This is a genomic window from Ancylobacter polymorphus, from assembly GCF_030813495.1.
Lineage (GTDB): Bacteria > Pseudomonadota > Alphaproteobacteria > Rhizobiales > Xanthobacteraceae > Ancylobacter > Ancylobacter polymorphus.
The window spans coordinates 168,001-222,207 of record NZ_JAUSUI010000002.1 but is presented as its reverse complement, the minus strand read 5'-3'; the positions used below and the strand labels follow the sequence as shown (position 1 = coordinate 222,207).

Here is a 54,207-nt window from a genome sequence, read left to right as displayed (position 1 = left end):
GGGGTGCCGATGATCGGCTCGCTCGCCGTGCCCACCTTGGCGCTGTTCATGTCCCCGGTGACCGCCGCCGGCCTGCTGCTGCCGGTCTATGTCATCAGCGACATGTTCGGCGTGTGGGCGTACCGGCGGGAATTCTCCGGGCGCAACCTCGCCATCCTCATTCCCGCCGCCACGCTCGGCATCGGCATTGGCTGGGCCACCGCCTCCCTCGTCACCGATGCCGAGGTGATGCTGATCGTCGGGCTGATCGGCCTCGCCTTCTGCCTCATCCGCTGGCTCGGCAGGGCGGGGGCGGCGGCGCGGCCGGCGGATGTGCCCCGCGGGCTGTTCTGGGGCGCGGTATCGGGCTTCACCAGCTTCGTCAGCCATGGCGGCGCCCCGCCCTACCAGATGTATGTGGTGCCGCAGCGCCTGCCGAAGATGGTCTATGCCGGGACGACGACGCTGACCTTCGCCGCCATCAATGCCCTCAAGCTCATCCCCTATGCCGCTCTCGGCCAGCTCAACCCGGCCAATCTCACCGTCACCGCGCTCCTGATGCCGGTGGCGGTAGCGGCGACCTTCGCCGGCGTCTGGCTGACACGGCGCCTGCCGGAGAAGCTGTTCTACCGGCTGGTGATGGGCGCGCTGTTCCTGATCTCGCTGAAGCTGACCTGGGACGGCGCGGCCGGCATGCTCGCGGGCTAATCACGCTCGTCGAGTGGGCGAGCCAGCGCCGCCGCGCTCCAGAAGCCGAGCGCCAGCAGCACGGCAAGGGCGATCACCCCCATCAGCACCGCGTCATAGGAACCGGTGGCGGTCCACAGCATCGCCATGCCCGCCGGCGCCAGCGCGCGGGAGAAGGTGGCGGGCACGGAGAGCACGCCGTTCACTGCGCCATAGGCGCGGCGGGTCAGCAGTTCCGGCACCACCAGCCCGCGCACGATGGTGAGGATGCCGTTGACCGAGCCATAGGCGAGGGCGAACAGCGCGACATAGACGAAATCCGGTGGCATCAGCTCCAGCGCCAGAAAGGCCAGCGGGAACACCGCGACGATGACGGAGCCGACCACCCGCACCGGCGCGCGCGGCGCCAGCAGGGTGACGAGAATGCGTCCGCCGACCTGCGCCGGGCCGATGAAGGCGATGGCGCTGACCACGGTGGCGGTGTCGAAGCCGCGTTCCACCAAGAGCGGGTACATGTGGAAGGTGAAGCCGGAGAACATGGCGGCATAGGCGGTGAAAGCCACCGCCAGCGCCCAGAACACCTTCTGGCGCAGCACCTCGCCGATGACCGAGCGCGGGGCGCCCGCGGGATACAGCCGCGCCGGCGGCGCGTCGCGCCCAACCCCGGCTGCGAGGAAATTCGCCGTCGCGCACAGCCCGATATTGATCGCCGCCAGAACCAGCAGCGTGCCGCGCCAGCCGAAAGCATCGAGCAGCACCTGGATCAGCGGAATGAAGACCGTGGAGGCGAAGCCTCCCCACAGAGTGAGCGCGGTGATGCCCGGGCGCGCCTGCAGCGGCCCCGCCCGCCGCGCCACCACGGCGAAGGCCGGCTCATAGAGCGTCGCCGCCTGCACCGCGCCGATGCCGGCCACCGCGACATAGAACAGGACGAGGCTCGACACCTGCGACCACAGCGCCAGCAGCAGCCCGGCCAGCAGCGACGCGCCGGCCATCACCGCCCGCCCATGGCCGCGGTCGATGGCGGCCCCGGCGGGATAGGCGGCGAGGCCGGAAAAGGCGAGGCCGAGCGTCGCCGCGCCGTAAAGCTCGGCCTTGGACCAGCCGAGATCGGCTCCCATCGCCTGCGCGATCTGCGGGAAACTGTAATAGAGGCTGCCCCAGGAACAGAGCTGGGCCATGCCGAGCCCGATGATGAAGGGCGTGCGACCATCGGGCGGCGCGGAGGGGGAAGCGGCGGTCACGACAGGCGCACTCTCAACTCACTCACCCACGCTCTCGCCCGCGCGCCCGTTGCGCGCCGCCGGCGCGAGCCGCTGCCGCACCAGATGGACCCAGTAGCTGGCCCCCACCGGCAGCAGCGCGTCGTTGAAATCATAGGCGGCGTTGTGCAGATTCGGGCCCGGCCCGCTGGCAAGGCAGAGATAGGCGCCCGGCACGGCTTCGAGCATGTAAGCGAAATCTTCCGCCGCCATGATCGGCTCGAAGGCGGGATCGACCTGATCGCCCACCGTCGCCCGCGCCGCCGCCAGCGCATCGCCGAACGCGGCATCGTGGTTCACCAGCGGGGGATAGCGGCGCTCATAGCGGATGTCCGCCCGCGCCCCCTGCGCGGCGCACACCCCGTCGACGATCGCGCGCAGCCGCGCCTCCACGAGATCGCGCACCGCCGGGGCGAAGCTGCGCACCGTGCCGCGCAGCACCACCTCGTCGGGAATGACGTTCCAGGTATCGCCGCCATGGATCTGGGTGACGCTGACGACCGCCGCCTCCTGCGGGTTGACCGCACGGGCGACGATGGCTTGCAGCTGGGTGACGATATGGGCGGCGGTGAGCACCGGGTCGATGCCGCGCTGGGGCATCGCCGCATGGGCGCCGCGACCGATCACCTTCACCTCGAAAATGTCGAAGGCCGCGAACATGGCGCCGGGCCGGCCGAGAAACGTGCCAAACGGCGCGTTGGGCCAGTTGTGCAGACCATACACCGCCTGCATCGGGAAGCGGTCGAACAGCCCCTGTTCGACCATCACCTTTCCGCCGCCCTCATTCTCTTCCGCCGGCTGGAAAATGAAATGCACCGTGCCGGCGAAGTCCGGCTTCTGGCTGAGATGCCGCGCGGCGGCGAGCAGCATGGTCATGTGCCCGTCATGGCCGCAGGCGTGCATCTTGGCGGGCGTGTCGGAACGCCAGGGCAGGTTGGTCGCCTCATGAATGTCGAGCGCATCCATATCCGCGCGCAGGCCGATAGCGGGGCCGTCGCCGAGCTGGCCCTTCAGCGTCGCCACCAGCCCGGTGCCGGCGAGGCCGCGCTGCACCGGCAGGCCGAAGCTCGCGAGCTTCTCCGCCACGAAGGCCGAAGTGCGGTGTTCCTCGAAGGCGGTTTCCGGCATCGCATGCAGGGTGCGCCGCCAGTGGCTCAGTTCGTCCGCCTGGGCGGCGAGGTCGGGCAGGATGCCGGAGCCGTCGCCTGTCGCCTTCTGCACCATCACCATCCCTTGCCGACGCGGCGCCGGCCCTCGGCGCGGCGGCCAGTTAGGCCCGCCCCGCCCCTCGCCGCAAGCGCGTGGACGGAAGGGGGCCTCCCCTTCCTGTGCATGGGTGCGGCGCCACCCGCGCCCGCCCCGCTTGCGTGGATGTGAACGGCCCCCGGCCCGATGACGGACTATGCCGGAAGCGGACGCAAAAATTTCCGCACATGGCGGGATGAAAGCCAGCAACGGCTCCGTATACGGGACATGAAGCGCGACGAGACCTCCTTCGACGTGCCGGCCCAGCTCGGCGTCATGCGGCGCTATGCGCGTTCGCTGACGCGCGACGATGTCGAGGCCGAGGACCTGGTGCATGACGCGCTGGTGCGCGCCTATGAGCGCCGCGGCAGCTTCGATGCCGAGCGCGCCACGCCCGGCAAGGCGGAGCGCGGCGCGGCGCCGCGCGGGGCGGCGCTGCGCGGCTGGCTGCTCTCGGTGCTGCACAATGTGTTCATCGACCGCCGCCGCTCGCGCGTCGCCGAGGCGCGCCGCGAGGCCGAAAGCCTCGACCTCGCGGAGACCAGCGCCGCGCCGGCGCAGGAGCACCGGCTGCGCCTCGCCCAGGTGCGCGACGCCTTCATGGCCCTGCCGGAGGAACAGCGCGCGGCGCTGCATCTCGTCGCCATTGAGGGGCTCGGCTATGCCGAAGCCGCCGCCACGCTCGGCATTCCGCAGGGCACGCTGATGTCCCGCCTGTCGCGTGCCCGCGCGACGCTGCGGGCGATGGAAGAGGGCGGCGCGGGGGAAGGCCCGGCGCGCCTGCGCATCGTAGGAGGTACGGATGAGCCAACCCGTTGATCCCGTCTCCGGCGACGATCTGCAGGCCTATGTCGACGACCAGCTCAGCGTGGCGCGGCGTATCGATGTCGAGGCCTATCTCAGCGCCAACCCCGCCGCCGCCTCGCGGGTGATGGGCGACCTGCGCATCCGCGACGAGCTGCGCCTCGCGCTGGCCGAGACGCCGCGCGCCGCCTCCGCCGCCACGGCGCGGCTGGCGACGGCGGAAGCGGCGCGGCGGCTGCAGGGCGCGCTCGCCCGCGCCCGCTGGACCCGGCGGCTGCGCATCGCCGCCATGGTGGCGCTGCTGGTCGGCGCCGGCTGGATGGCGAACGCCCAGTTCGGCCATCTCGGCGTCAGCCGCGTCGTCGCCTCCGGCCTGCCGCCGGCCTATCTGGAGGACGCGCTGCGCGCCCACCGCACCGCGATGGTGCGCGCCGACATGCCCTCGCAGCCCGGCGCCAGCCATTACGACCCGCTGGAGATCCGCGCCGCCACCGCCATCGTCATGCCGGCTTTGCCGGAGGGGTGGAAAGTGGCGGATGTGCAGGTGTTCCCCTCCACCTTCGGCCCCAGCGTGGAAATGACTGTCGAGGCCGGGGAGATCGGCACCGCCTCGCTGTTCGCCGTGCGGCCGGGCGGCTTCGACGTGGTGCCGGCGACCACCGTGCCGCGCGACGGCCTGAACGCCGCCTATTGGCAGGTGGGCGAGGTCGCCTATGCGCTGGTCGCGCAGGCGGGCCCCTCCGCCGACACTCGTGATCTCGACCGGGCGGCCGCGCGCCTTGCCCGGACGCTCTACTGAACCCAGATGATCCGCATCAGGAGACTGACATGAACACGCCGAATTCCGGCTTCCAGTGGTCCCGCACCGCGAGCGTCGACCAGGCCGTCTATGACGAGGGCCTGCGCCGCCACATGCTGCGGGTCTACAATTACATGGCCCTCGGCCTCGTGCTCACCGGCGCCGTGGCCTTCATCGTCGGCACCACGCCGGCGCTCTATGTGCCGATCTTCTCCACCCCGCTGAAATGGGTGGTGATGCTGGCCCCGCTCGCCTTCGTGCTGTTCTTCTCGTTCCGCATGCAGTCCATGTCGGGCAGCGCGGCGCAGACCATGTTCTGGGCGTTCTGCGCGGTGATGGGCCTGTCCATGGCCTCGATCTTCCTGGTGTTCACCGGCACCTCGATCGCGCGTACCTTCTTCATCGCCGCGACGATGTTCGGCGCCACCAGCCTCTATGGCTACACCACCAAGCGCGACCTCTCGCAGTTCGGCTCGTTCCTGATCATGGGCCTGATCGGCGTGGTGATCGCAAGCCTCGTCAACATCTTCCTCGGCTCGACGATGCTGCAGTTCATCGTCTCCGTGGTCGGCATCCTCGTCTTCGTCGGCCTGACCGCCTGGGACACCCAGTCGATCAAGGAACAGTACGCCGACAATTTCGACGCGGAATCGCAGCAGAAGCTCGCCGTGTTCGGCGCCTTCTCGCTCTATCTCAACTTCGTCAACATCTTCCAGCTTCTGCTGAATTTCACCGGCGAGCGGGAGTGAGGCGGCATTTCGCCAAGGGAACGCACCCATGAACGACCAGGATCGCCAGGCCATTGACGGCCTCTTCGCCAAGCTTGCCGAGGCCGAGCGCCAGTCCGGCCCGCGCGACCCGCAGGCCGAGGGCTTCATCGCCCAGCGCATCGCCCAGCAGCCGGCCGCGCCCTATCTGATGGCGCAGACCATCGTGATGCAGGACTACGCCCTGCAGCAGGCGCAGGCGCGGATCGAGGAACTGGAGCGGCAGGCGCAGGAGACGGCGGCGCAGCCCGCCAGCGGCGGCGGCCTCTTCGGCGGGCTGTTCGGCTCCAGCCAGCCCCCGGCGCGGCGCAGCGGCGTCCCCTCCATGCCGCGCAGCGCGGCCGGCTATGAGGGCGGCAGCGCCATTCCGGCCAGCGCTTCCCCGGCCTGGCAGTCCGGCGCGGCGGCGGGCCAGCCCATGGGCGCGCCAGGCGCTGCCGGCGGCCCGGGCGCGCAGCCGGGCGGCTTCGGCCGGCCGGGCTTCGGCGGCGGTGGCTTCCTTGCCGGCGCAGCGCAGACGGCGATGGGCGTCGCCGGCGGCGTGCTGCTCGGCAGCGCCATTGCCGGCATGTTCGGCGGCGGCGAAGCCAAGGCCGCCGAGGCTCCTGCGGAGGAGCCGGCGGCGGCCGACGAGCCGGTGGACACCGGCGCCGAGGATGCCGGGGCCGTGGATGATGGCGGCTTCTTCGGCGGCGGCGACTGGTTCGGCGGCGGCGGCGACGAATTCTGAGCGCGCCGGGCGGCGCATTTCATCCGCCGCCCGTCTTCGCAACTGACAGATTCCCCCGCCTTCCGGCGGGGTTCCAGCGGACTCCTGCCCTCAGGGGCAGGACACTTCCCAACTTCCAGCAGGCCGGCCCCTCACCGGCCTGTTCTTTTTTGCCGGCTAGATCATTTCACCGTTTCACGGAAACAGTGAAATGATCCAATTCTTTGTTTTGTCGCGTTTTCTTCACGCGAACCGGTATCCACTTCGCTCGAAAACGCTCTACACGCTCAGGCCGTTCTCGCCGGCATAGTCCTTCAGCGAACGCTCCGGCCGGGCGCCGATATGGCTGATGATCTCGCTCGCGCAGAGCGCGCCGAGCGCGAGGCACTCGCCCGCCGCCATGCCCTTGGCGAAGCCGTGGAGATAGCCGGCGGCGAACAGGTCGCCCGCACCGGTCGTGTCCACCACCTTCGCCACCGGAAACGCCGGCACCGACACCATCTCACCGCCCATGACCGCCAGCGCGCCCTTTTCGCTGCGGGTGACGACGGCGTGGCGCGCCTCCTGCCGCAGCTGGGCGAGGGCGGCGTCGAAATCGGTCTCGTAGAGCGACATCAGCTCCGCCTCATTGGCGAAGACGAGATCGACCGTGCCGGCGCGCAGGAGATTCAGGAATTCCGCCCGGTAGCGCCCGACACAGAAAGCGTCGGACAAGGTGAGCGACACGGTGCGCCCCGCCTCATGGGCGATGGCGGCGGACTTGAGGAAGGCCTCCTTGGCCGGCGGCGGGTCCCAGAGATAGCCTTCGAGATAGGTGACCTTCGCCCCCGCGACCATGGCGGCGTCGACATCGGCGGGGGAGAGGTCCTGCGCCGCGCCGAGATAGGTGTTCATGGTGCGCTCGCCATCCGGGGTCACCAGAATGAGGCAGCGCGCGGTGGCCGGACCGGTCGTCGCGGCGGGCGTGGCATAGGCGACGCCGGCGGCGCGGATGTCATGGGCGAAGATGCCGCCCAGCTCGTCATTGCGCACCTTGCCGATGAAGCCGGCCCGGCCGCCGAGCGCGGCGATGCCGACCATGGAATTGGCGGCCGAGCCGCCCGAAATCTCCACCCCCGGCCCCATGGCGCCATAGACCGCCTCGGCGCGCTCTTCGTCGATCAGCGTCATGCCGCCCTTGCGCATGCCGTGACGGTCGAGGAAGCCGTCCTCGGTGCGGGAAATCACGTCGACGATGGCGTTGCCGAAGCCGATCACATCGAGCTGGGGGACGGTCATGGACGGCGTTTCTCCGCAAGGTTTTGCCGGGAACGAGGGCGGGTCACGCGGTAGCAGACGGGCGCGCCCACCGCAATGATGGCGCCGGGTGGGGACGCTCGACATCCCGGCCCGCTTCCCCTCCGGGCGCGGGCCGACTATGGCTAGCCGATGGCCCTGCTCCGCCACGCCTCCACCGTCGCTTTGCTCACCCTGACCTCGCGCGTGCTCGGCTTCGCCCGTGACGCCGGGGTGGCGGCGCTGTTCGGCACCGGGCTGGTGGCGGAAGCTTCCGTCGCCGGCCTCGCCGTGCCGCAGATCGCCCGCCGGCTGCTCGGCGAGGGGGCGCTCAACGCCGCGCTGCTGCCGGCTCTGGCGCGGGCGGAGGACGCACCGGCGCGCCGGACGCTGGCCGGGGCGGTGGTGATGGTGTTCGCCCTCGCCGGACTGCTGGTCGCGGGGCTTCTGTTCCTGTTCATGCCGGCCGTGGTGAGCGTCCTGGCGCCGGGCTTTGACGGCGACGGCCCGCGCGCGGCGGGCGCGGTGCTGGCCGGGCGGCTCACCGTGATCTGCCTGCCGCTCGCCTTGCTCGCCGGGGTGTTCGCCGCCTTCGCCAACGCGGCCGGCCGCTTCGCCCGGCCCGCCATGGCGCCGGCGGCGGCCAATGTCGCGGTGATCGGCCTGCTCCTGCTGCTCTGGCTCTCCGGCGCCCACACGATCAGCGCGTCCGCCGCGCTCATCTGGCTGGCGGCCGGCGTCGTGGCGGGGGCGCTGACGCAGCTCGTGCTGAACGCCGCCGCCCTGCCGCGCGGCTTTGTCCGGCTCACTCTCGCGCCGGCCGACCTCAAGGCGGCCCTGCCGCTGCTCGCCGGTTCGGCGACGCCGCTGCTGGCCGCCGCCCTGCCGCAGCTGCGCTTTCTCATCGCGGCGGCGGCGGCCTCCGGCCTTGGCGGCGGCGTCGCGGCCCTGTTCTACGCCACGAGGCTGGTCGAATTGCCGCTCGGCCTCGTCGGCGCCAGCGCCGGAGCGGTGCTGCTGCCGGCGCTGGCGGGCGGGCGCGGCACGGCGGAGGAACCCGGTTCCAGCCCGACCGCGCTCGGGGCCGGCGGCCTCATCGCCGCGCTGGCGCTCTCGCTGCCGGCCGCGCTCGGCCTCGCCGTTCTGGCCCATCCCATCGTGGTGGTGCTGTTCCAGCGCGGCGCCTTCGATCCTCAGGCGAGCGAACTCACCGCCACCGCCCTCGCCCTGCTGGCGCTGACCCTGCCGGCGCAGGCGCTGGAGAAGGTGCTGATCGCGATTGCCTTCGCGTCCGGCCTGCCGCGGCTCGTCACCCGCGCCAGCCTGGCCGCGCTGCCGCTCGGCGCGTTGGCGGGCTTTCTCACCGTGGGGGCGCTCGGCGTGGCGGGGCCGGCGCTGGGGGTGCTGGTGTCCAGCCTCGTCGCGCTTGGCGGTCTCGCCCTCGGCCTCGCCCGCCGGCGGCTGGTGGTGCTGGGGAAACCCCTCCGCCGGCAGCTGCTCCGGCTCAGCCTGGCGGCGCTCGCCATGGCGGGAACGGTGCTGCTGGCGCGCCTTGGCTGCGAGAGCCTGCTGGCCCAGGGCGGGCTCGCCGCCGCCGGCGCGCTGATCGGGCTGGTGGCGCTCGGCGGCGCGGTCTATGCCGGGCTGGCGCTGACGCTCGGCGGTGTCACCCTGACCGCGCTGCGGGCGGCCCTGCGCCGCTAGCCGTTCAACAGACGCGCGGGCGTTGAAGGTGCTTGCCCCTGAAGGTCATGCGTGCCATAGCGCCCCCGCGCCGGGGGCATTCCCGCGGCACGGCAGGGCGCAGACCACAGGACGTTCCGACATGGAATTCAAGCCGCTCGTGTTTTCCGGCGTCCAGCCGACCGGAAACCTGCATCTCGGCAACTATCTCGGCGCCATCCAGCGCTTCGTCGCGCTGCAGGACAGTCATGACTGCCTTTATTGCGTGGTCGACATGCACGCCATCACGGTGTGGCAGGACCCGGCCGACCTGAAGCGGCAGATCCGCGAGGTCACCGCCGCCTTCATCGCCGCCGGCATCGACCCGACCAAGCACATCGTGTTCAACCAGAGCCAGGTCTCCGGCCATGCCGAGCTTGCCTGGGTGTTCAACTGCGTGGCGCGCCTCGGCTGGCTCAACCGCATGACCCAGTTCAAGGAAAAGGCCGGCAAGGACCGCGAGAACGCCTCGGTGGGCCTTTACGCCTACCCGAACCTGATGGCCGCCGACATCCTGCTCTACCGCGCCACCCATGTGCCTGTCGGCGAGGACCAGAAGCAGCATCTGGAGCTGACCCGCGACATCGCGCAGAAGTTCAACAATGATTTCGGCCCCTCCATCGCCGCCAACGGGCTGGGCGAGGCGTTCTTCCCGCTGCCCGAGCCGCTGATCGGCGGGCCGGCGGCGCGGGTGATGAGCCTGCGCGACGGCGCCAAGAAGATGTCGAAGTCGGACCCGTCCGACCTCTCGCGCATCAACCTGACCGACGATGCCGACCTCATCGCCTCGAAGATCCGCAAGGCCAAGACCGATCCCGAGCCGCTGCCCTCCGAGGCGGAAGGGCTGAAAGGCCGGCCGGAGGCGGAGAATCTGGTCGGCATCTATGCCGCCCTCGCCAATGTCGCGAAGGAAGAAGTGCTCGCCCAGTTCGGCGGCGGGCAGTTCTCCACCTTCAAGGCGGCGCTGGTCGACCTCGCCGTGGCCAAGCTCGGGCCGATCGGGGCGGAGATGCAGCGCCTCGTCGCCGAGCCGGACCATATCGACGCCATCCTGCGCGACGGCGCCGCCCGCGCCCGCGCGCTGGCAGATGCCACCATGGCGAGCGTGCGCGACATCGTCGGCTTCGTGCGCTAGCCTTCAGCGGTTGCATTCGCCCGGAGGGAGCCCATGCCGCGCCGGCGCCAAAGCCATGAGCCCGGCCACCGCCGGAAGTTCCTCGTGCTGGCGGACGATACGCCGGAATGCGACCGCGCGCTCTATTACGCCGCGCGGCGCGCGGCGCGCACCGGCGGCGCCGTTGTGCTGCTCGCCGTGCTGCAGCTGGAAGAGGCGCCGAGCCAGTGGCTCGGCGTCGCCGATCTGATGCGGGCGGAAGCGACCGACAAGGCCGAGGCGCGGCTCGATCTGCTCTCCGCCCGGGCGGAAGGCATTGCCGGCGTCGACACCGAGCGGGTGGTGCGCGAGGGCACGGTCGCCGACCAGATCCTCGCCGTCATCGAGGAGGATGAGGACATCGCCATCCTCGTGCTCGCCGCCGGCACCGGCAAGGAAGGACCGGGGCCGCTCATCGCCTCGCTGGCCAAAGGCATGTGGGCGAGCCTGCCGGTGCCCGTTACCCTGGTGCCGGGCGCGCTCTCCGACAGCGAGATCGACGCGCTGGCGTGAGCCGGCGGGTGTAAACGGGCGCGGCGCCGCGACGCCCTTCCCCTCGCGCCGGTGAGAGCTTATCTAAAGTGCACATTCCCCCGTCGCCGCGGCCTTGAACCCCGGTTGGCAAGGAGACCGACATGTTCATCCAGACCGAAGCCACCCCCAATCCCGCCACGCTGAAGTTCCTGCCCGGCCGTTCCGTGCTCGGCGACGGCACATTCGAGGCGCGCGACGCCGAGGAGGCCGCGCGCTCGCCACTGGCGGTGCGCCTGTTCGAGGTGCCCGGCGTCACCGGTGTGTTCTTCGGCTCGGATTTCGTCACCGTCACCAAGGCACAGGGCGAGTGGGCGCATCTCAAGCCCGCCATTCTCGGCGCCATCATGGAGCATTTCGTCTCCGGCCAGCCGATCCTGCCCGAGGACCACGCGCACACCGCCGACGACGCCTTCTTCGAGGCCAAGGATGCCGGGCTGGTCGACACGATCCGCGAGCTGATCGACACCCGCGTGCGCCCGGCGGTGGCCAATGATGGCGGCGACATCACCTTCCGCGGCTACAAGGATGGCGTGGTGTTTCTCGCCATGAAGGGCTCCTGCGCCGGCTGCCCCTCCTCCACCGCCACGCTGAAGAACGGAATCGAGAACCTGCTCCGCCATTTCGTTCCCGACGTGGTGGAAGTGCGCCCGGTCTGACCGCCGCTGCGGGCGCGCCCTTTCCATAGGGGCGCGCGCAGGTGCATGGTGGAACGATGACCGCGCTCCACCCTGCTGATTCTGGCCCATGCTGATTCTCGCCATCGACACCGCGCTCGACGCCTGTTCGGCGGCCCTGCACGACATGGACACCGACGCGACGCGGGCGATGGAGCATGTCGTCATGGCGCGCGGCCATGCCGAATCGCTGATCCCGATGGTGCAGCGGGTAATGAGCGCCGCCGGCGCGGCCTTTACCGATATCGACCTGTTCGCCGTCACCGTCGGGCCGGGGAGCTTCACCGGCCTGCGCGTCGGCCTGTCGGCGGCGCGCGGCTTCGGCCTCGCCACCGGCAAGCCGGTGCTTGGCCTGCCGACGCTCACCGTGCTCGCCGCCCCGCTGCTGGCGCGCGACGATGCGGTTCCGGTGGCCGCCGCCATCGATGCCCGCCATGGCAATGTCTATCTGCAGATGATCGGCCCCGCCGGCCGGGTTCTGGTGAGCCCGCGCGCCATGGCGGCGAAGGATGCGGCGCGCTCGGTCGCCAACGGGCCGGTGCGGCTGGTCGGTTCCGGCGCCGGCCTCTTGGTCGACGCCTGGCCGATGGGCGCGCAGCCGCCGCTGGAGGTGCGCGCCACCGCGACGCCGGACCCGGTATGGCTGGCGCGGATCGCCAGCGTCGCCGACCCCGCCCGTTCCGAACCCAAGCCGCTTTATCTGCGCGACGCCGACGCCAAGCCGCAGACCGGCGGGCGGATCGCCCGGCGATGAGCCGGCTGCCGGCCTGGCTCGACTGGATGACCCGCGCCCGCCCCGGCGAGGCGACGCTGCGCACGGTCCGCCCCGGCGATGCCGAGGCGCTGGCCCGCCTGCACGCGCAATCCTTCCGCATCGGCTGGGACGCGGCCGAATTCGAGCGGCTGATCGCCAACCGGCTGACGCGCGGCCTGGTGGCCACCGACGGCCCCGGCGGCATGCCGGTCGGCTTCATCCTGCTGAGCGGGGTGGCGCCGGAGATGGAGATTCTCTCGGTCGCAGTCGACAGCCGCCGGCGCGGCGCCGGGCTCGGCCGCCGGCTGGTGGAAGCCGCCTTCGGCACGCTGGCGGCGGAGGGCTACCGTACCGTGTTCCTCGAAGTCGAGGACGGCAATGCCGCGGCGCTGAAGCTCTATGCCCGCACCGGCTTCCGCGAGATCGGCCGCCGGCCGGGCTATTATCGCAATGGCGCCGGCGCGCCGGTGGCCGCGCTGACCATGCGGCGGGACATCGCCTGAGGAAACCATTGCCCTCGCCCGCATCGCTGCGCCATAAGGCGGAGCGGGCGGGAATGCACCGAGACTTGCGGGCTGAAGGAAACAGGCCGAGGAATGAACGACAAGCCGACCGCGATCGAGGAAGCCTGCGTGACGCTGGGGTTGCGGATGACCGACCAGCGCCGGGTGATCGCTCGCATCATCACTGATGCGCAGGACCATCCCGATGTCGAGGAACTGCACCGCCGCGCCGTCGCCGTGGACGACCGCATCTCCATCTCCACCGTCTACCGCACGGTGAAGCTGTTCGAGGATGCCGGCATCATCGCCCGCCATGATTTCCGCGACGGCCGCTCGCGCTACGAGCCGGTGCCGGACGAGCATCACGACCATCTCATCGATCTGCGCAACGGCACAGTGGTGGAGTTCCGCTCCGAAGAGATCGAGCAGCTGCAGGAAGAGATCGCCCGCAAGCTCGGCTACCGTCTCGTCGGCCACCGGCTGGAGCTTTACGGCGTGCCGCTCGACCCCAAGAAGGACTGAAGCCGTGCGGGCGTGGCTGGTGATCGTGCCGGTCGTGCTCGTCACGCTGCTGGGCATTCCCCTGCAATGGCTGTCGGTGGCGCTACGGCTGCCGACGCGGCGAACGATTCCCCTGCTCTATCACCGACTCGTTCTGGCGCTCATCGGCGTGCGGGTGCGGGTGGTCGGCGCGCCGGCGCCCGCACGGCCGCTGCTGATCGTCGCCAACCATGTGTCCTGGCTCGACATTCTGGTGCTGGGCTCGCGCCTGCCCCTGTGCTTCGTCGCCAAGAGCGAGGTGGCGCGCTGGCCGGGCATCGGCCTGCTGGCGAAGCTCCAGCGCACCATCTTCGTCGACCGCACCTCCCGCACGGCGACGGGGCGGGTGGCGGGGGAAATGGCGGCGCGGATGAATGACGGCGATCCGGTGGTGCTGTTCGCCGAGGGCACGTCGAGCGACGGCAACCGGGTACTGCCCTTCCGCTCGGCGCTGATCGGCGCCGCCCGCCAGGGCATGGGCGAGGAGGAAGGCGCGGCGGCCACCATCCAGCCGCTCGCCATCGCCTATATCGGCCTCGCCGGCCTGCCGGTCGGCCGCGCCGGGCGCCCGCATCTCGCCTGGTATGGCGACATGGACCTCGCCCCGCATCTGATGGAGGTGCTGCGGCGCGGCGGCGTCGAGGTGGAGCTGCGCTTCGGCGCCCCGCTGGCGGCGGGCGGCCGCAAGGCGGCGGCGCAGGAGGCCGAGCGCGCGGTGCGCCACTTGCTGGCGCAGGCGCTGAACGGGCGTCACGGCTGAGGAAAATCACGCAAATTCGCCATGCCGGCCCCCGCTGCCGCCCGTCCCGCGCATTTCCTTTTCGCGCAAATCCCGCTACACAGGGGCATAGGCGTCAATCGCGGAGACGTGGACGATCTCGACCTGCAGTCGACCGAGGTGGGAACGAGCGGCGAGCAACGAGGGCGCCTTGCGGGAACGCGCCCACCGCGCCCTCGGGTTTCCAACGCAAGACGCCGCGCGGCTCCCTGTGGGCGCCCGGCACGGGTCGATCGACACGCAATGAGTGATACGCGCAAGCTCTACGTCCGCTCCTTCGGCTGCCAGATGAACGTCTATGACGCCCAGCGCATGACGGACACGCTGGCGAAAGAGGGCTATGTCGAAACCGACAGCCCGGACGACGCCGATCTCGTCATCCTCAACACCTGCCATATCCGCGAGAAGGCCGCCGAGAAGGTCTATTCCGAGCTCGGCCGGCTGAAAAAGGCGCAGGAAGAAGCCGGTCGCCGGCAGATGGTGGCGGTCGCCGGCTGCGTCGCGCAGGCGGAAGGCGGGGAAATCCTCAAGCGCGCGCGCGGCGTCGACCTCGTCGTCGGCCCGCAGAGCTACCACAAGCTGCCCGAACTGCTGGCCGATGCCGCGCGGCGCGGCCATAACCGGCGCGCCGGCATCGTCGAGACCGAGTTTCCGGTCGAGGACAAGTTCGATTTCCTGCCTCCGCCGACCCCGGCGGCGATCGCCAAGCGCGGCCCCACGGCTTTTGTCACCGTGCAGGAAGGCTGCGACAAGTTCTGCACCTTCTGCGTCGTGCCCTATACGCGCGGGGCGGAAGTCTCGCGCCCGCTCGCCAAAATTCTCGACGAGGTGATCCGCCTCGCCGAGGCCGGGGTGCGCGAGGTGACGCTGATCGGCCAGAACGTCAACGCCTATCACGGCGCCGACGCCGCCGGCCGCACCGCGAACCTGCCGGAACTGGTGCGCCGCATCGCCGAGGTGCCGGGCATCGCCCGCGTGCGCTACACCACCAGCCATCCGCGCGACATGGATGACGAGCTGATCGCCGCCCATCGCGAGCTGCCGGCGCTGATGCCCTATCTGCACCTGCCGGTGCAGTCCGGCTCCAACCGGGTGCTGGCGGCGATGAACCGCAAGCACGACCGCGAGCTGTTCTTCGACATCGTCGCCCGCGTGCGCGCGGCCCGGCCGGACATCGCCTTCTCCTCGGATTTCATCGTCGGCTTCCCCGGCGAGACCGAGGCCGATTTCACGGAGACGATGGACCTTGTGGAGCGCGTGGGCTTCGCCTCCGCCTTCTCGTTCAAATATTCCCCTCGCCCCGGCACGCCGGCGGCGGGAATGGGCGAGCAGGTGCCGGAAGCGGCGAAATCCGAGCGCATCCATGCGCTGCAGGCGCTGCTCGACCGGCAGAAGGCGGCGTTCGACGCCGCCTGCCGTGGCCGTCGCTTCGACATTCTGCTGGAAAAGCCCGGCCGCTTCCCCGGCCAGCTGATCGGCCGCTCGCCCTATCTGCAATCCGTCGTCGTCGAGGCCCCGCTTGAGGCTATCGGCACGCTGGCGGAAGTGGAAGTGCGCGAGGTCAGCACCAAGAGTCTTTCGGGCGACATATGCGGCGGCGAGTTTTTTGGTGAACGACCGGCGCGCGAATCGCGTTTCATCGGGCAGGGCGAAAAACTGGAGGCGTGAGCGTGCGTCGACCTGGTAGCGGATCTGGTAGCGAGACGGAACGGACCCTCACCTCCCCGCGCGCGGCGCCGCGCGCCGTGCCGGCGGCCCCGCGCTGGATCGACACGCCGGACGACGATTCCGCCGGGCAGATCGTGCTGGCCTTCGACGACAACCGCGTCGCCAGCCAGCTTTTCGGCCATTACGGGCAGAATCTCGCCCTCATCGAGCGGCGGCTGGAAATCGTCGCCGAGCAGCGCGGCAACCATGTCACGCTGGAAGGCCCGCGCGAGGCCTGCGAGCAGGCGCGCCATGTGCTGGAAACGCTCTATGCCCGGCTGAAGAAGGGCGGGGAACTCCAGCCCGGCGATGTCGAGGGCGTGCTGCGCGAGGCCGCCGCGCAGGGGCAATTATTCGAGTTCGACCCCGCGACCAAGAAGCAGAGCTTCGACGAAATCCAGCTGCGCCGCCGGCCGGTGCGCGCCCGCACCGCCGCGCAGGACGCCTATATCCGCGCGCTCAAGCGGCAGACGCTGGTGTTCGGCGTCGGCCCCGCCGGCACCGGCAAGACCTGGCTCGCGGTCGCCTATGCCGTCCACCTCTTGGAGCGGCGCGTGGTCGACCGGCTGATCCTCTCCCGCCCGGCGGTGGAAGCGGGCGAGCGGCTCGGCTTCCTGCCCGGCGACATGAAGGAGAAGGTCGACCCCTATCTGCGCCCGATCTACGACGCGCTGCATGATTTGATGGACCGCGCCTTTGTCGAGCGGGCTATGATGTCGGGCGAGATCGAGATCGCCCCGCTGGCCTTCATGCGCGGGCGCACGCTGGCCAATGCCTGCGTCATCCTCGACGAGGCGCAGAATACCACCTCCATGCAGATGAAGATGTTCCTCACCCGCCTGGGCGAGAACTCGCACATGATTATCACCGGCGACCCCAGCCAGATCGACCTGCCGCCGGGCCAGACCTCGGGCCTGGCCGAGGCGGTGGGGCTGCTGAAGGACGTGGAAGGCGTCGACGTGTGCCACTTCAACGCCGCCGATGTGGTGCGCCACGAGCTGGTCGGGCGCATCGTCGCCGCCTATGACCGCAAGGATTCGGCGGCGCGGGCGGCGGTCCCGGCGGGGATCGCGCGGCCATGAACGGGGAAGGCGACAGTCCCGCGCCGCAGGTCGAGGTCGACGTGCTGGTCGAGGCCGGGCCCTGGGCCTCGATCACGGATGCCGAAGCGCTGGTGGTGCGGGCGGTCAACGCCGCCTGCGCCGGCGCGCTCACCGAATACGAGATCGACATCGATGGCGCCGAGATCGCGGTGAAACTGACCGACGACGCGGCGCTGCAGGCGCTCAACCGAGACTGGCGCGGCAAGGACTACGCCACCAACGTGCTGTCCTTTCCTACCCCGGAGGTGGCGCGGGAGGGCGGCGATCCCCATCTGGGCGACATCGCCATCGCCTATGAAACGCTGGCCCGCGAGGCGGAGGCGGAAGGCAAACCTATCGCCGACCATCTCGCGCATCTCGCTGTCCATGGTACGCTGCATCTGCTCGGCTATGATCACGAGGTCGCGGAAGAGGCGGAGGAGATGGAGGCGATGGAGCGTCGCGTGCTCGCCAGCCTCGCCATCGCCGACCCCTATGCCGAGACCGAACCCGTTCACCCCTGACCGAACCAACTGACCAAAAGGCCAATGTCCGATCCTCTTCCCAGTCCGTCCTCCGCCTCCCGGGGCAGCGAGGGCCCAAGTAGCGGCGCCAGCAATGGCGCCACCAGCGGCACCGCGACAAGCGTCGGGCAGCGAAGCAGGGCCGGCGGGGGCTCCAGCGAGCCTCGCGCCGGCATTTTCGGCCGGCTCCGCCATCTCATTGGCGGGCGGCGCTCCACCGGCTCGCTGCGCTCCGATCTCGCCGCCACGCTCGCGGCGCCCAGCACCGAGCCGGGAGCGGACCTCACCGCCACCGAGCGGACGATGCTCAAGAGCATTCTGGACCTGCGCGAGCTGCGGATCGGCGACCTCATGGTGCCGCGCGCGGACATCGTCGCCGTGCAGAAGGACATTTCGCTCGGCGAACTGCTCGCCGTCTTCGCCGAGGCCGGCCATTCCCGGCTCGTCGTCTATGACGACACGCTCGACGACCCCGTCGGCATGGTCCATATCCGCGATCTCGTGACCTATCTCACCCAGCGCGCCATGACGCCCCGCATGGCGGCCTCGCGCACCGAGGCCGTGCGCAGCGGCCAGCGCGAGAGCGTGGCGGATGTTCCCGCCGCCGGCGGCAAGGCGGCGCGGCCGGCGTTCAATCTCAAGGCTATCGACCTCTCCAATTCGCTGAGCGGCGCCAAGCTGATCCGCCGCCTGCTGTTCGTGCCGCCCTCCATGCCGTCCATCGAACTGCTCGCCAGCATGCAGGCGAGCCGCATCCATCTCGCCCTCGTCATCGACGAATATGGCGGGACGGACGGCATCGTCTCGATGGAGGATCTGGTCGAGGAAATCGTCGGCGACATCGAAGACGAGCACGATGAGGACGAGACCCCCGCCATCGCCCGCCAGCCCGATGGCAGCTTCATCGCCGATGCCCGCGCCAGCCTTGAGGACGTGGCCGAGATGATCGATCCGGCCTTTGCGCTCGGCGAGGAGGCGGAAGAAGTCGACACGCTCGGCGGCCTGCTCGTCACCCTCGCCGGCCGTGTGCCGGTGCGCGGCGAGATCGTCTCGGGGCCGGGCGATTTCGAGATCGAGGTGCTGGACGCCGATCCGCGCCGGGTCAAGCGGCTGCGCATCGCGGCAAACCGCGGCGAGGCGGGGGCGGGCACCCCCCCTGCCATCGCTGACGGGTCGGCCTCCCGGGCGCGCGCCCTGCCGCCGCCGGCGCAGCAGACCGGGGACACCTCCCGCAACGAGCGGCCGCGCGACACCGATGCGGCCTGATACGACGACCGGGGCCGGCGGCGCCCGGCCCTTTTCCAGCCAATGTTGACGCCGGATCGCCTGCGGGCGGCCCCCGCCCGCTGGCGCGCTTTGGGCGCGCTGGTGGCCGGCGGCCTGTCCGCCCTCGCCATGCCGCCCTTCGGGCTGTGGCCGGTGCTGGCGCTGACGCTGCCGGTGCTGGTGTTCCTGATCGACGCCACCGCCGGCCTGCCTCTACGCCGGGCGCTGACGGCGAGCTTCCTCGCCGGCTGGCTGTTTGGCCTCGGCTATTTCGTCGCCGGCCTGTGGTGGATCGGCGAGGCCTTTCTGGTGCAGGCCGACGCCTTCCTGTGGCTGATGCCGTTCGCGGTGCTCGGCCTGCCGGCCTATCTCGCGCTCTATACCGGCTTCGGCTGCGTGCTGGCGCGGCTGTTATGGACGGGCGGGCCGGGGCGGATCCTTGCCTTCGCCGCCGCCCTCACCCTGGCGGAGACCGCACGCGGCGCGTGGCTCACCGGTTTTCCCTGGAACGATTTCGGCTATGCGCTGGCGACCGATCTGCGCTTCGCGCAGGCCGCCTCGATCGTCGGGCTCACCGGGTTGTGCCTGGCGACGCTCGCCTGCCTCGCCAGCCCGGCGGCGCTGTTCTCGCCGGGGGGCTCGCCCCGCACCCGCCCGCTGCCGCTCGCCCTCGCCGTGCTGCTGCTCGCGGCGCTATGGGCCGGCGGGCAGTGGCGGCTCGCGACCACAGAGGTCGCCACCGTGCCGGATGTGCGGCTGCGGCTGATGCAGCCCGACCTGCCGCAGGACCAGAAATTCCGCTACGACGCCCGCCGCACGGTGATGGACCTCTATCTCGCCACCAGCGAGAGCCAGGGCGGGCTGAAAGGCGTCACCCATCTGTTCTGGCCCGAATCGGCCTTCCCCTTCTTCCTTGAGCGCGAGCCGGAGGCGCTGGCGCGGATCGTGGCCATGCTGCCGCCCGGCACGGTGCTCGTCACCGGCGCGGCGCGCTATCAGCCCGTGCCGGGCCGCGACCGGCCGGACGTGTTCAACAGTGTGCGGGTGATCGATTCGAGCGGGACGATTCGCGCCAATGCCGACAAGGTCCACCTCGTTCCTTTTGGCGAATATCTGCCGTTTCAGGAAACGCTGGAAGCGGTGGGGCTGGAAGCGCTGACGCGGGTGCGCGGGGGCTTCGCCGCCGCGCCCGCGCGCAGCTTGCTGGCCATTCCCGGCTTGCCCGAGGCGGTGCCGCTGATCTGCTACGAGGCCATCTTTCCCACCGAGGTGATGCCCGCCCCCGCCGGCGCGGCACAGGATACCCCGCGGCCGGGCTTCCTGCTCAATCTCTCCAACGACGCCTGGTTCGGCCTCACCCCAGGTCCCTACCAGCATTTCGAGCAGTCGCGGCTGCGGGCGATCGAGCAGGGCTTGCCGCTGGTGCGGGTCACCAATAACGGCATATCCGCCGTCGTGGATCCTCTGGGACGAATCAGCGCGGTTCTACCTCTGGGTGTGCGGGGCGTCCTCGACGACAGCCTCCCGCAAGCTTTGGCAGCTACAGCTTATGCCACACACGGCAGGGTGATATCGTGGTTGCTGCTTCTGGGCGGCTTCTGCGGGGCGCTCATGCTGCGCCTGCGAGCGATACACGCTTAGATTGATCGACGGCGGAACGCACTGCGCTTAGACTGCTCGCGGGCTCGGGTACTGCTTCTCTCCCTCTCAGCGGGGGGGAGGTATTTTTTTGTTTGCAGTCGGGGAAGCCGATGACGAAGAAATCACCCAATCCCGTCGACAAGCATGTCGGCAGCCGGGTCCGCATGCGACGCATGATGGTCGGGATGAGCCAGGAAAAACTCGGCGAGAGCCTCGGCATCACCTTCCAGCAGATCCAGAAATACGAAAAAGGCACCAACCGCATCGGCGCCAGCCGCCTGCAGAATATCTCGCAGGTGCTGTCCGTGCCGGTGGCGTTCTTCTTCGAGGGCGCGCCCTCGATGAACGCCGAATCCGGCGGCTTCGCCGAGGACGCCTCGCCTGCCTATGTCTCGGATTTCCTGGCCTCCTCCGAAGGTCTGGCGCTGACCCGCGCCTTCCTCAAGATCGCGGATTCCAAGGTCCGACGCCGCATTGTCGACCTCGTCGAGGCGCTGGCCGAACCCACGCCGGCGACCTGAACGGCGCGCGCGCTCCGTTCTGTTTTCCGAACGAATCCGACGTTAAAACCTTGACCGTCCCGACCGCGCTTGCAAAAGATGCGCGGCCGGGCGCGGGTTAAGGCGCCGGTCGACAATCGAGGAGCCGACTCGTGTCCCGCCAAGCCTATCTCTTCACCAGCGAATCCGTTTCCGAAGGCCATCCGGACAAGGTGTGCGACCGCATCTCCGACGAGATCGTCGATGCCTTCTTCAAGCACGGCCCGGAATTCGGCTGGGACCCGAGCCATCTGCGCGTCGCCGCCGAAACGCTCGCCACCACCAACCGCGTGGTGATTGCCGGCGAGACGCGCGGCCCGGCGCAGCTGACCAAGGATTTCCTCAGCCACATCGCCCGCCTCGCGATCAAGGATATCGGCTACGAGCAGGACGGCTTCCACTGGGAGAAGGCGGCGATCGACGTGCATCTGCACGCGCAGTCCGTCGACATCGCCCAGGGCGTCGATTCCGCCGGCAACAAGGATGAGGGTGCCGGCGACCAGGGCATCATGTTCGGCTATGCCTGCCGCGAGACGCCGGAGCTCATGCCGGCGCCGATCTATTACGCGCACAAGATTCTTAAGCTGCTCGCCGAGGCCCGCCATTCCGGCGAGAGCACCGTGCTCGGCCCCGACGCCAAGAGCCAGGTGACGGTGCGCTATGAGGGGGGCAAGCCGGTCGAGGTGACGCAGATCGTGCTGTCGACCCAGCACCTCGACGCCGACCTGTCCTCGCACGACGTGCAGAGCATCGTCGAACCCTATATCCGCCAGGCGCTGCCCGATGGCTGGATCACCCCGGCGACCGTGTGGCACGTCAACCCCACCGGCAAGTTCGTCATTGGCGGACCGGATGGCGATTGCGGGCTCACCGGCCGCAAGATCATCGTCGACACCTATGGCGGCGCGGCCCCGCATGGCGGCGGCGCCTTCTCCGGCAAGGACCCGACCAAGGTCGACCGCTCGGCCGCCTATGCCGCGCGCTACCTCGCCAAGAACGTGGTCGCCGCCGATCTCGCCGACCGCTGCACCATCCAGCTCGCCTATGCGATCGGCGTGTCCGACCCGCTGGCGGTCTATGTCGACCTTTACGGCACCGGCCGCGTCGAGGAAGCCAAGCTGGAAACCGCCCTGCGCGAGGTGATGAATCTGCGCCCGCGCGGCATTCGCGAGCATCTCGGCCTCAACAAGCCGATCTATGCCCGCACTTCCGCCTATGGCCATTTCGGCCGCGCGCCGGACGCCGATGGCGGCTTCTCCTGGGAGCGGACCGATCTCGTCGAGGCGCTGAAGTCCGCGGTCGGCTAAAGTTTGCGCCCGCGCGATTGCGCGCGGGACCTGGTGTGCTTATGCGGGGCGGTCCATCGCGGGTCCGCCCCGCCTTCGTTTCGAGTGTCCGCATGACCGCCGACGATGATTCCCGCCACCCCGGCGAGCCCCCGCGCGAGCACGCCTTCTATGGCCGGCGCAAGGGCAAGAAGCTGCGCACGGCGCAGGCCGCCCATCTCGCCGCCGACCTGCCGCGTCTGGCCATCGCCCTCGACGAGGTGGGCGCCGGGCCGCTTGCCGCCCTGTTCCCGCAGCCCGTGCGCGCGGTGCGGCTGGAAATCGGCTTCGGCGGCGGCGAGCATCTGGTCTCCGAAGCGGCCCGCCACCCCGATATCGGCTATATCGGCGCCGAGGCTTTCCTCAACGGCATCGCCAAGGCGACGGCGCGTGTGGCCGAACGCGGCCTTGGCAATGTGCGGCTCTATGGCGACGACGTGATCCCGCTGCTCGACCGCCTGCCGCCCGGCGCGCTGGAGCGGATCGACCTGCTCTATCCCGACCCCTGGCCCAAGCGCCGGCACTGGAAGCGGCGCTTCGTGCAGGCGGACAATATCGACCGCTTCGCCCGGCTTCTCACCCCCGGCGGGCATTTCCGCTTCGCCACCGATATCGAGCATTATGCGGCGTGGACGCTGCGCCAGCTTCTGGCCGATCCGCGCTTCGACTGGACGGCGGAGCGCGCCGACGACTGGCGCCTTCCCTGGGACGGCTGGCCCGGCACGCGCTACGAGGCCAAGGCGCTGCGCGAGGGACGGCGGCCGGGATACTACGAGTTCCGGCGCCGCTAATTACCGCCTAGTGTGGGAACCCTGAGGCCGGCGCGCGCGTTGACCGGCACGTCCCCCGTCACGTTCCTCACCCGGAGACTTTCGATGGCTCAGCCCAACCCGCAGGACGATTTCGCCAAGCTGTCCGCCGACCTCGCCACCCTGCGGGGCGATGTGGCCAAGCTCACCGAGACGCTGACCGCCCTCGCCCGCTCGGAAGGCAGCGCGGCGGCGGACGCGATCACCGGCCGCATCCGCTCCGGCGCCGCGCGCGCGGAAGCCGCCGCCTCCGGCCTCGCCGAGGAAGGCTATGCGGCGCTGCAGGAGGCGCGGACGCGGGCGCAGGCGCTCTCCGGCGATCTCGGGGCCACCATTGAACGCAACCCCTATGGCTCCGTGCTCGCGGCGCTGGGCGTCGGCTTCCTGTTCGGCCTGCTGTCGCGGGGCAAGTGATGCTCCGCCTCCTCTTGGCGCTTTTCGGAGCGGAAATCCGCTCCGCCGTGCGCAGGGCCGCCCGAACGGCCCTGCTCTGCGCGATTGGCGGGCTTCTGGTCGCCATGTCGGCGGTCTTTTTCCTCATAGCCTCCTTCATTGCGCTGGCTGACCGCTATGACGCGCTCACCGCCGCGCTGATCATCGGCGGCGGCCTGCTGGTCCTCGGCCTGATCTTCCTGCTGGTGGCGCTGATGCGCCGGCAGCGCCGTCCGGTCGGCTTCGGTGGTTACGGCGCCTATGGCGCCTATGCCGCCCCGCCGCCGGCACCCGCCGTCCCGCCGGCGGCGCCGCTCGCGGGGGGCCCGGCTGTGCCTCCCGCCGGTGTGAAGACCGTGCTCGGAATTGCGGCGGGCGCGGCGCTTATCGGCCTTATTCTTGGCCGACGCGTCTGAGAATGTGGCGCCGGGCTCGCGAGGGCCCGGTCCGCATTAGGCTCCCGTTATTGCAGGGGCAGCTAAAAAGGACCAATCTGCCATGAAGGCCGGAAGCTGACGTCCCATTGACGGGGACCCGGCTGCGCCGTTTGCCGCAGGAGGTTCTAACTTGACGTTTCGACGTTTGTCGCTGCGGCCGGGAGCGGCCATTCTCGCCACGCTCGCGGCACTGGGCGCCGCCCTGCCCGCCTGGGCCGACGCCCCTCCGGCAGACTTCATCGCCCGCTCCTCGCCGGCTGGCAATTATCTCGCCGCGCGCCTCGCGATCAATGAGCGCGACACCGCGGCAGCAGCGGCCTATTACCGCGAACTCGCCCGCCTGTTCCCGCGCCAGCGCGACCTGCAAGAGCGGGCCTTCCTTACCTTGCTGGCGGAAGGCTCGATCGACGAGGCGGTGGACCTCGCCCAGCGCCTGGTGCGGATCGACCCGGAACACACGCTCGCCCGGCTGGTTCTGGGCGTGAAGGCCATCAAGGCCAAGCAATATGTCACCGCCCGCAGCAATCTGCGCCGTTCCGGCCAGGGCGCCATCGCCGAGCTGAACGCCACGCTGCTCAGCGCCTGGAGCCAGTTCGGCTCGGGCGATGCGCGCGCCGGCGTCAAGGCCATCGACGCGCTGCAGGGGCCGGAATGGTATGACGGCTTCAAGGATTTCCACGCCGGGCTGATGCTCGACGCCGCCGGCGTCAAGAAGGAAGCCGGCCAGCGCCTGGAAGCCGCCCTCAAGCGCGACCCGCGCACGCTGCGCGTCGTCGACGCCTATGCGCGCTGGGCCTCGCGCAATGCCGGCAAGGCGGAAGCCATCGCCACCTATGAGGCGTTCGACAAGCTGGTGCCCGGCGACCCGCTGGTGGCGCGCTCGCTGGCGGAGCTGAAGGCGGGCAAGACGCTGCCGCCGCTGGTCAGCACCCCCACCGCCGGCGCGGCGGAAGTGCTGTATGGCCTCGGCGCCGCGCTCGGCCGCCAGGGCGGCGAGGATCTCGCCCTCGTCTATCTCCAGCTCGGCCGCTGGCTCGACCCGTCGCAGCCCTTGATGGCGATCACCCTCGCGGACCTGTTCGAGACGATGAAGCGGCATGAGGACGCCATCGCCCTGTTCGCCTCCGTGCCGGATTCCTCGCCGTTCAAGATGAATGCCGAGGTGCAGCGCGCGCTGAACCTCGACGCCGTCGGCAAGCATGACGAGGCGCTCGCCGTGCTGAACAAGGTGGTGGCGGCGGATGTGAAGGACCAGCGCTCGATCATGGCGCTGGGCGACGTGCTGCGCGCCAATGAGAAGTTCGCCGAAGCCGCCGCCGTCTACACCACCGCCATCGACCAGCTCGGCACGCCGCAGGCCAAGGACTGGGTGCTCTATTATTTCCGGGGCACCTGCTATGAACGGACCAAGCAGTGGGACAAGTCCGAGGCGGACCTGAAGAAGGCGCTGCAGCTCAGCCCCGACCAGCCGCATGTGCTGAACTATCTCGGCTATAGCTGGATCGATCAGGGCATCAATCTCCAGGCCGGCACCGACATGATCCGCAAGGCGGTGCAGCTGCGCCCGGATGACGGCTTCTTCATCGACAGCCTCGGCTGGGCCTATTACCGCACCGGCCATTATGACGACGCGGTGCGCGAGCTGGAGCGCGCGGTCGAGCTGAAGCCGAATGAGGCGGTGATCAACGACCATCTCGGCGACGCCTATTGGAAGGTCGACCGCAAGCTGGAAGCCCGCTTCAAGTGGAACCATGCCCGCGACCTGAAACCCGAGCCCGACGAGCTGGTCGATATCGAGCGCAAGATCGCCGTGGGCCTCGACGAGGCCGAGCGCATCAAGGCCGGCAAGGACGCGACCCAGAAGACCGAGACGGCGCCCGCCGCCGAGCCGCAAAAGGCGGCGGTGGACAAGACGCAGGACGCCGCCAAGCCGGGCAATGGCGGCTGACGCCGCCTGCCGCACGGCCGGAATGAAAAGAGGGGCGGGCCCGGTGGGACCCGCCCCTTTTCATTGATAACGGCCGGCGCGGCTCAGGCGGTAGCGGGGCGGCCGAGGAAGAACAGCGGGCGCGAGCGCAGGGCGAAGGCGCCGTCGCCGATCAGCCAGAGCGCGAAGGAGGCGACGATCAGGAAGCCGGGATATTCCCAGCCGCCACCAGCGGCGGAGAACAGCCAGCCATTGGGAATGTGCACGCTCATCGCCCCGGCCATGACCGGGATGAGCAGCAGCGCGACATGGCGGGCATAGATTCCGGCGATGATCAGCACGCCGCCGATGAGCTCGGCGAGGAACACCGGCCAGGCCAGGGCTTCCGGCAGGCCGAGGCTGCCGAGGAAGCCGGCAAAGCCGGGAATGGTGAAGACGACATATTTCAGCAGCGCGTGGGTCACCCACATCAGGCCGAGGGCGACGCGGAGGACGAAGGCGCCATAGGGCGCGGAACGGGAATCGATCATGGTGGGTCTCGCGGCAGCGTTGAGGGAGAGAGCAGCAGGCAGCGCCTGTCATGTCCCGGAGGTAACTCAACGCTCGGCGCAAGACGATAGCCGCCAATACCGGAGCGATCTTGCAAATCCGCAATATCGTAGCGATTGACAGCCGCGCGCTCACGCAAGCGGATATCGGCGTCGCCCGCCTCGGGCCACATGCGAGGCAAGCGCGGCGCGCAGGGGTGTCAGCGCCCTCGGCGGAAAACGTCCGGCGGCGTCACTTCTCGGAGGCGACCTCGGCGGTCATCTGCGCGGCGGCGCTGTCCTCGGCCAGCGCGGCCGGGGTGGGCGCCGGCGCTGCCTTGGGCGCCACGGCGCGCTCGGCGAGGCGGGTGCGGCCGCTGCCGCCACGCTTGAACTCGCACCACAGCCGGTCGGCCCCGGCGAGATTGCCGCGGAAGCTGACCTTGTCGGTCTTTTCCAGCTCGAAGCAGGGCTGGAAGGCGACGCCCTTGAGCTTGGCGCACACCGATTCCCCGCGCACCATGATGGTGCCGGCGGGCAGGGTGACATAGCGCGTATTGCCCTTGCCACGGATCTGGATGGTGCCGGCGACGGAACCGTCGGGAAGGATGCGCCCCGCCCCCACCGTGCCCTCATAGCAGGTGTAGGAGAAGGTCTGCCCGATGACGAAGCGCTGCGCCTCCTGCGCCGTCAGCGTCTCAGCCGAGGCGGACATCGGCAGCGCGGCGGTGGCAGCGAGAAGGGCGGCGGCCGGCAGGGCAGAACACAGACGCATGAGGGTTTCCATCGCTCCGGGATTTTTCACGATGCGCTGCGATGGACCCATCTTGTCAAGGCCGCACGGCGAATCACCCCCTCTCGCCGGGGCACGCAACGGGCCTTGTGTGGCTCCCTCGCAACGCTGTCGGTACCACGATCCCTAGGGTGAACGATCGCGGTTAACAGCTGGCAAATGCGCGCCGGTGTTCAGCCCGTCACCGGCACCGCGCCACGCGCCACCGGCTTCTCGACGATCGGCAGGTTGATGGCGGCGGAGGCGAAGCTCAGCGCCACCGACAGCCACCAGACGAAATCATAGGAGCCGAGGCTCTCATACAGCAGCCCGCCGAGCCAGACGCCGAGAAAGCCGCCGACCTGGTGGCTGAAAAAGGCGAAGCCGTAGAGCATGGCGAGATAGCGCGTGCCGAACATCAGCATCACCAGCCCGGAGGTCGGCGGCACGGTGGACAGCCAGAGCAGGCCGAGCACGATGCCGAAGCCGATCGCCGTCACCGGGCTCGCCGGCAGCAGCACGAAGGCGATAATGGCAAGGCCACGGGCGAAATAGATCGCCGCCAGCAGATAACGCCGCGGCATGCGGCTCGACAGCCAGCCCGAGCCGAGCGAGCCGACCATATTGGCGAGGCCGATCACCGCCAGCGTCCAGCCGCCCACCGTGATCGAGAGGCCGCGATCGATGAGATAGGCCGGCAGGTGGGTGGTGACGAAAGCGAGCTGGAAGCCGCAGGTGAAGAAGCCGAGCACGAGCAGCACATAGCTGGGATGGCGGAACGCCTCGCCCAGGGCGGCGCCGATCGATTGCGGGCGCTCTCCCGCCTTCGGCGCGGCCGGCGCCCGGGACAGCGCCAGCGCCAGCGGCATGATCAGCAGCATGGCGAGGCCGAACACCAGCAAGGTCTGGTGCCAGCCAATGGTGGTGTTGAGTCCCGCCGCCAGCGGCGGAAACAGGAACTGGCCGAAGGAACCGGCCGCCGTGCCGGCACCGAAGGAGAGCGGGCGCCACTTTTCCGGCAGCATCTTGCCGAAGGCGGCAAGCACGATGTTGAACGAACAGCCGGAAAGGCCGAAGCCGACCAGAACGCCGGCGGAGAGATGCAGCAGGCCCGGCGTCGCCGAATAGGCCATCAGCACCAGCCCGGCGGCATAGAGCGCGGCGCCGAGGCACAGCACCCGCGTCACGCCGAAGCGGTCGGCCACCGCGCCGGCGAAGGGCGTACCGACGCCCCAGAGCAGATTCTGGATGGCGATGGCGAGGCCGAACGTGTCGCGCCCCCAGCCATATTCGCCCGTCATCGGCAGCAGGAAGATGCCGGAGGAGGCACGCGGCCCGAAGCTGAGCATGGCGATGAGACAGCCGCACAGCACGATGAGCAGCGGCGCGCGGGCCGCAAGGCCGGGGCGGGGGGCGGATGTCGCGGGCATCGGGGCCTCGATTCGGCACAGCGCGGCACGGCCGCCTTTGCGGCAAAACTAGCGCCGGCTGAGCATCGCTGGAAAACAAATAGTTTTCAGGACACGCATCAGCAAAACCGATGGATGCCAGAAGAAGCAGGAATTTACGGTGCTGGGCTAGGGGAGGGTGAGGCCGCAGCGCCACACCTGGCTCCAATTCACGCGGGTGACGGTGCCGTGATCGCGCGGTTCACGAACTTTGCCACGCTTCGCCTGTAGGTGAGGGTCATTGCCCCATTCGCCGTTCCCCCACTCCTTCCCTCTGCGTGCGCCCCCATGCTTCTCGACCGTCGCCTGTTCCTGATCGCCTCGCCCCTCGCCCTCGCCGGCTGCGCCACCACGCGCGAGCCGGTGGCGAGCCGCGTCCTGCCTCCCGCCATGGACCCGCAATATCTGCGCATGTATGCGGCGATCAATGACGAGCCGTTCCCGGTGCCGGCGGTGGATCTGACGCAGATCGACCCGCGCTTCCTGCGCCAGGAGGTGGCCTACCCCACCCGTTATCAGCCGGGCACGATCGTGGTCGATCCCAATGAGCGCTTCGCCTATCTCGTCATGGCCAATGGCCGGGCGCTGCGCTACGGCGTCGGTGTCGGGCGCGAGGAAGGCTTCAATTTCCGCGGCGAGGGCGTGGTCGCCCGCAAGGCGGAATGGCCGCGCTGGACGCCGACCCAGGCGATGATCGCGCGCGAGCCGGAGCGCTACGGCCCCTATGCCGGCGGCCTGCCCGGCGGCCCGACCAACCCGCTAGGGCCGCGCGCGCTCTATCTCTACAAGGATGGGCGCGACACCTATTACCGCCTGCACGGCACCACCGAGCCATGGACCATCGGCACGCAGGTCTCGTCCGGCTGCATCCGCTTCATCAATCAGGACATCATCGACCTTTACCGCCGCGTGCCCACCGGCACCCGCGTGGTCGTGCTGCCCGCCACCGGCACGCCGGTGGGCTGAGCGGGCCGCTCAAGTGATGAGCGCCGGGCCGGCACGCCGGCCCGGCCATTCTCACCCCAGCCGGATCTCGAACGGCTCATTCTCCATCGCCTCGCGGCCCCGGCCGATGGCGGCGATGGCGGCGCGCATGCGGCCCTGCCGGCCGAGCACGCCGTCGGCGATCTCCACCAGCAGCGCGTTCGGCGTGGCGATGGGCGAGGCGGCGCGCAGCGCCCGGGCGATCTCGCCCTCGTCGCGCTCCGGCGCCAGCGCGCAGGCGGCGATATAGGCCGAGGCGGTGGAGCGGCTCACCCCGAGATAGCAGTGCACGACCAGCGGCGCCTCACGCGGCCAGCGGCGGGCAAAGCCGAGAATCGCCTCGACATGGTCGAGCGAGGGGTGGATCAGCCCTTCCTGCGGGCTCAGAATATCGTTGAACCCGACAAAGAGATGGTTCTCCGGCCGCACCGTGGCCGGCAGCGTCACGGGCGTCGCAGCATTGATCACCGAGAGCACATGCTCGGCGCGGGTGCGGGCGACGGTTTCCTCCAGCCGCGAGAGCGGGCAGACATGGATCATGGGGCCTCCGCGACCAGTTCCTCGAAGCGGGCGAGGAAGCGGGCCTTGGCCTCGCCCGCGCTCCAGGGGGTGAGGTAATCCCGTTCCAACGCGCTGTCGAGCGGGCAGGGCGTGCCGAACAGGCGCCGCGCCTCGGGGATGGCGAAGCCGGCCAGCCTTGTCGCTTCCAGAAAGGCGCTGGCGCGGTCGGCCGCCTTCACCCGCGCCACCAGCGTCGCCGGCCACTGCGCCGGCAGGCCGAAGCGCAGGCTCACCGCCGCCAGCAGGCGCGCCTCCACCGCCTTGTAATCGCCGCCGATCAACGCCTTGAACGGGCTGATCATGTCGCCGACCACATATTCCGGCGCGTCGTGCAGCAGCATGGCGAGCCGCCAGCGCCGATCAATGTCCGCGCCCCGTGCCGCCGCCTGACGGCGCGCGATGAGTTCCACCAGCACCGAGTGCTGCGCCACCGAGAAAATGTGCTCGCCGGCCGTCTGGCCGTTCCAGCGGGCGACGCGGGCGAGGCCATGGGCGACATCCTCGATCTCGATATCGAGCGGCGAGGGGTTGATGAGGTCGAGCCGCCGGCCCGAGAGCATGCGCTGCCAGGCGCGCACGGGTCTGGTCGCCACCACCTTCTTTGCGGGCGTCATCGCGTCGGCAAGGCCCATCGCGCCGCCCTCACGCCCGCGCATCTTGGGCTGCCAGCCCGTGCCGGTGGCAGGTAATGGCGTGGTCGTCCACCATGCCCACCGCCTGCATGAAGGCGTAGACGATGGTCGGCCCGACGAAATTGAAGCCGCGCTTCTTCAATTCCTTCGACATGGCGACGGCCACGGGCGAGGTCACCAGCGCCGGATCGCCCGGCGCGCGGCGATTGTCCAGCACCGGGCCGTTGATGTCCCAGAGCAGCCTGGAGAAACCCGGACCGCGCTCCTGAATGTCGAGCCAGACCTGCGCCGAGCGGATGGTCGATTCGATCTTGGAACGGTTGCGCACGATGCCCGTGTCCTGCATCAGCGCCTCCACCTTGTCGGGCGTGTAACGGGCGATGATCTCCGGCTGGAAGCCGTCAAACGCCGCGCGAAAACCCTCGCGCTTGCGCAGGATGGTGATCCAGGCGAGGCCGGCCTGAAAGCCGTCGAGGATCAGCTTCTCGAACAGGGCCCGGTCGTCATATTCCGGCACGCCCCATTCGCTGTCGTGATAGGCGACATAGAGCGGATCGGTGCCGCACCAGGCGCAGCGCGTTACGCCGTCTTCATGCATATGGACCTTCACGCCCCCTCCTCCGTGCCGGGAATGGCGAAGCGCGCCCAGGCCGGGCGTTCGGGCACCAGCGCGGCGCCGTCCGCCTCGACGGTCTGGCCGGCGGCACGCGCTTCCTCCAGCCGGTCGAGCCGGATCAGGGCGAGGGCGCGCCCGTCAATTCCCGAACCGATGCGGCCGAGGCTCTTGCCGCCGGCGGTGATCGGCGTGCCTTCGGCCGGCGGCGGGCCGCACAGCGCCATGGGAATGATCCGGGTGCGCGCCGTGCCGCGATGCTGCATGCGGCTGACGATTTCCTGCCCGACATAGCAGCCCTTGTCGAAATCGATGCCGCCGAGCTGGTCCATGTCGGCCTCATGCGGGAAGGCGTCGCCATAGAGGAAATCCTGCCCGCCCTCGGGCACGCCGAGGGTGATGCGGTGGGCGTGCCATTCCGCGTCCGGCACCATGGAAATCTGCGCCGCCTCGGCGGCGGGGAGCAGGAAGCGCCGGCCGAGCGCCGGCAGGCGGGGATCGTCATAGGAAAGCGTGTCGATGAGCGGGCTCGCCCCGCCCCAGGCCACCGCGACGTTGAGGTCGTCGAGCAGGCCGATCTCCACCTTGGCCCGCAGCCGGTAGAGCTGCAGCCGCTTGAGCAGATCGGGCGCGACCGCGCGGGGAATATCGAGGCGGAACCCGCCCTCCGTCGCCAGCACGATCATGTCGGCGACGATCTTGCCCTGCGGGGCGAGCAGCGCGGCATAGCGCGCTGCGCCGGGCGCGGGGGTGCGGGCGGTGAGCAGATTGTCGAGGAAATGCGCGGCGTCGGCCCCGGCGATGCGGGCGACGGCGCGCTCCTTCAGGATCGCGATCGGCATGGAGGCGCGCTCCGAACTCAGGAAGGCCCGGCAGGCGGGCAGGTTGCCAGAGAGGTACGACGCGCGGCGCCGGTGGGCAAGCCTGAAGAAACGAAACGGGAACAAATCGCCGCCGCCGTGCAGCCGCGACAGTCAATCGGCCCCGTGCGGTTGCCCGGTTCGCGGGGCGCCCCATCTTGAGGCGTGCGGGCCGGTTGCGGCCCCCCACCATTTCACAGGGAGATTTGCATGTCCGGCACCGTTCTCTTCACCGGCACCGCCACCGCCGTCGGCGGCCGCAACGGCCATTCCCAGACCAGCGACGGCTCGGTTTCGGTCGATCTCGGCATGCCGAAGAACGGCGTGCTCGATTCCGGCAAGACCACGCCCGAGCATTTGTTCGCCACCGGCTATGCCGCCTGCTTCGGCTCCGCTGTCGAGGCGGTGGGCCATCAGAAGAAGCTCGACGTGAGCGGCGCCGCCGTCACCGTCGCGGTGTCGCTGGTGAAGGGCGATGACGGCTACAGCCTTGCCGCCAAGCTGTCGCTGAAGGCCCCGGCGCTGTCGCCGGAGCAGACCCAGGAGGTGCTGGAGGCCGCGCACCAGATGTGCCCCTATTCCAAGGCGACGCGCGGCAACATCCCGGTGGAGCTCAGCGTCGGCTGAGACGCTCAGCCGCGAAAGATGTAATCCCCAGGCCCTCCGCCCGGGGATTTTCATGTCTGGACAGGCGATTGGAGACGGCGGGGCGCCGCGCCCCCGCCGCTCACGCCGTGCGGCGCAATTCGCCGGTGCCGCCCTGGGCCACCAGTTCGCCGAGGCTCGGCAGTTCCACCGGTGCGCCGGTGGGGCTGACGAGGCCGCGCGCGCCGGCCAGCGCACCGGGCACCAGCTCCAGCCCGAGGAAGCGGCTGCGGTCGAAGGCGCCGGGCAGCCACAGGCCCTCGGTCAGCGCCGGAGCGAAGCCGAAGCGCGCATAATAGGGCGCGTCACCCACCAGCAGAATGGCGCCATGGCCGAGCCGGGTCGCCTCGCAGATGGCGGTGTTCATCAGCGCGCCGCCGAGGCCGCGGTCGCGGAACCACGGATGCACCGCCAGCGGGCCGAGCAACAGCGCCGGGCGGCCGGGGCCGGCCGTGACGTGCCACAGGCGCAGCGTCGCCACCACGCGCCCGTCCGGGCCGTGCGAGGCGAAGGCGAGGCCTTCGGCCGGCTTGCGGCCTTCGCGCAGGCGCTCGCTGGTCTTGGCGAGGCGGGCGGCGCGGCCGAAGGCGAGGTCGAGCAGCGCCTCGCGCTGGGCGACATCGGCGGCGGACTCCAGCGAGATGGCCGGGGTGGTGCGGGCGAGCGAAGAGGTGCACATGACGGCCTCCAACACCCGGGATGGACCGGGCAAAAGAGGTGACAGGGAATTGTGAAAGCTGTGAGCCGTCCCCCTCTCCGCCCTCATCCCCGGGTTTGAGCCGGGGATCCCTCCCGTTGCGCGGGAGGCTGGATGGCCGGGTCGGGCCCGGCCATGAGGGTGGTGCGGGGGTCGAACCGCCTCAGATCACATAGGATCGCAGCGGATCGAAGCCGTTGAACGCCACCGCCGAATAGGTGGTGGTGTAGGCGCCGGTAGCCTCGATCAGCACCTTGTCGCCGATGGCGAGCGACACCGGCAGCATCACCGGGGTCTTCTCGTACAGCACGTCGGCCGAATCGCAGGTCGGGCCGGCGAGCACGCAGGGCTCCACCGCATCGCCGTCGCGCGGGGTCACGATCGGGTAGCGGATCGCCTCGTCCATCGTCTCGGCGAGGCCGCCGAACTTGCCGATGTCGAGATAGACCCAGCGCACCGAATCGCTGTCCGACTTCTTCGAGATCAGCACCACTTCGGCCTCGATCAGGCCGGCGGCGCCGACCATGCCGCGGCCCGGCTCGATGATGGTCTGCGGGATGGCATTGCCGAAATGCCGGGAGAGGGCGCGGAAGATCGCCTCGCCATAGGCCTCGGCGGCCGGCACGTCCTGCAGATACTTCGCCGGAAAACCACCGCCGAGATTGACCAGGCTGAGCGAGAAGCCGCGCTCGGCGCAATCACGGAAGATCGCGCTCGCCGAGGCCAGCGCGGAATCCCAGGCTTCGACATTCTTCTGCTGCGAACCGACATGGAAGGAGACGCCATGCGCCTCCAGCCCGCGCCGGTGGGCATGCTCCAGCACGTCGACGGCCATGTCGGGCTCGCAGCCGAACTTGCGCGACAGCGGCCATTCGGCGCCGGCGCCGTCGCACAGGATGCGGCAGAACACCTTGGAGCCGGCGGCGACGCGGGCGATCTTCTCGACTTCCTCGGTGGAATCGACCGCGAACAGGCGCACGCCCAGCTCGAAGGCGCGCGCCACGTCGCGCTCCTTCTTGATGGTGTTGCCGAAGGAAATGCGGTCGGGCGAGGCACCGGCGGCGAGCGCCATCATGATCTCGGCGACCGAGGCGCAGTCGAAGCAGGAGCCCATCTCGGCCAGCGCCGAGAGGATGGCCGCGTCGGGGTTCGCCTTCACCGCGTAGAACACGCGGGTGTCCGGCAGCGCCCGGGCGAAGGCGGCATAATTGGCGCGCACCACGTCGAGATCGACGACGACGCAAGGACCGTCCTCACGTCGGTTGCGCAGAAATTCGCGAATACGGTCGGTCATGGCGCTCTCCCACAGACCCGAAGCCTCGATCCAGATGAAGCGGACATGTGGATGCGACCACCCTCAAGCGGCGCCAATGGGCCGCGTTGATGGCAGGAATGCGCATCCGTCCGCCGGCCGCGCGGCACAAGCCGTTCGGTCGTTCGGAATGGAGCCGTGGCATCAAAGCGCCGCTGCGCGCATGTGGAGAGCGCCAGCGTCGTCCAATGCCTTCGCTTGGTACGGGAGACCCGACCGCACGCCCGGCAAGAAGTAGTGCCTCTTCAGTTTCCCGACCTTTGGAGGGCCGACAGAGACCAAAAAAGCCCGTACGTCGTTGCTTCAAGTCACGTTCCCCGCTGAGAGCGAGGTGCGCCGGTTTCGCCTCCGGCTACCGATCTGACTGGCGATTTTCCGGCCTCTTGTCCGGACTTCCGCCGATCGGCACGCGACCACAGGCACGTGCGAATGTTGGGCAGGGCGGGATTTAGGGTTCTACGCTGTCATATGCAAGCGGCTTTTGCGATTTTTATCGCATGCGCCCGATATATCGGCATGCACACGCCGCAAGCGGTATCGCAGGGCGGTGCGGGACTTGCCCCGGGCTTGCATCCCGCTTGCGTCAGCCTTCGACGAAGGGTTCGACCGACTTGGCCTTCATCACGAAACGATAAATGCCGTAGAGGGCGAGCAGGGCGAAGGCGCCCTCGAAGATGAGTTCCCACATCAGGCTCGCCTGGAACAGGGCGGCGAGGGCCCAGCCGGCGGCAAGGCCGGCGCCGATCAGCTCGGCGCCCAGCAGGATGGCGGCGCTTGCCACCGTGCTGACATTGTCCCAGCGAATGCGTCGGCCCGTGCTCATCGCGTCCCAATCCGTCTACTTCGGCGGGGCGCAACCTGCTATGCCCGACGGCGCGGGTCAAGCCGCCGGGCGGCGGCAAGGGCGCAGGTGGAGTGCGGAATGGCCCATGATCAGGTTCACGAGAGCGCGCGCGCCGGCGCCGGCATGGTCGCCACGCCCCATCCGCAGGCGACCGAAACCGGTCGCGCCGTGCTGGAAGAGGGCGGCAACGCCATAGAGGCCGCGCTCGCCGCCGCCGCCGCGCTGGCGGTGGCCTGCCCGCATCTGGGCGGGCTCGGCGGTGACGGGCTGTGGCTGATTCGCGATCCCGCCGGGCGCGTCACCGTGATCGACGCCGCCGGCCCGGCGGGGGCGGGCGCCGACGCGGCTTTCTACCGGGCGCGCGATCTTGACGAGCTTCCCCGGCGCGGCGCGCTTGCCGCCCTCACCGCGCCCGGCGCGGTCGGCGGCTGGATGCGGGCGCAGGAAGCCGCGCGCGCCCATGGCGGGCGGATGCCGATGCGGCGCCTGCTGGAATCGGCGCGTGAGCTTGCCCGCGCCAACCGCGCGGTCTCAACCGGGCAGTTCCGTGCCGCTACCCGGACACGGGTGGAGCTCGACGCCGTGCCCGGCTTCCGCGCCGCCTTTCTCGCGGCGGACGGCATGGTGCCGGAGCCCGGCACGCATCAGCCCTGCGCGCGTCTGGCCGATACGCTGGAACATCTCGCCCTGGCCGGGCTCAGCGATTTCTACCGGGGCGATGTCGCGCGCGAAATGGCGGCGGATCTGCAACGCGCGGGCAGCCCGCTCGCCCGTGCCGACTTTACCGCCTACGCCGCCCGCACCCGGCCGGCGCTCAGCGTGAAGCTGCCGGGCCTGACATTGTGGGCACCGCCTCCACCGGCGCCGGGGCTGGTGACGCTACTCACCCTCGCGCTGTTTAGCCGGCTCAGTATCGCCGAAACCGAAGGCTTCGCGCCTGTCCATGGTCTGATCGAGGCCGGCCGGCGGGCGCAGGAGATCGCCGCGCCGGCGCTCACCGATTCCATCGTGCTCAGCGCCGACCCGGCCGAGCTTCTCGCCCCGGAGGCGCTGGCGCGCGCGGCGGCGGGGATCGACCTCCGGCGCGCCGCGCCCGGTCCGCGCCGCACGGCAGCGAACGGCGACATTGGCGGCGCATGGATCGGCGCGGCGGATCGAAGCGGGCTGGTGGTTTCCTGCCTCTCCTCGCTGCATGCGCCCTTCGGCTCCGGCCTGGTACTGCCGGCGACCGGCGTGCTGATGAACAATAGCGGCGCCGCCTTCACGCTCGATCCGCGCGCGCTCGCCCCGCTGCAGCCCGGTCGCCGCCCGCCGGTGACGCTGAGCGCCAGCCTCGCGGTGCTGGCGGATGGGCGCGTCATGGGCGTCGGCAGCGGCGGCGACAGCCCGGCCCTGGCCGAGGCGCGCATTCTCAGCCGCTACCTCGGCGGCGCCCCGCTCGGGGCCGCGCTCGCCGCGCCGCGCTGGCGGCGGGACGAGAGGCTGCTTCTGGAGGCGGGGTTTGACGAGCAGCTGGCCGACCGGCTCGCCGCCGCCGGTCACGATGTCGAGATCATCGGCGTGCCATTTTCCGATGCCGTGGGATGCGCCGGCGCGGTGGTGCTGCATCCCGGCACGTCGGGGCTGGAGGGCGCCCATGATCCGCGCGGCGAGGGTGGCGCGGACGGGGTGTGAGACGGGCGGGTGAGCCTCCCGCGACTTCATCGAACGGTCACAACAACATGCGAGACGCGCCGCCATGGACGTGATTCTCACCAATGCCCGCCTTGTTCTGGAAGACCGCGTGATCGACGGCACGCTGGTCCATGGGGAAGGGCGAATCCGCGCGATCGACGAAGGCCGCTCGCATCTTCCCGCCGCCATCGACTGCGAAGGCGCCTTCCTCGCGCCGGGGCTGATCGACCTGCACACGGACGCGCTGGAAGGTCATTTCGTGCCGCGCCCGAAGGTGATCTGGCCGGATTCCCGCGCCGCCGCGCTGGCGCATGACGCGCAGATGGCCGCCTCCGGCGTCACCACGGTCTATGACGCCATCTGTGCCGGCGGCTTCGACCAGGCCAAGGCCGACCGCCGGGCGCTGTATGAGGTGATGCTGGACGCGGTCGATTCCGGCGTCGAGCGCAACCTGTTCCGCGTCGACCACCGCATCCATCTGCGCTGCGAGCTGACCGACCGCACCCTGCCCGATCTCGTCGACGCCGCGCTCGGCCGGCCGACCCTGGCGCTCGCCTCGCTGATGGACCACACGCCCGGCACCCGCCAATGGCGCAATGTCGAGCATCTCAAGGTCTATCTCACCGGCATCGGCAAGAGCGGCGGCGATATTGACGCCGAGGTCGCCGACCGGATCGAGCGCGCGCGGGGCGCGGTGGCGGAAAACTACCAGCGCATGGTGGCGCTGTTCGCCTCCTCCGGCCTCGTGCTGTCGAGCCATGACGACACCACGCCGGCCCATGTCGACGAGGCACTGGCGGCCGGCTGCACCATTTCCGAATTCCCCACCACGCTGGAGGCGGCGCGTGCCGCCCGCGCGGGCGGGCTCGCCACGATTGGCGGCTCGCCGAATGTGGTGCGCGGCGGCTCGCATTCCGGCGGCGTGTCGATGCGCGAACTCGCCCGCGAAGGGCTGCTCGACGCGCTCGCCTCCGACTATGTGCCGGCGAGCCTGCTGCAGGGGGCGCTGGCGCTGACCCGCACCGCCGACCTTTCCCTGCCCGACGCCCTCGCCCTCGTCACCGCCGCCCCGGCCCGGCTCGCCCGGCTGGAGGATCGCGGGCGGCTGCAAGAGGGCCTGCGCGCCGATCTTGTGCGCTTCCGCCTCGCGGAGGACACGCCGCGCATCGACGAGGTGTTCGTCGCCGGCCGGCGCGTGTTCTGAAAGGGGCCGTCCATGACCGCGCAACCCAACCCCGCCGCCCCGCCGGCCGAGGCCGCCGCCGCCCGCCCGGCGACGCCACGCTACGCGCTCTACTTCGCCCCGCCGGCGCAGAGCCCGCTCTGGCGCTTCGGCTCCGCCGTGCTGGGCTATGACGCGGAAGCCGGCACGCCGTCCGCGCCGCTGGCGCTGCGCCGCTTCGATGCCGCGCGCTGGAGCGAGATCACCGCCGAGCCGCGCCGCTATGGCTTCCACGCCACGCTGAAAGCCCCCTTCCGCCTGGCCCCCGGCCGGCGCGAAGCGGAACTCACCGCCGCCTGTGCCCGCTTTGCCGGCAACCGCGCCGGCTTTGCCTGCCCCGGCGTGACGCTGGCCAGCATCGGCCGCTTCCTCGCTTTGCGCCTCGCCGCGCCCAGCGCCGCGCTGGACCGGCTCGCCGCCGGCGCCGTGGCCGCGCTGGACGAATTCCGCGCGCCGATGACCGAGGCCGAGCGCGAGAAGCGCCTGCGCGCGCCGCTCACCCCGCGCCAGCGCGAATATCTCGACCGCTGGGGCTATCCCTATGTGCTGGACGATTTCCGCTTCCACATGACGCTCACCGGCCCGCTGGAAGACGAGGAGCGGGCATTGGCGGAAGCGGAGCTGGCCGAGCATTTCGCCGCCAGCGGCGGCGACGGGCCGCTCATCGTCCGCGAAATCGCGCTTTACCGGCAGGAGACCGGCCCGTTCCGGCTGATCGCCCGCTTTCCCTTCGGCAGCTGAAGGCAGGTCCGCCCCATGGCACAGAAGCTCGGCCCGGCGCCGACCGTCGACCCCACCGCCGAGGTCACCCGCTCGACGCTGGGGCGCTATACCGAGGTGGGCCCGCGTACCCAGCTGCTGGAAGTCGAGCTCGGCGACTATTCCTATGTCGTCAATGATTCCGACATCGCCTATACGCGCATCGGCCGCTTCACCTCCATCGCCGCGATGACCCGGATCAACCCCGGCAACCATCCGATGCAGCGGGCCAGCCAGTCGCATTTCACCTACCGCGCTTCCGCCTATTTCGACGATGCGCAGGACGAGCCGGATTTCTTCGCCTGGCGCCGCGACCAGCCGGTGAGCATCGGCCATGATGTCTGGATCGGCCATGGCGCCATCGTGCTGCCCGGCCGCCGCATCGGCGACGGCGCGGTGGTGGCGGCCGGCGCGGTGGTGACGAAGGATGTCGCGCCCTACACCATCGTCGCCGGGGTGCCGGCCAAGCCGGTGCGCGAGCGCTTCCCCGCCGCCATCGCCGCCCGGCTGCAGGCCCTGGCCTGGTGGGACTGGGACCACGCACGCCTGCGCGCGGCGCTGGAGGATTTTCGCGCCCTCTCCATCGAGGCGTTTCTGGAAAAGTACGGCGGGTAGGCGCCGCCGCACCCGTCCTTTCCCACCCTTGCGCCGGCTGCGCCGCGCCGCTACGCCTTGGCGGCAACGCAGGAGAACGCCATGGCCGCCAGCGCACTTGATGTCGACGAGGTGCTCGCCCGCCGCCGGCTGCGGCGCAAGCTCGCCTTCTGGCGGGTGTTCGCGCTGCTGGTGGTTCTCTTCGGCGGGCTCGGCGCCTTTGCCTGGTGGAGCGACGGCGCGGTGCTGCCGCGCGCCTCCGCCCATGTCGCCCGCGTCACCATTGGCGGCGTCATCCGCAATGAGCGCGAGCGGATCGAGATGCTGGAGGCCATCGGCAAGTCCGGCGCCAAGGCGGTGATCCTGTCGATCGACAGCCCCGGCGGCACGGTGGTTGGCTCGGCGGCGCTCTATGACGCGCTGCGCCGGCTGGCGGAGAAGAAGCCGATCGTCGCGGTGGTGGGCGGCATGGCCGCTTCTGGCGCCTATATCGCCGCGCTCGGCGCCGACCATATCGTCGCGCCGCGCAACGCGCTGGTCGGCTCGATCGGCGTGATCTTCCAGTTCCCCAACTTCGCCGAACTGATGAAGAATGTCGGCATCTCCTATGAGGAGATCAAGTCGAGCCCGCTCAAGGCCGCGCCCAACATGTTCGATCCGCCGACCGAGGAGGCGAGGGCCGCGGTGCGCGCGCTGGTGGCGGACAGCTATGACTGGTTCAAGGGGCTGGTGGCCGAGCGCCGGCTGCTCGACGCCGACAAGCTCGCCCTCGCCGCCGACGGACGGGTGTTCACCGGCCATCAGGCGCTGCCCATGCGCCTTATCGACGAGATCGGCGATGAGCGCACCGGGCGCGACTGGCTGGCGCGCGAGAAGGGGATCGACAAGGATCTTCCCATACGTGACTGGCACACGGACCGCGCCGGCGACGAATTCGGCTGGCTGCACGCCCTCTCGGTGCGTCTGATGTCGTTGATCGGGCTTGAAGATATCGCCCGTCTCGTGGCAGATGCGGCGGGTGGGGCTGCGGAACAGGCCCGCCTTGACGGTCTTCTGGCCCTCTGGCACCCTCGCGGTGGCTAGACGGGGCCAAGAGCTTCCAAAATATATATTTTTTGGAGTACCGACGAGCCGAACGGAAAAGGGGCCGGGGCGTCGATGATCAAGTCCGAATTGGTGCAGCGGATCGCCGAGGCGAATCCGCATCTTTATCAACGCGATGTCGAGAACATCGTGAATGCCATACTCGACGAGATCGTCGCGGCGCTCGGCCGCGGCGACCGTGTCGAGCTGCGCGGTTTCGGTGCCTTCTCCGTGAAGGCGCGCCCGGCCCGCACCGGGCGCAACCCGCGCACGGGCGAGCATGTGGATGTCGACGGCAAGGCCGTGCCCTATTTCAAGACGGGCAAGGAAATGCGCGAGCGCCTGAACGATGGCGTCGACCTGGAATAAGGCTGCCCCGAAGGGAGAAGTCGTGCTGCGTCGTCTACTGCTGATCCTCATCGTCCTGCCGGTCTCGGTGGGGCTCGTCATGCTCGCCGTGGCCAACCGCCATCCGGTGTCGCTGGTGATCGACCCGCTGACCGGGGCCGGCGGCTGGTCGGTGGAAGCGCCGCTGTTCCTCGTCATCTTCGCCGCGATGATCGTCGGCGTGGTGCTGGGCGGCGTGGCGGCGTGGTTCAGCCAGGGCCGCTACCGCAAGGCCGCCCGCCGCTCCGCCCGCGAGGCGCGCTCGGCCCATGCCGAGGTGGAAGAGCTGCGCGCCGCCCACCGCGACCCGGTGGCGCGGCCGGTACTCGCCCATCGTCGCGACGCGGCCTGACGGAACCTTCCCATGAGCAATGTGCGCTTCGTGTCGTCCGGCGAGATCGCCGGACTGCTGACCTTTCCCGCGCTGATCGACGCGCTTGAGGCCGCCTTCCGCCGCCGCATCACCGTGCCGGTGCGCCACCACCACACCATGCCGCGGCCGGATGGCGACGCCACCGCGCTGCTGATGCCGGCCTGGACCAGCGAGGGCACCGAGGACGACGTGTACGGCACCAAGCTGGTGACCGTGTTCCCCGGCAACAGCGCCCGGGGCCTCGAGAGCATCACCGGGCTCTATCTGCTCAATTCCGGCGCCACCGGCCAGCCCCTGGCGGTGATGGACGCGCGCACCCTCACCGTGTGGCGCACCGCCGCCGCCTCCGCGCTCGCCGCCCGCTATCTCGCCCGCGAAGATGCGACCCGGCTGGCGGTGATCGGCGCCGGGGCGCTCGCGCCCTATCTCGCCCGCGCCCATGCCAGCGTGCGCCCCATCCGCACCATCACCGTCTGGAACCGCACACTCGCCAAGGCCGAAGCGCTGGCGGAGAGCCTGCGCAATGAGGGCTTCAATGCCACGGCCGAGGCCGATCGCGGCGCGGCCATCGCGGGGGCCGACATCGTCACGTCAGCCACGCTCTCGCCGCAGCCGCTGGTCGAGGGTCGCTATCTCAGCCCCGGCCAGCATGTCGACCTTGTCGGCGGCTTCACCCCGATCATGCGCGAGGCCGATGACGCGGCGATCCGCCGGGCGCGCGTCTATGTCGATACCCGCGCCGGGGCCGGCAAGGAGGCGGGTGACATCGTCATCCCGCTGGCGAGCGGCGTGCTGGCGCCGGAGGACATCCACGGCGACCTGTTCGAACTGACCGCGGGCACCGCCAGGGGGCGGGGCAGCGCCGACGAGATCACCCTGTTCAAATCGGTCGGCACCGCCATCGAGGACCTCGCCGCCGCCGAGCTGGTGTGGAAGGCGCTGAAGGGCTGAGGAGCCCGCGCCGCATCGGCCACCGGCGTCCTTCGAGGCCCGGCCGGGGGCCGGGCACCTCAGGATGACGGGCCGCCTTGTCTTGCATGAAACGCCGTGATGCTGAGGCGCCGCCCGCAGGGCCGGCCTCGAAGCACGCACACCGCCGCAAGCCCGCGTCGATCAGTGCCCCGGCCTGCCCTGCGCCTTCACCCGCGCCGCGTCGAGCCGCTCGATGATCGCCTTCGCCACCAGCGTCACCAGCGCCACCAGTGTCAGCAGCGTCGCCACCGCGAAGGCGGCCACCGCGTTATTGTCCTGATAGAGCAGCTCGATCTGCAGCGGCAGCGTGTTGGTCTGGCCGCGAATATTGCCCGACACCACCGACACCGCACCGAATTCGCCCATCACGCGCGCATTGCACAAAGCCGCGCCATAGAGCAGGGCGAAGCGGACATTCGGCAGGGTGACGAGGCGCAGGATGCGCCAGCCCCCTGCCCCCAGCGTTACCGCCGCTTCCTCTTCCTCCGACCCTTGAGCGATCATCAGCGGGATCAGCTCGCGGGCGACGAAGGGCGCGGTGACGAACAGGCTGGCGAGAATGATCGCCGGTACGGCGAACATGATCTTGATGTCGTGCTCGCCGAGCCAGGGCCCCAGCAGCCCCTGCGCGCCATAGACGAAGAGATAGGCGACGCCGGCGATGATCGGCGAGATGGAGAAGGGAAGCTCCACCAGCGCCACCAGCAGGTTGCGGCCGGGGAAGCGGAACTTGGCGATGCACCAGGCCGCCGCGATGCCGAAGCCGACATTGACCGGCACCACGATCAGCGCGGTGAACAGGGTCAGGCCGATGGCGTATTGCGTGTCCGGCGCGGCGAAGGAGGCGGCATAGGCGGCCATGCCATGCTTGAACGCCTCGACAAAAATCGCCAGCAGCGGCGCCACCAGCACCAGCGCGGTGACGAGCAGCACGCCGCCCACGAGCACGCGGCGCGTCGCCGGCCCATCGCCGACGCGGATACGGCGGGAGCCCTGGGCGGTGGCTTGAGTTCTGGGGTCGCTCGCCATGCTCAATCCCCCGTGCCGATGCGGCGCTGCTGCCAGAGCTGGAGCATGTTGACCAGGAACAGCAGGACGAAAGCGAAGCCCAGCAGCGTCGCGGCAATGGCGGCAGCGGCGGGGTAGTCATATTCCTCGATGCGGATGAAGGTCAGCAGCGAGACCACCTCGGTCTTCAGCGGCAGGTTGCCGGCGATGAAGATGATGGCGCCGAACTCGCCCAGCGAGCGGGCGAATCCGAGCGAGGCGCCAGTGAGGAAGGCCGGCAGGATGGCGGGAAAGATGATGCGGGCGAAGATACGCAGATCCGAGGCGCCGAGCGTCGCCGCCGCTTCTTCCACATCGGCGGCGAGATCCTCCAGCACCGGCTGCACCGTGCGCACCACGAAGGGGATGGAGGTGAAGGCCATGGCGATGGCGATGCCGAGAGGGGTGTAGGCGACATCGATGCCGAGCGCCGCCAGCGGCCCGCCGAACCAGCCATTCTTGACGAACAGCGCGGAGAGGGCGAGGCCGGCCACGGCAGTGGGCAGGGCGAAGGGCACATCGACCAGCGCGTCGAGATAACGCTTGCCGGGAAAGTCGTAGCGCACCAGCACCCAGGCCAAAGCGAGGCCGTAGACGCCGTTGAACAGCGTCGCCAGCGCGGCGGTGGAAAGGGTGATGCGGAAGGCGGCCAGGGTGCGCGCCCCGCTCATGATGGCGAGATAGCGCTCCCAGCCGACATCCAGCGCCTGCCAGACCAGCGCGCCGAGCGGCAGCAGCACGATCAGGCTGAGATACAGCACGGTGATGCCGAGCGAGAGCGAGAAGCCCGGTATGACGCGGTTCAACGGTCGGCTCCTTGCGTCGGTCGCACCGACCGGGGTCGGGCAGCGGTGAAAAGGCAATGGCCGGGGCAAGCCCGGCCATGCCGCAGTTCAACGGAGAAGTCCAGCACGAAACGGCTATTCACACGAACACTGTGCGAAACCCGCGCCTCACGGGGCGACGAACAGCTCGTCGAGCTTGCCGCCGGAGGCGAAGTGGGTCTTCTGCGCATTGGCCCAGCCGCCGAACACATCTTCGACCTTGACGAGGCGGACGGGCGCAAACTTGGCCTTGAACTCCTCGGACACCTTGGGGTCGACGACGCGGTTGTTGAACTCGGCGGCGATCTTCTGGCCCTCGGGCGAATAGAGATAGGTGAGATAGTCGGTGGCGATCTGGCGCGAGCCGCGCTTGTCGACCACCTTGTCCACCACCGCGACCGGGAATTCGGCGAGCAGGCTCACCTCCGGCACCACGACCTGGAAGTTCTTGTCCTTGTAGGCGTCCTTCACGCCGATCACCTCGGCCTCGAAGGTGATGAGCACGTCGCCCTGCTCACGCTCGACAAAGGAGGTGGTGGCGCCGCGCCCGCCGGTGTCGAAGACGACGACGTTGGAGAGCAGCTTCTTGGCGAAGGCGTCGGCCTTGGCCACGTCCCCGTTGAACTTCTCCAGCGCGAAGGCATAGGCGGCGAGATAGGTGTAGCGCGCATTGCCCGAGGTCTTCGGGTTGGGGAACACCAGCTTCACGTCGTCACGGACGAGGTCGTCCCAGTTCTTGACGTTCTTCGGGTTGCCCTCGCGCACGAGGAAGGCCGGGAACGAGTACCAGGGCGAGGAGCTGTTGGGCAGGCGGCTCTGCCAGTCCTTGGCGACGAAGCCCTTGTCGACGAGGAAGGTGATGTCGGTGATCTGGTTGAAGGTCACCACGTCGGCCTCAAGGCCCTCGACGATGGAACGCGCCTGCTTGGACGTGCCGGCATGGCTCTGGTTGACCTTGATCTCCTTGCCGGTCTTGGCCTTGTAGGCCGGCTCGAACTGCTTGTTCTCGGCGTCGAACAGCTCGCGGGCGATGTCGTAGGAGGCGTTGAGGATCTGGTTCGGCTCCTGCGCGCGGGCCTGCGGCATGGCGAGGGCGAGCGGCGCCAGCGCGGCGGCGAGGGTCGCGGTCAGGATAAGGCGGCGCGGGAAGCGCATGGGCAGTCTCCAGGGTCGGAAGGACGCGCGGCCAGGACAAGGCCGCTATATCCGTAATTTCATCGTGAATTTGATAATTTCACAGTCGAATGTGAGTAGCATGCGGAATGTCGTGACGGAAGGGGTATTTTCAAGCCTAGCCGCCGACATTTCACGCGCCCGGCGGGGAATTGCGCCGGCATGTCGCGCCCCTTCCACCCCGCTGTCGGCGATGCCCTCGCCTCAAAGCCCGGTTCCGTGCTAGGTGGCTCTGTTCCGAGGAGGCGGCCTTGTCGCTTGAAATCAAAATCTGCGGGCTGAGCACCGCCGAGACGCTGGAGGCGTCCCTCGGCGCCGGCGCGGACATGGTGGGCATGGTGTTCTTCGCCCCCTCGCCGCGCCATGTCGACCTCGCCACCGCCGCCACCCTCGGCGCGCAGGCGCGCGGGCGGGCGCAGATCGTCGCGCTCACCGTCGACGCCGACGACGCCACGCTCGCCACGATCATCGACGCGCTGCGCCCGGACATGCTGCAGCTGCACGGCCGCGAGAGCGTGGAACGCGTCGCCGCCATCCGTGCCCGCTTCGGCCTGCCGGTCATGAAGGCGCTCGGCATTGCCTCAGCCGAGGACCTTGCCGCGCTGGCCGCCTATGAAGGCGTGGCCGACCGGCTGCTGCTCGACGCCAAGCCGCCCAAGGGCGCCGTCCTGCCCGGCGGCAATGGCGTCGCCTTCGACTGGAACCTCATCGCCGGCCTTGACCCCGCCCGGCCCTTCATGCTGTCAGGCGGGCTCGACCCGGAAAACGTCGCGGACGCGGTGCGGCTCATCCATCCGCCTGGTCTGGACGTATCCTCCGGTGTCGAACGTGGACCCGGCATCAAGGACCCGTCCCGCATCGAGGCCTTCCTGCGCGCCGCGCGGGCGGCCGAGGCGCAAGGGTCTTCCGCCCCGACCGGCGACACCGCCCCCGGCTCCGCGCCGACGCCGCCTTCACCTGCCAGAGAGACGAGCCCGTCGTGAACGCTCCCAATTCCTTCCGCACCGGCCCCGACGACAACGGGCATTTCGGCCTCTTCGGTGGCCGTTTCGTTGCCGAAACGCTCATGCCGCTGATCCTCGATCTGGAGACGGCCTATAACGAAGCCAAGGCCGACCCCGCCTACAAGGCGGAGATGGATGCCGGGCTGAAGCATTATGTCGGCCGGCCGAGCCCGCTCTATTACGCCGAGCGGCTGACCGAGCATCTGCGCGCCGGCGCGCCGGCGGGGATGGGCGCCAAGATCTATTTCAAGCGCGAAGAGCTGAACCACACCGGCTCGCACAAGGTGAACAACGTGCTTGGCCAGATCCTGCTCGCCCGCCGCATGGGCAAGAAGCGGATCATCGCCGAGACCGGCGCCGGCCAGCACGGCGTCGCCACCGCCACGCTCTGCGCGCGCTACGGCCTCGAATGCGTCGTCTATATGGGCGCCGTCGATGTCGCCCGGCAGGCGCCCAACGTGTTCCGCATGAAGATGCTGGGCGCCAGCGTCGTTCCGGTCCAGTCCGGCTCGAAGACGCTGAAGGACGCGATGAACGAGGCGCTGCGCGACTGGGTGACCAACGTTTCCGACACCTTCTACTGCATCGGCACGGTGGCGGGCCCGCACCCCTACCCCGCCATGGTGCGCGACTTCCAGAGCATCATCGGCACCGAGACCCGCGAGCAGATGCTTGAGATGGAAGGCCGGCTGCCGGACAGCCTGATCGCCTGCATCGGCGGCGGCTCCAATGCCATGGGCCTGTTCCATCCCTTCCTCGACGACCCCAGCGTGAAAATCTTCGGCGTCGAGGCCGCCGGCCACGGCATCCCCTCCGGCCAGCACGCCGCCTCGCTCACCGGCGGCCGCCCGGGCGTGCTGCACGGCAACCGCACCTATCTGCTGATGGACGCCGACGGCCAGATCGCCGAGGCGCATTCCATCTCCGCCGGCCTCGACTATCCCGGCATCGGGCCGGAACATTCCTGGCTGCACGACACCGGCCGCGCGACCTATATCTCCGCCACCGATGACGAGGCGCTGGAGGCGTTCCAGCTGGTGGCGAAGCTCGAAGGCATCATCCCGGCGCTGGAGCCGGCGCATGCGCTGGCCAAGGTCGCGCAGCTCGCCCCCACCTTCCCGGAAGATCACCTGATGGTGGTCAACCTCTCCGGCCGTGGCGACAAGGACATCCCGCAGGTGGCGGACATTCTGGGAACGAGCCTATGAGCACCCGCATCGAAACCCGTTTCCGCGCCTGCGCGGCCGAGGGGCGCGCCGCGCTCGTCACCTTCGTCACGGCCGGCGATCCCGACCACGACACCTCGCTCGCCTTGCTCAAGGCGCTGCCGGCGGCGGGCGCCGACATCATCGAACTCGGCGTGCCCTTCACCGACCCGATGGCCGACGGCCCGGCGATCCAGGCGGCGGGCCTGCGCGCGCTGGCGGCCGGGCAGACGCTGGCCAAGACGCTCGCCATGGTGAAGACCTTCCGCGAGAGTGACGACACCACGCCGCTGGTGCTGATGGGCTATTACAACCCGGTCTATGTCTATGGCGTCGAGCGCTTCCTCACTGACGCCAAGGCGGCGGGCGTCGACGGCCTCGTGGTGGTCGACCTGCCGCCGGAGGAAGACGGCGAACTCTGCCTGCCGGCGCTGGCGGCGGGGCTCGACTTCATCCGCCTCGCCACCCCGACCACCGACGACAAGCGCCTGCCGGCCGTGCTCGCCCACACGGCGGGCTTCGTCTACTACGTCTCGATCACCGGCATCACCGGCGCCGCGCAGGCCGACCCGGACGCGGTCGGCCGGGCGGTGGCGCGGATCAAGCGCCACACCACGCTGCCCGTCGCGGTCGGCTTCGGCGTGAAGACCCCCGAGAGCGCCGCCGCCATCGCCGCCAATGCCGATGGGGTGGTGGTCGGCTCGGCGCTGATCGACGCGCTGCGCGCCACGCTCGATGCCGAGAACCGCGCCACGCCCGCCACCCTCACCGCCGTCACCGATCTGGTCGGCCGGCTCGCCGAGGCCGTGCGCGGGGTGCGCCGCCAGGCGGCGGAATAGCGGTCGAAGCCGGCGCACGCCCGCGCGGCCGCGGCCGAATCGCGCGTGCGCCTTTTCATCGCCCTTCTGCGGCATTAGATGAGGGGCGGCCGGCGGCGGGGAAACTCCCGTCGCGGCCGCTGCGTCACCGTCCGGAGCCCGACCGTTGAACTGGATCTCGAACGTCGTCCCCAAGCTGAGCTCCTTCCTGAACCGTCGGGAAGTGCCGGAAAATCTCTGGGTGAAGTGCCCGGAGACCGGGCAGATGGTGTTCCACAAGGATCTGGAGGCGAATCTCCACGTCGTCCCCGGCTCCGGCTATCACATGCGCATGGACCCGACCGCGCGCCTGCGCTCGGTGTTCGATGGCGGCAAATGGTACGATATCGGGCTGCCGGCGGTGGCCATCGACCCGCTGAAGTTCCGCGACGAGAAGCGCTATGTCGACCGCCTCAAGGACGCCCGTACCAAGACCGGCGCGCAGGACGCGGTGAAGGTCGGCTATGGCAAGCTGGAAGGCCTGCCCGTCACTGTGGCGGTGCAGGATTTCGGCTTCATGGGCGGTTCGCTCGGCATGGCGGCGGGCGAAGCCATCGTCACCGGGCTTGAGACCGCCGCCTCGCGCGGCACGCCCTTCATCATGTTCGCCTCGTCCGGCGGCGCGCGCATGCAGGAAGGCATCCTCTCGCTGATGCAGATGCCGCGCACCACCTGCGCCATCCAGGAACTGCGCGAGGCGAAGCTGCCCTATATCGTGGTGCTGACCAACCCGACCACGGGTGGCGTCACCGCCTCCTATGCCATGCTGGGCGACATCCAGATCGCCGAGCCCGGCGCGCTGATCGGCTTCGCCGGCCCGCGCGTCATCGAGCAGACCATACGCGAGAAGCTGCCCGAAGGATTCCAGCGCGCCGAATATCTGCGCGACCATGGCATGATCGATCTCGTCGTCCACCGCCACCAGATGCGCCCGACACTGGCACGCCTCTGCCGCCTGCTGATGCGCGCCCCGGCCGCAGCGGGCGAGGCGAAGGCCGCAGTGAAGCCCACCGAAGACAAGCCGGCCGAGGCCCCGGCCCTGCCGGCCCCCGCCGCCAACCCTGCGCCCGCCAGCGCCTGAGGCCCCCATGAGCGCGCTCCCCGCCGCCGGCCCCGCGCCCACCGAGGGGCCGCGGGCGCCGGTGGACGACATTTTCGACCGGCTGCTGGCGCTGCACCCGAAGCTGATCGACCTCTCGCTCGACCGGATGTGGCGGCTGCTGGAGCGGCTCGGCCATCCCGAGCGGCGGCTGCCGCCGGTGATCCATGTCGCCGGCACCAATGGCAAGGGCTCCACCGTCGCCTTCATGCGGGCGATCCTGGAAGCCGCCGGCCAGCGCGTGCATGTCTACACCTCGCCGCATCTGGTGCGCTTCAACGAGCGCATCCGCCTCGCCGGCACGCTGGTGGACGATGCCCGCCTCACCGGCGCGCTGGCGCGGGCGGAAGAGGCCAATGGCGGCGAGCCGATCACCTTTTTCGAGATCACCACGGCGGCGGCGCTGCTGCTGTTCGCGGAAACCCCCGCCGATATATTGCTGCTGGAAGTCGGCCTCGGCGGCCGGCTCGACGCCACCAATGTGATCGAACGGCCGCTGGTGAGCGTCATCACCCCGGTCTCCATCGACCATGTCGATTTCCTCGGCGAGACCGTGGCGGAAATCGCCGGCGAGAAGGCCGGCATCCTCAAGCGCGGCGTGCCCGCCGTGCTGGGCCACCAGCCGCGCGAGGCGCTGCGCACGATCGAGCGGCAGGCGGCGCGGCTCGGCGTGCCGCTCTCGGTGATGGGCGAGCACTATCAGGCACATGAGGAGGGCGGCCGGCTGGTCGTCGCCGACGAGGCGGGCCTGCTCGACCTGCCGCGCCCGCGCCTCGTCGGCCCGCACCAGATCGTCAATGCCGGCCTCGCGGTGGAGGCGTTGCGCGTCGCCAATCTCGGCCTGCCGCCCTCCGCCTTCGAGGAAGGCATGCGCAGCGCGCAATGGCCGGCGCGGCTGCAGCGGCTGGGCCCCGGCCCACTCACGGCCCGCGCCCCGGAAGGCGTCGACATCTGGCTCGATGGCGGCCACAACGCCGCCGGCGGTCAGGCACTCGCCGCCGCGCTGGCCGATCTCGAAGACCGGGTGTCGCGGCCGCTGGTGCTGATCGTCGGCATGCTGGGCAACAAGGATGCGGACGCCTTCCTCGCGCCCTTCGCCGGCCTCGCCCGCGAACTGATAGCGGTGCCGGTGCCGGGCGAACACAAGGGCGCGGCGCCGGAAGCGCTGGCGGAAGCGGCGCGGGGGCACGGGCTCGATGCCTCCACCGCCCCGAGCGTCGCCGCCGCGCTGGAAGGGCTGGCGGAATTTCCCGTCGGGGCCGCGCCGCGCGTGCTGATCGCCGGATCGCTCTATCTCGCCGGCGCGGTGCTGGGCGAGAACGGCTCGCTGCCGGACTGAGGCGCAGACAGGGGCGCCAAGGCAGGGGCGCCAAGTCTGGGGCGCGAAGGCTGGGGCGCGAAGGCTTGCGGCAAAGGCTGGCGCGAACGTTGGCGCGCAAACGACAATCCCGGATACGGCCTCGCGGCCGTTCCGGGATGATGTCGGTCGAAGGGTGGCCGCCGCGCCTCAGCGCGGGGCCAGCACCATGATCATCTGGCGGCCTTCCAGCGAGGGCTCGGCCTCGACCTTGGCGATGGTCGCCAGCTCTTCCTTCACCTTGTTGAGCAGCTTGTAGCCGAGCTCCTGGTGCGCCATCTCGCGGCCGCGGAAGCGCAGGGTGATCTTCACCTTGTCGCCTTCCTCGAAGAAGCGGTGGATGGCCTTCATCTTCACCTCATAGTCATGGGTGTCGATGCCGGGCCGCAGCTTGATTTCCTTGATCTCGACGACGTGCTGCTTCTTGCGCGCCTCGTTGGCCTTCTTCTGGTTCTGGTATTTGAACCGGCCATAGTCGAGAATCTTGCAGACGGGCGGGGCCGAGTTCGGCGCGATCTCGACGAGATCGAGTCCGGCGTCCTGCGCCATCGCAATCGCATCGCGCGTCAGCACGACGCCGCGATTCTGCCCGTCCTGGTCGATGAGCTGAACTTCGCGGATGCGGATATCTTCGTTGACGCGCGGACCGTCCTTTTCCGGCGCGACGGGTCTCATGGGGCGGCGAATGGCGTCTTCTCCTCTGCCATTTCAGAAAGTAGCGTTTCCACCGCGCTTCGAAGGGTCGCCGGCCGGCTGATTTCCGCGCGCGTAAAACGGTCGCAGAAGATCGTGACAAACCCGTCAGAAGTCAACGGCGGTAAAGCACGGATCGCGTGTAATAACGCAGGCTCGGCCGGCTTTCGTCGTCACCATGCCCGCCGGCCCTGTTCCCACGCGAGGTGTGCCTGTAAGCCAAGATGGCGCGCGCGCCTCGAATCGCAAGGCTTTTGCCGGCCGAGAGGTTGCCGCGCACCGTTCGTGCCCCGACCGGAGGAGACAGAGATGAGCGAGGCCACCCCCACCCGTCCCGACGCGGGCGCCGCCCCTTCCTTCCTCAGCGTCGGCGCGGATGCCCGCGCCATCGCGGTGCGCGTCACCCCCGGCCGCGCGAGCCCGGAACATCCCGGCATCCTGTGGTGCGGCGGTTTCCTCTCCGACATGCGCGGCACCAAGGCGGAAGCTCTGGCGGACTGGGGCGCGGCGCACGACCGGCGCGTGGTGCGCTTCGACTATTCCGGCCATGGCGAATCCGGCGGCGCCTTCGAGGAGGGCACCATCTCGCGCTGGGCCGAGGACGCCTTCGCCGTATTCGACCGGATGACCGAGGGCCCGCAGATCGTCGTCGGCTCCTCCATGGGCGGCTGGATCGCGCTGCTGCTCGCCCGGGCGCTGGCGGCACGGGGCGAGAGCGCGCGCCTCGCCGCGCTGGTGCTGATTGCCCCGGCCCCGGATTTCACGGAAGAACTGATGTGGAAGGCGATGCCGGAGGATGTCCGCGCCGCGCTGCTGCATGACGGGCGCTGGGTGCGCCCCTCGCAATACGGCCCCGGCCAGGTCATCACCCGGGCGCTGATCGAGGACGGGCGGCAGAACCTCGTGCTCGGCGCCCCCTTCGCCGTCGGCTGCCCGGTGCGCATCCTGCAGGGCGTGGCCGACCCTGATGTGCCGTGGCAGCACGCGCTGCGGCTCGTCACCTGCCTCGCCGAGGACGATGTGGTGCTGAGCCTGATCAAGGACGGCGACCACCGCCTCTCGCGGCCGGAGGACATCGAGCGGATTCTCGCGGCGGTGCAGGAGGTGGGGTGAGGGCGCGCCGGCGCGCCGTTCAGCCCGGGGCGCGCAGGATGACGATCTCGCTGCTGTCGTAGCGGCGGCGCTCCAGTTCCTCGAAACCTTCCGGGGCGCTGAAGCCGGCCTCGACCGATTCCTCCACCACGACGAGCGCCTCCGGCGCCAGCCATTTGCCGGAAAGCGCGCTCGCCAGCGCCTTTTCGGCCAATCCGCGCCCATAGGGCGGATCGCAGAAGACGAGATCGAAGGCGTCATTGGCGAAGGCCTCGCCCAGCTTCGTCGCGTCGCGGCGGAAGATGCGGGTGATGCCGCCGACGCCGAGCGTCTCGACATTGGCGCGGATCAGCCCGCGCGGTTCCGGCGCCTCGTCGACGAACACCGCCAGCCGCGCGCCGCGCGAGAGCGCTTCCAGCCCCAGCGCGCCGGTGCCCGCGAACAGGTCGAGCACGCGGGCGCCGTCGGCGGCATCGCCATAGGCATGGGCGAGCACGTTGAACAGCGCCTCGCGCAACCGGTCGGAGGTTGGCCGGGTGGCGTTGGAGGAGGGGCCGCGCAGCGCGCGGCCCTTGAAGCGCCCGCCGACGATGCGCATCGACGCGCCCCGTCAGCCGCGCGGCGACCGCGGCGGACGCCCGCCGCCGGGTTTGCCGCCAGAGGGTTTACCCCCGGCGGGGCGCCCGCCGGACGGCTTACCGCCGGTGGGGCGGCCCCCCGAGGGTTTGCCGCCGAAGGATTTGCCACCCGCCGGCCGGCCGCCGGGCTTGCCCGAAGTAGGCTTGCCGCCACCCGAACGCCCTTCCGGCCGGTCGGCGAAATTCTTGGCGCCGAAATTCTTGGCGCCATAACTCTTGCCGGCGCCGCCCGCCGGCCGTTCACCGAAGGGGCGGGCCGGGCGATCGCCGCGCGGCGCGCGGTCACCACGGTCCTCGCGCGGCGGGCGGTCGTCCCGCGCGGGCCGGTCGTCGCGGCTGCGGAACGGGCGCGCGCCCTCGGGGCGGGGCGCACGCTCGCGGAAGG

59 protein-coding genes (2 of these 59 cut by a window edge) are annotated in these 54,207 nt (G+C 69.9%); 40 read left to right on the top strand and 19 right to left on the bottom strand.

Features of this window, described 5'->3' with window-relative positions; translation table 11 throughout:
* On the top strand, positions 1-687 hold the 3' portion of the coding sequence (locus tag J2S75_RS05340; protein WP_307018787.1) for a sulfite exporter TauE/SafE family protein. It extends 72 nt beyond the left edge of the window; 687 of the gene's 759 nt are visible here — the last part of the coding sequence; the start codon falls outside the window, past its left edge; its stop codon occupies positions 685-687.
* Here J2S75_RS05340 and J2S75_RS05335 read toward each other — a convergent pair.
* Positions 684-1,910 carry an MFS transporter gene (locus J2S75_RS05335; RefSeq protein ID WP_307018786.1) on the bottom strand — a complete coding sequence of 409 codons (1,227 nt, stop codon included), beginning with the start codon at positions 1,908-1,910 and terminating at the stop codon, positions 684-686. The two genes, J2S75_RS05340 and J2S75_RS05335, sit on opposite strands and share 4 nt — an antisense overlap.
* Positions 1,911-1,928: 18 nt before the next feature.
* Positions 1,929-3,152, bottom strand: coding sequence for a M20 aminoacylase family protein (locus J2S75_RS05330; RefSeq protein ID WP_307018785.1), 1,224 nt, complete (start codon positions 3,150-3,152; stop codon positions 1,929-1,931).
* Positions 3,153-3,401: 249 nt separating this feature from the next.
* Here J2S75_RS05330 and J2S75_RS05325 point away from each other — a divergent pair, with 249 nt between their 5' ends.
* From J2S75_RS05325 to J2S75_RS05310, 4 genes are read left to right on the top strand one after another with little or no spacing between them, the layout of a single operon-like run.
* Positions 3,402-3,992: a sigma-70 family RNA polymerase sigma factor gene (locus J2S75_RS05325; RefSeq protein ID WP_307018784.1), complete on the top strand. Its 591-nt coding sequence runs from the start codon at positions 3,402-3,404 to the stop codon at positions 3,990-3,992.
* On the top strand, positions 3,976-4,776 hold the full coding sequence (locus J2S75_RS05320; RefSeq protein ID WP_307018783.1) for an anti-sigma factor family protein: 801 nt from the start codon (positions 3,976-3,978) through the stop codon (positions 4,774-4,776). Before J2S75_RS05325 ends, J2S75_RS05320 begins: the two co-directional genes overlap by 17 nt.
* 29 nt (positions 4,777-4,805) lie before the next feature.
* Positions 4,806-5,525: a Bax inhibitor-1/YccA family protein gene (locus J2S75_RS05315; RefSeq protein ID WP_307018782.1), complete on the top strand. Its 720-nt coding sequence runs from the start codon at positions 4,806-4,808 to the stop codon at positions 5,523-5,525.
* A 28-nt stretch (positions 5,526-5,553) separates the two neighbouring features.
* On the top strand, positions 5,554-6,273 hold the full coding sequence (locus tag J2S75_RS05310; protein ID WP_307018781.1) for a DUF2076 domain-containing protein: 720 nt from the start codon (positions 5,554-5,556) through the stop codon (positions 6,271-6,273).
* 258 nt (positions 6,274-6,531) lie between these two features.
* Here J2S75_RS05310 and J2S75_RS05305 read toward each other — a convergent pair whose 3' ends face one another.
* On the bottom strand, positions 6,532-7,530 hold the full coding sequence (locus J2S75_RS05305) for an adenosine kinase (protein WP_307018780.1): 999 nt from the start codon (positions 7,528-7,530) through the stop codon (positions 6,532-6,534).
* Between the two features lie 150 nt (positions 7,531-7,680).
* Here J2S75_RS05305 and J2S75_RS05300 point away from each other — a divergent pair, with 150 nt between their 5' ends.
* The 19 genes from J2S75_RS05300 (at position 7,681) to J2S75_RS05210 (ending at position 25,895) form a co-directional block, all read left to right on the top strand.
* Positions 7,681-9,231, top strand: coding sequence for a lipid II flippase MurJ (locus J2S75_RS05300; RefSeq protein ID WP_307018779.1), 1,551 nt, complete (start codon positions 7,681-7,683; stop codon positions 9,229-9,231).
* A gap of 121 nt (positions 9,232-9,352) precedes the next feature.
* Positions 9,353-10,384, top strand: coding sequence for a tryptophan--tRNA ligase (gene trpS / locus J2S75_RS05295; RefSeq protein ID WP_307018778.1), 1,032 nt, complete (start codon positions 9,353-9,355; stop codon positions 10,382-10,384).
* 33 nt (positions 10,385-10,417) lie between these two features.
* A complete protein-coding gene (locus tag J2S75_RS05290) occupies positions 10,418-10,915 on the top strand; it encodes a universal stress protein (RefSeq protein ID WP_307018777.1) in 498 nt (165 codons plus the stop codon).
* A gap of 122 nt (positions 10,916-11,037) precedes the next feature.
* Positions 11,038-11,592, top strand: a complete 555-nt coding sequence (locus J2S75_RS05285) for a NifU family protein (protein ID WP_244379869.1) — start codon at positions 11,038-11,040, stop codon at positions 11,590-11,592.
* A gap of 88 nt (positions 11,593-11,680) precedes the next feature.
* On the top strand, positions 11,681-12,364 hold the full coding sequence (gene tsaB, locus J2S75_RS05280; RefSeq protein ID WP_307018776.1) for a tRNA (adenosine(37)-N6)-threonylcarbamoyltransferase complex dimerization subunit type 1 TsaB: 684 nt from the start codon (positions 11,681-11,683) through the stop codon (positions 12,362-12,364).
* Positions 12,361-12,867 carry a GNAT family N-acetyltransferase gene (locus J2S75_RS05275; RefSeq protein ID WP_307018775.1) on the top strand — a complete coding sequence of 169 codons (507 nt, stop codon included), beginning with the start codon at positions 12,361-12,363 and terminating at the stop codon, positions 12,865-12,867. Before tsaB ends, J2S75_RS05275 begins: the two co-directional genes overlap by 4 nt.
* A 93-nt stretch (positions 12,868-12,960) precedes the next feature.
* Positions 12,961-13,389: a Fur family transcriptional regulator gene (locus tag J2S75_RS05270; RefSeq protein WP_307018774.1), complete on the top strand. Its 429-nt coding sequence runs from the start codon at positions 12,961-12,963 to the stop codon at positions 13,387-13,389.
* A 4-nt stretch (positions 13,390-13,393) separates the two neighbouring features.
* Positions 13,394-14,167: a lyso-ornithine lipid O-acyltransferase gene (gene olsA / locus J2S75_RS05265; RefSeq protein WP_307018773.1), complete on the top strand. Its 774-nt coding sequence runs from the start codon at positions 13,394-13,396 to the stop codon at positions 14,165-14,167.
* 261 nt (positions 14,168-14,428) lie between these two features.
* Complete coding sequence (miaB, locus tag J2S75_RS05260; protein ID WP_307018772.1) at positions 14,429-15,853, top strand: tRNA (N6-isopentenyl adenosine(37)-C2)-methylthiotransferase MiaB; 1,425 nt, start codon at positions 14,429-14,431, stop codon at positions 15,851-15,853.
* A gap of 77 nt (positions 15,854-15,930) precedes the next feature.
* Positions 15,931-16,974, top strand: coding sequence for a PhoH family protein (locus tag J2S75_RS05255; RefSeq protein ID WP_307019153.1), 1,044 nt, complete (start codon positions 15,931-15,933; stop codon positions 16,972-16,974).
* The gene (gene ybeY / locus J2S75_RS05250) at positions 16,971-17,498 is read left to right on the top strand and encodes an rRNA maturation RNase YbeY (protein ID WP_307018771.1); all 528 of its coding nucleotides are present in this window, start codon (positions 16,971-16,973) and stop codon (positions 17,496-17,498) included. The genes J2S75_RS05255 and ybeY overlap by 4 nt, the downstream gene beginning before the upstream one ends.
* A gap of 24 nt (positions 17,499-17,522) precedes the next feature.
* A complete protein-coding gene (locus tag J2S75_RS05245) occupies positions 17,523-18,764 on the top strand; it encodes a hemolysin family protein (RefSeq protein WP_307018770.1) in 1,242 nt (413 codons plus the stop codon).
* A gap of 42 nt (positions 18,765-18,806) precedes the next feature.
* Positions 18,807-20,405 (top strand): apolipoprotein N-acyltransferase, encoded by a 1,599-nt coding sequence (gene lnt, locus J2S75_RS05240; RefSeq protein ID WP_307018769.1) that lies wholly within the window; start codon positions 18,807-18,809, stop codon positions 20,403-20,405.
* A gap of 110 nt (positions 20,406-20,515) precedes the next feature.
* Positions 20,516-20,926 (top strand): helix-turn-helix domain-containing protein, encoded by a 411-nt coding sequence (locus tag J2S75_RS05235; protein ID WP_307018768.1) that lies wholly within the window; start codon positions 20,516-20,518, stop codon positions 20,924-20,926.
* A gap of 131 nt (positions 20,927-21,057) precedes the next feature.
* Complete coding sequence (gene metK, locus J2S75_RS05230; RefSeq protein WP_244379879.1) at positions 21,058-22,251, top strand: methionine adenosyltransferase; 1,194 nt, start codon at positions 21,058-21,060, stop codon at positions 22,249-22,251.
* Between the two features lie 92 nt (positions 22,252-22,343).
* Positions 22,344-23,060, top strand: a complete 717-nt coding sequence (trmB, locus tag J2S75_RS05225) for a tRNA (guanine(46)-N(7))-methyltransferase TrmB (protein WP_307018767.1) — start codon at positions 22,344-22,346, stop codon at positions 23,058-23,060.
* An 84-nt stretch (positions 23,061-23,144) separates the two neighbouring features.
* The gene (locus J2S75_RS05220) at positions 23,145-23,492 is read left to right on the top strand and encodes a hypothetical protein (RefSeq protein WP_307018766.1); all 348 of its coding nucleotides are present in this window, start codon (positions 23,145-23,147) and stop codon (positions 23,490-23,492) included.
* On the top strand, positions 23,492-23,926 hold the full coding sequence (locus tag J2S75_RS05215; RefSeq protein WP_307018765.1) for a phage holin family protein: 435 nt from the start codon (positions 23,492-23,494) through the stop codon (positions 23,924-23,926). Before J2S75_RS05220 ends, J2S75_RS05215 begins: the two co-directional genes overlap by 1 nt.
* Positions 23,927-24,137: 211 nt before the next feature.
* Positions 24,138-25,895: a tetratricopeptide repeat protein gene (locus tag J2S75_RS05210; RefSeq protein WP_370874094.1), complete on the top strand. Its 1,758-nt coding sequence runs from the start codon at positions 24,138-24,140 to the stop codon at positions 25,893-25,895.
* A gap of 83 nt (positions 25,896-25,978) precedes the next feature.
* Here J2S75_RS05210 and J2S75_RS05205 read toward each other — a convergent pair whose 3' ends face one another.
* The 3 genes from J2S75_RS05205 to J2S75_RS05195 form a co-directional block, all read right to left on the bottom strand.
* Entirely contained in the window at positions 25,979-26,404 is a 426-nt protein-coding gene (locus tag J2S75_RS05205) for a DoxX family protein (protein ID WP_307018763.1), read from the bottom strand.
* A 250-nt stretch (positions 26,405-26,654) separates the two neighbouring features.
* The gene (locus tag J2S75_RS05200; RefSeq protein ID WP_307018762.1) at positions 26,655-27,176 is read right to left on the bottom strand and encodes a hypothetical protein; all 522 of its coding nucleotides are present in this window, start codon (positions 27,174-27,176) and stop codon (positions 26,655-26,657) included.
* A 191-nt stretch (positions 27,177-27,367) separates the two neighbouring features.
* Positions 27,368-28,603 (bottom strand): MFS transporter, encoded by a 1,236-nt coding sequence (locus J2S75_RS05195; protein WP_307018761.1) that lies wholly within the window; start codon positions 28,601-28,603, stop codon positions 27,368-27,370.
* Between the two features lie 306 nt (positions 28,604-28,909).
* On the opposite strand from J2S75_RS05195, the gene J2S75_RS05190 reads away from it, so the two are divergent.
* Positions 28,910-29,587, top strand: a complete 678-nt coding sequence (locus J2S75_RS05190) for a L,D-transpeptidase (RefSeq protein ID WP_244379887.1) — start codon at positions 28,910-28,912, stop codon at positions 29,585-29,587.
* A gap of 51 nt (positions 29,588-29,638) precedes the next feature.
* Here J2S75_RS05190 and J2S75_RS05185 read toward each other — a convergent pair whose 3' ends face one another.
* Genes J2S75_RS05185 through ygfZ form a run of 4 tightly spaced genes read right to left on the bottom strand, consistent with a single transcriptional unit; the run spans position 29,639 to position 32,253 of the window.
* Entirely contained in the window at positions 29,639-30,145 is a 507-nt protein-coding gene (locus tag J2S75_RS05185; protein ID WP_307018760.1) for a tyrosine phosphatase family protein, read from the bottom strand.
* Positions 30,142-30,780, bottom strand: a complete 639-nt coding sequence (locus J2S75_RS05180; protein WP_307019152.1) for a YfbR-like 5'-deoxynucleotidase — start codon at positions 30,778-30,780, stop codon at positions 30,142-30,144. The genes J2S75_RS05185 and J2S75_RS05180 overlap by 4 nt, the downstream gene beginning before the upstream one ends.
* 28 nt (positions 30,781-30,808) lie before the next feature.
* Positions 30,809-31,396 (bottom strand): DNA-3-methyladenine glycosylase I, encoded by a 588-nt coding sequence (locus tag J2S75_RS05175; protein ID WP_307019150.1) that lies wholly within the window; start codon positions 31,394-31,396, stop codon positions 30,809-30,811.
* Positions 31,397-31,404: 8 nt separating this feature from the next.
* Positions 31,405-32,253, bottom strand: coding sequence for a CAF17-like 4Fe-4S cluster assembly/insertion protein YgfZ (gene ygfZ, locus J2S75_RS05170; protein ID WP_307018759.1), 849 nt, complete (start codon positions 32,251-32,253; stop codon positions 31,405-31,407).
* A 228-nt stretch (positions 32,254-32,481) separates the two neighbouring features.
* Here ygfZ and J2S75_RS05165 point away from each other — a divergent pair, with 228 nt between their 5' ends.
* Positions 32,482-32,898 (top strand): Ohr family peroxiredoxin, encoded by a 417-nt coding sequence (locus J2S75_RS05165; protein ID WP_307018758.1) that lies wholly within the window; start codon positions 32,482-32,484, stop codon positions 32,896-32,898.
* A gap of 100 nt (positions 32,899-32,998) precedes the next feature.
* On the opposite strand, the gene J2S75_RS05160 is transcribed toward J2S75_RS05165, so the two are convergent.
* The 3 genes from J2S75_RS05160 to J2S75_RS05150 form a co-directional block, all read right to left on the bottom strand.
* Positions 32,999-33,595 carry a GNAT family N-acetyltransferase gene (locus J2S75_RS05160; protein WP_307018757.1) on the bottom strand — a complete coding sequence of 199 codons (597 nt, stop codon included), beginning with the start codon at positions 33,593-33,595 and terminating at the stop codon, positions 32,999-33,001.
* 181 nt (positions 33,596-33,776) lie between these two features.
* Positions 33,777-34,907: a type III PLP-dependent enzyme gene (locus J2S75_RS05155; RefSeq protein ID WP_307018756.1), complete on the bottom strand. Its 1,131-nt coding sequence runs from the start codon at positions 34,905-34,907 to the stop codon at positions 33,777-33,779.
* A gap of 601 nt (positions 34,908-35,508) precedes the next feature.
* Positions 35,509-35,748: a hypothetical protein gene (locus J2S75_RS05150; protein WP_307018755.1), complete on the bottom strand. Its 240-nt coding sequence runs from the start codon at positions 35,746-35,748 to the stop codon at positions 35,509-35,511.
* A 99-nt stretch (positions 35,749-35,847) separates the two neighbouring features.
* On the opposite strand from J2S75_RS05150, the gene J2S75_RS05145 reads away from it, so the two are divergent.
* From J2S75_RS05145 to lhpI, 8 genes are all read left to right on the top strand, one after another.
* Positions 35,848-37,443, top strand: coding sequence for a gamma-glutamyltransferase (locus J2S75_RS05145; RefSeq protein ID WP_307018754.1), 1,596 nt, complete (start codon positions 35,848-35,850; stop codon positions 37,441-37,443).
* 64 nt (positions 37,444-37,507) lie between these two features.
* Positions 37,508-38,647 (top strand): alpha-D-ribose 1-methylphosphonate 5-triphosphate diphosphatase, encoded by a 1,140-nt coding sequence (locus J2S75_RS05140; protein WP_307018753.1) that lies wholly within the window; start codon positions 37,508-37,510, stop codon positions 38,645-38,647.
* Between the two features lie 12 nt (positions 38,648-38,659).
* Positions 38,660-39,406, top strand: a complete 747-nt coding sequence (locus J2S75_RS05135) for a DUF1045 domain-containing protein (protein WP_307018752.1) — start codon at positions 38,660-38,662, stop codon at positions 39,404-39,406.
* Between the two features lie 15 nt (positions 39,407-39,421).
* Complete coding sequence (locus J2S75_RS05130) at positions 39,422-40,039, top strand: DapH/DapD/GlmU-related protein (protein WP_307018751.1); 618 nt, start codon at positions 39,422-39,424, stop codon at positions 40,037-40,039.
* 81 nt (positions 40,040-40,120) lie between these two features.
* Complete coding sequence (sppA, locus tag J2S75_RS05125; protein ID WP_307018750.1) at positions 40,121-41,101, top strand: signal peptide peptidase SppA; 981 nt, start codon at positions 40,121-40,123, stop codon at positions 41,099-41,101.
* 75 nt (positions 41,102-41,176) lie between these two features.
* Positions 41,177-41,470: an integration host factor subunit beta gene (locus tag J2S75_RS05120; RefSeq protein ID WP_244379899.1), complete on the top strand. Its 294-nt coding sequence runs from the start codon at positions 41,177-41,179 to the stop codon at positions 41,468-41,470.
* A 22-nt stretch (positions 41,471-41,492) separates the two neighbouring features.
* Positions 41,493-41,840 carry a LapA family protein gene (locus J2S75_RS05115; RefSeq protein WP_307018749.1) on the top strand — a complete coding sequence of 116 codons (348 nt, stop codon included), beginning with the start codon at positions 41,493-41,495 and terminating at the stop codon, positions 41,838-41,840.
* A 12-nt stretch (positions 41,841-41,852) separates the two neighbouring features.
* Positions 41,853-42,812 (top strand): bifunctional Delta(1)-pyrroline-2-carboxylate/Delta(1)-piperideine-2-carboxylate reductase, encoded by a 960-nt coding sequence (gene lhpI, locus J2S75_RS05110; protein ID WP_307018748.1) that lies wholly within the window; start codon positions 41,853-41,855, stop codon positions 42,810-42,812.
* Between the two features lie 162 nt (positions 42,813-42,974).
* Here the strand turns inward: lhpI and cysW are convergent, their stop codons facing one another.
* The 3 genes from cysW to cysP all read right to left on the bottom strand — a co-directional run bounded on the left by cysW (position 42,975) and on the right by cysP (position 45,859).
* A complete protein-coding gene (cysW, locus tag J2S75_RS05105; RefSeq protein WP_307018747.1) occupies positions 42,975-43,862 on the bottom strand; it encodes a sulfate ABC transporter permease subunit CysW in 888 nt (295 codons plus the stop codon).
* A 2-nt stretch (positions 43,863-43,864) separates the two neighbouring features.
* Positions 43,865-44,686, bottom strand: coding sequence for a sulfate ABC transporter permease subunit CysT (cysT, locus tag J2S75_RS05100; protein WP_307018746.1), 822 nt, complete (start codon positions 44,684-44,686; stop codon positions 43,865-43,867).
* A 147-nt stretch (positions 44,687-44,833) separates the two neighbouring features.
* Entirely contained in the window at positions 44,834-45,859 is a 1,026-nt protein-coding gene (gene cysP / locus J2S75_RS05095) for a thiosulfate ABC transporter substrate-binding protein CysP (protein WP_307018745.1), read from the bottom strand.
* A gap of 269 nt (positions 45,860-46,128) precedes the next feature.
* On the opposite strand from cysP, the gene J2S75_RS05090 reads away from it, so the two are divergent.
* The 5 genes from J2S75_RS05090 (at position 46,129) to J2S75_RS05070 (ending at position 51,381) form a co-directional block, all read left to right on the top strand.
* Entirely contained in the window at positions 46,129-46,860 is a 732-nt protein-coding gene (locus tag J2S75_RS05090; protein WP_307018744.1) for a phosphoribosylanthranilate isomerase, read from the top strand.
* Complete coding sequence (trpB, locus tag J2S75_RS05085) at positions 46,857-48,089, top strand: tryptophan synthase subunit beta (protein ID WP_307018743.1); 1,233 nt, start codon at positions 46,857-46,859, stop codon at positions 48,087-48,089. Before J2S75_RS05090 ends, trpB begins: the two co-directional genes overlap by 4 nt.
* A complete protein-coding gene (gene trpA, locus J2S75_RS05080) occupies positions 48,086-48,925 on the top strand; it encodes a tryptophan synthase subunit alpha (protein ID WP_307018742.1) in 840 nt (279 codons plus the stop codon). Before trpB ends, trpA begins: the two co-directional genes overlap by 4 nt.
* 145 nt (positions 48,926-49,070) lie before the next feature.
* Positions 49,071-50,024, top strand: a complete 954-nt coding sequence (gene accD, locus J2S75_RS05075) for an acetyl-CoA carboxylase, carboxyltransferase subunit beta (RefSeq protein ID WP_307018741.1) — start codon at positions 49,071-49,073, stop codon at positions 50,022-50,024.
* A gap of 7 nt (positions 50,025-50,031) precedes the next feature.
* A complete protein-coding gene (locus J2S75_RS05070) occupies positions 50,032-51,381 on the top strand; it encodes a bifunctional folylpolyglutamate synthase/dihydrofolate synthase (protein WP_307018740.1) in 1,350 nt (449 codons plus the stop codon).
* A gap of 168 nt (positions 51,382-51,549) precedes the next feature.
* Here J2S75_RS05070 and infC read toward each other — a convergent pair whose 3' ends face one another.
* Entirely contained in the window at positions 51,550-52,074 is a 525-nt protein-coding gene (gene infC / locus J2S75_RS05065; protein ID WP_307018739.1) for a translation initiation factor IF-3, read from the bottom strand.
* A gap of 327 nt (positions 52,075-52,401) precedes the next feature.
* On the opposite strand from infC, the gene J2S75_RS05060 reads away from it, so the two are divergent.
* Positions 52,402-53,205 (top strand): alpha/beta hydrolase, encoded by an 804-nt coding sequence (locus tag J2S75_RS05060; protein WP_307018738.1) that lies wholly within the window; start codon positions 52,402-52,404, stop codon positions 53,203-53,205.
* A gap of 19 nt (positions 53,206-53,224) precedes the next feature.
* On the opposite strand, the gene rsmD is transcribed toward J2S75_RS05060, so the two are convergent.
* Together rsmD and J2S75_RS05050 are read right to left on the bottom strand one after the other, a co-directional pair.
* Positions 53,225-53,782, bottom strand: coding sequence for a 16S rRNA (guanine(966)-N(2))-methyltransferase RsmD (rsmD, locus tag J2S75_RS05055; protein WP_307018737.1), 558 nt, complete (start codon positions 53,780-53,782; stop codon positions 53,225-53,227).
* 12 nt (positions 53,783-53,794) lie between these two features.
* Positions 53,795-54,207, bottom strand: the end of a protein-coding gene (locus tag J2S75_RS05050; RefSeq protein WP_307018736.1) for a pseudouridine synthase. It continues 1,693 nt past the right edge of the window; only the last 413 of its 2,106 coding nucleotides appear in the window; the start codon falls outside the window, past its right edge — the gene reads right to left on this strand; it ends in the stop codon at positions 53,795-53,797.

Excerpts from the sequence above, each read along its gene's own strand:
- J2S75_RS05070 (WP_307018740.1), top strand. The coding sequence starts at position 50,032 with ATGAGCGCGCTCCCCGCCGCCGGCCCCGCGCCCACCGAGGGGCCGCGG.
- J2S75_RS05130 (WP_307018751.1), top strand. The coding sequence starts at position 39,422 with ATGGCACAGAAGCTCGGCCCGGCGCCGACCGTCGACCCCACCGCCGAG.
- J2S75_RS05215 (WP_307018765.1), top strand. The coding sequence starts at position 23,492 with ATGCTCCGCCTCCTCTTGGCGCTTTTCGGAGCGGAAATCCGCTCCGCC.
- J2S75_RS05175 (WP_307019150.1), bottom strand. The coding sequence starts at position 31,396 with ATGCATGAAGACGGCGTAACGCGCTGCGCCTGGTGCGGCACCGATCCG.
- J2S75_RS05140 (WP_307018753.1), top strand. The coding sequence starts at position 37,508 with ATGGACGTGATTCTCACCAATGCCCGCCTTGTTCTGGAAGACCGCGTG.
- J2S75_RS05195 (WP_307018761.1), bottom strand. The coding sequence starts at position 28,603 with ATGCCCGCGACATCCGCCCCCCGCCCCGGCCTTGCGGCCCGCGCGCCG.
- J2S75_RS05275 (WP_307018775.1), top strand. The coding sequence starts at position 12,361 with ATGAGCCGGCTGCCGGCCTGGCTCGACTGGATGACCCGCGCCCGCCCC.
- J2S75_RS05180 (WP_307019152.1), bottom strand. The coding sequence starts at position 30,780 with ATGACGCCCGCAAAGAAGGTGGTGGCGACCAGACCCGTGCGCGCCTGG.
- tsaB (WP_307018776.1), top strand. The coding sequence starts at position 11,681 with ATGCTGATTCTCGCCATCGACACCGCGCTCGACGCCTGTTCGGCGGCC.
- cysW (WP_307018747.1), bottom strand. The coding sequence starts at position 43,862 with ATGGCGAGCGACCCCAGAACTCAAGCCACCGCCCAGGGCTCCCGCCGT.
- ygfZ (WP_307018759.1), bottom strand. The coding sequence starts at position 32,253 with ATGCCGATCGCGATCCTGAAGGAGCGCGCCGTCGCCCGCATCGCCGGG.
- J2S75_RS05315 (WP_307018782.1), top strand. The coding sequence starts at position 4,806 with ATGAACACGCCGAATTCCGGCTTCCAGTGGTCCCGCACCGCGAGCGTC.
- J2S75_RS05270 (WP_307018774.1), top strand. The coding sequence starts at position 12,961 with ATGAACGACAAGCCGACCGCGATCGAGGAAGCCTGCGTGACGCTGGGG.
- J2S75_RS05235 (WP_307018768.1), top strand. The coding sequence starts at position 20,516 with ATGACGAAGAAATCACCCAATCCCGTCGACAAGCATGTCGGCAGCCGG.
- rsmD (WP_307018737.1), bottom strand. The coding sequence starts at position 53,782 with ATGCGCATCGTCGGCGGGCGCTTCAAGGGCCGCGCGCTGCGCGGCCCC.
- lhpI (WP_307018748.1), top strand. The coding sequence starts at position 41,853 with ATGAGCAATGTGCGCTTCGTGTCGTCCGGCGAGATCGCCGGACTGCTG.
- J2S75_RS05165 (WP_307018758.1), top strand. The coding sequence starts at position 32,482 with ATGTCCGGCACCGTTCTCTTCACCGGCACCGCCACCGCCGTCGGCGGC.
- trpS (WP_307018778.1), top strand. The coding sequence starts at position 9,353 with ATGGAATTCAAGCCGCTCGTGTTTTCCGGCGTCCAGCCGACCGGAAAC.
- J2S75_RS05290 (WP_307018777.1), top strand. The coding sequence starts at position 10,418 with ATGCCGCGCCGGCGCCAAAGCCATGAGCCCGGCCACCGCCGGAAGTTC.
- J2S75_RS05185 (WP_307018760.1), bottom strand. The coding sequence starts at position 30,145 with ATGATCCATGTCTGCCCGCTCTCGCGGCTGGAGGAAACCGTCGCCCGC.
- trmB (WP_307018767.1), top strand. The coding sequence starts at position 22,344 with ATGACCGCCGACGATGATTCCCGCCACCCCGGCGAGCCCCCGCGCGAG.
- infC (WP_307018739.1), bottom strand. The coding sequence starts at position 52,074 with ATGAGACCCGTCGCGCCGGAAAAGGACGGTCCGCGCGTCAACGAAGAT.
- J2S75_RS05190 (WP_244379887.1), top strand. The coding sequence starts at position 28,910 with ATGCTTCTCGACCGTCGCCTGTTCCTGATCGCCTCGCCCCTCGCCCTC.
- J2S75_RS05155 (WP_307018756.1), bottom strand. The coding sequence starts at position 34,907 with ATGACCGACCGTATTCGCGAATTTCTGCGCAACCGACGTGAGGACGGT.
- J2S75_RS05150 (WP_307018755.1), bottom strand. The coding sequence starts at position 35,748 with ATGAGCACGGGCCGACGCATTCGCTGGGACAATGTCAGCACGGTGGCA.
- J2S75_RS05245 (WP_307018770.1), top strand. The coding sequence starts at position 17,523 with ATGTCCGATCCTCTTCCCAGTCCGTCCTCCGCCTCCCGGGGCAGCGAG.
- J2S75_RS05300 (WP_307018779.1), top strand. The coding sequence starts at position 7,681 with ATGGCCCTGCTCCGCCACGCCTCCACCGTCGCTTTGCTCACCCTGACC.
- sppA (WP_307018750.1), top strand. The coding sequence starts at position 40,121 with ATGGCCGCCAGCGCACTTGATGTCGACGAGGTGCTCGCCCGCCGCCGG.
- J2S75_RS05320 (WP_307018783.1), top strand. The coding sequence starts at position 3,976 with ATGAGCCAACCCGTTGATCCCGTCTCCGGCGACGATCTGCAGGCCTAT.
- trpA (WP_307018742.1), top strand. The coding sequence starts at position 48,086 with ATGAGCACCCGCATCGAAACCCGTTTCCGCGCCTGCGCGGCCGAGGGG.
- J2S75_RS05285 (WP_244379869.1), top strand. The coding sequence starts at position 11,038 with ATGTTCATCCAGACCGAAGCCACCCCCAATCCCGCCACGCTGAAGTTC.
- J2S75_RS05060 (WP_307018738.1), top strand. The coding sequence starts at position 52,402 with ATGAGCGAGGCCACCCCCACCCGTCCCGACGCGGGCGCCGCCCCTTCC.
- J2S75_RS05120 (WP_244379899.1), top strand. The coding sequence starts at position 41,177 with ATGATCAAGTCCGAATTGGTGCAGCGGATCGCCGAGGCGAATCCGCAT.
- J2S75_RS05330 (WP_307018785.1), bottom strand. The coding sequence starts at position 3,152 with ATGGTGCAGAAGGCGACAGGCGACGGCTCCGGCATCCTGCCCGACCTC.
- J2S75_RS05145 (WP_307018754.1), top strand. The coding sequence starts at position 35,848 with ATGGCCCATGATCAGGTTCACGAGAGCGCGCGCGCCGGCGCCGGCATG.
- ybeY (WP_307018771.1), top strand. The coding sequence starts at position 16,971 with ATGAACGGGGAAGGCGACAGTCCCGCGCCGCAGGTCGAGGTCGACGTG.
- J2S75_RS05220 (WP_307018766.1), top strand. The coding sequence starts at position 23,145 with ATGGCTCAGCCCAACCCGCAGGACGATTTCGCCAAGCTGTCCGCCGAC.
- J2S75_RS05200 (WP_307018762.1), bottom strand. The coding sequence starts at position 27,176 with ATGCGTCTGTGTTCTGCCCTGCCGGCCGCCGCCCTTCTCGCTGCCACC.
- J2S75_RS05310 (WP_307018781.1), top strand. The coding sequence starts at position 5,554 with ATGAACGACCAGGATCGCCAGGCCATTGACGGCCTCTTCGCCAAGCTT.
- J2S75_RS05135 (WP_307018752.1), top strand. The coding sequence starts at position 38,660 with ATGACCGCGCAACCCAACCCCGCCGCCCCGCCGGCCGAGGCCGCCGCC.
- J2S75_RS05305 (WP_307018780.1), bottom strand. The coding sequence starts at position 7,530 with ATGACCGTCCCCCAGCTCGATGTGATCGGCTTCGGCAACGCCATCGTC.
- miaB (WP_307018772.1), top strand. The coding sequence starts at position 14,429 with ATGAGTGATACGCGCAAGCTCTACGTCCGCTCCTTCGGCTGCCAGATG.
- cysP (WP_307018745.1), bottom strand. The coding sequence starts at position 45,859 with ATGCGCTTCCCGCGCCGCCTTATCCTGACCGCGACCCTCGCCGCCGCG.
- J2S75_RS05325 (WP_307018784.1), top strand. The coding sequence starts at position 3,402 with ATGAAGCGCGACGAGACCTCCTTCGACGTGCCGGCCCAGCTCGGCGTC.
- J2S75_RS05205 (WP_307018763.1), bottom strand. The coding sequence starts at position 26,404 with ATGATCGATTCCCGTTCCGCGCCCTATGGCGCCTTCGTCCTCCGCGTC.
- J2S75_RS05160 (WP_307018757.1), bottom strand. The coding sequence starts at position 33,595 with ATGTGCACCTCTTCGCTCGCCCGCACCACCCCGGCCATCTCGCTGGAG.
- lnt (WP_307018769.1), top strand. The coding sequence starts at position 18,807 with ATGTTGACGCCGGATCGCCTGCGGGCGGCCCCCGCCCGCTGGCGCGCT.